The sequence below is a fragment of the Microbacterium testaceum genome (genome assembly GCF_029761935.1).
In the GTDB taxonomy this organism is placed as follows: Bacteria; Actinomycetota; Actinomycetes; order Actinomycetales; family Microbacteriaceae; genus Microbacterium; species Microbacterium testaceum_A.
The window spans coordinates 624,988-682,164 of sequence record NZ_CP121699.1 but is presented as its reverse complement, the minus strand read 5'-3'; the positions used below and the strand labels follow the sequence as shown (position 1 = coordinate 682,164).

Sequence of the window (57,177 nt, the reverse complement as noted above, 5' to 3'; positions counted from 1 at the left end):
CGCCGTCGTTCCCGCAGCGCGCGCCGTGGGGAACCGCGCAGCGTCTGCGCGCCTGGCAGGCCGAGGCGCTGGATCAGTACTTCGGCTCCGACGGGCCCGACGGCGTCGGCAAGGGTCCGCGGGACTTCCTCGCGGCGGCCACCCCGGGCGCCGGTAAGACGACCTTCGCCCTCCGCCTCGCCTCCGAGCTCATGCGTCGTCGCGTGGTCGACCGCATCGTCGTGGTCGCCCCCACCGAGCACCTCAAGACCCAGTGGGCCGAGGCGGCCGCGCGTGTCGGCATCCGGCTCGATCCGTTCTTCTCCAACCGGCACGCCACGCCCTCGCGGCAGTACCACGGCGTCGCGGTCACCTACGCGCAGGTCGCGGTGAAGGCCGAGGTGCACCAGCGCCTCACGATGGACGCCCGCACGCTCGTGATCCTCGACGAGGTGCACCACGGTGGCGACGCGCTCAGCTGGGGCGACGCCCTGCGCGAGGCCTACAACCGCGCGACGCGCCGCCTGCTGCTGTCGGGAACCCCGTTCCGCAGCGACACCGCGCCCATCCCGTTCGTGGAGTACCACCCGAACTCGAAGGGCATCCGCCTCTCGCGCACCGACTACGCCTACGGCTACCGCCGTGCCCTCGACGACGGGGTCGTGCGCCCCGTCTTCTTCCTCGTCTATGCCGGTCAGATGCGCTGGCGCACCAAGGCGGGCGAGGAAATGGAGGCCCAGCTCGGCCAGGACAACACCAAGGACATCACCTCGCAGGCGTGGCGCACGGCGCTCGATCCCAATGGCGACTGGATCCCCGCGGTGCTCCGATCCGCCGATCGCCGCCTCACCGAGGTGCGCGAGACGGTTCCGGATGCCGGTGGCCTGGTCATCGCGACGGATCAGACCGCCGCGCGCGCCTACGCCGCCATCCTCGAGGACATCAGCGGCGAGAAGGTCACCATCGTGCTCTCGGACGAGGCCGAGGCGTCGGGACGCATCGAGACGTTCTCGAAGGGGACGAGCCGCTGGATGGTCGCCGTGCGCATGGTGTCCGAGGGCGTCGACGTCCCGCGCCTCGCCGTCGGCGTGTACGCCACGAGCGCGTCGACGCCCCTGTTCTTCGCCCAGGCCATCGGCCGTTTCGTGCGTGCACGCCGCCGCGGTGAGACCGCGAGCGTGTTCCTGCCGAACGTCCCGCAGCTGCTCGCCCTCGCCGGCGAGATGGAGGCGCAGCGCGACCACGCCCTCGACCGCGACAGCGACGCGGAAGACCAGTGGAACGCCGAAGAAGACATGATGGATGCCGCCGAGCGCGAGGACAAAGCCTCCGACGCGCTCGAGCAGGAATTCGAGTACCAGGCGCTCGGCTCGCTCGCGCACTTCGACCGCGTGCTGTTCGACGGGCAGGAGTTCGGCCAGCTCGCGGTTCCGGGCACCATCGAGGAGGAGGAGTTCCTCGGCATCCCGGGTCTTCTCGAACCCGAACAGGTGCACGAGGTGCTCATGTCGCGCGCGACGCGGCAGTCGCGCCACCGCTCTACCCGCGAGGCGACCGAGAAGGAGAGCGGTGTCGAGCCGCCCTCGGTCGACGATGGCGGGCTCCCGGCGCCCCTGCACCGCACCCTCAAGGAGCAGCGCCAGTTGCTCAACACGATGGTCGGTCTGTACGCCCGCCAGAGCGGCGAGCCGCACGGCCTGGTGCACGCCGAGCTCCGCCGCATCTGCGGCGGCCCCGCCGTCTCGCACGCGACGGTCGCGCAGCTGCAGGCGCGCATCGACGTGCTGCGCAAGCGCGTGCACTCCTGACCCGGGTCCGAAACGGCTCGGCCCCGCCCCGCCTTCCGCCCCCCGCGACCCCCGGTTTCGCGACCCCGAAATGCTGGCACCGTGGCCTCGGCATCCGCGTCTTTCCGGGCTTCGGGGGGCCGAAATGCTGTCAGTGTGGGCCGACGCGCCCGAGGGGGTGAATCCGCCTCACTACGGTGGGGACGACCCGAAGGAGCACCCGTGACGACCCCCGCCACACCCACCGCCCGCGATCGCCGCCGCTGGGCGCGCTATCTCGTCGACGAACGCGCCGAGGCGCGCGTCTACCGCGAGCTCGCCTCGCGCCGCACCGGGGAGGAACGCGACATCCTGCTCGCCCTCGCCGAGGCCGAGGGCCGCCACGAGCAGCACTGGGTCGATCTTCTCGGGGAGGCGCCCAAGCGCCTGCCCGCGCCGGGCATCGGCACCCGCCTTCTCGCGTGGATGGCCCGCCGCTTCGGCTCGATCTTCGTGCTCGCCCTCGCCCAGAACGCCGAGGCCCGCTCGCCCTACGCCGACGAGCCCTACGCGACTCCCGCGATGGCCGCCGACGAACGCGTGCACCACGAAGTCGTCCGCGGTCTCGCCGCACGCGGGCGCCGACGCCTCTCGGGAACCTTCCGCGCCGCCGTCTTCGGCGCGAACGACGGTCTCGTGTCGAACCTTGCCCTGGTGATGGGCGTCGGGGCGACCGGCGTGGCCCCCAGCTTCGTGCTCTTCAGCGGTATCGCGGGCCTGCTCGCCGGCGCCCTGTCGATGGGCGCGGGGGAGTTCGTCTCGGTGCGGTCGCAGCGCGAGCTGCTCGAAGCCACCGAGGAGAGCGACTTCGCCGACTCCGCTCTTCCTCACCTCGACCTGGATGCCAACGAGCTCGCGCTCGTCTACCGCACGCGCGGGATGGACCCGGATGCCGCTCTCGACAAGGCCCGCGACGTGGTCACCGCGGCGCAGGCCGGTACCGCACCCGCCGCGGCCGCACCGGGGGAGTCGTCGCACGAGGTCGTCGGCAGCGCCTGGGGTGCGGCCCTGTCGAGCTTCCTGTTCTTCGCCTCGGGCGCGATCATCCCGGTGCTGCCGTGGATCTTCGGCATGGCCGGCTTCCCGGCCGTGGCCCTCGCCCTGGGTCTCGTCGGCATCGCGCTGATCGGGACCGGCGCCATGGTCGGTCTGCTCTCCGGCGCCTCGCCGATCAAGCGCGGACTCCGCCAGCTCGCGATCGGTTTCGGCGCGGCCGCGGTCACCTACGTGCTGGGTCTGTTGTTCGGCGTGTCGGCGGGCTGACGCGGCGAGGGGCGCTGCCTCGGGGCAGCGCCCGCCGCGCGGCGCTCACCTCCAGCCCCCGCCGCCGGCGCCCCGCGGTCGCGTCGCGCTCGACTCCCGCCCGCGGCCCCGCGGTCGCGTCGGCTCAGCCCCGGCTCGCCGCCGTGACCCGCGCGGCCTCGCGCGCGGCGCCGACGTTCTTCCGCCCCGCCCGCGATCCGGCGAGCTTGGCGGCGATGTGCTCGCGCACCGTCACCGGCTCATACAGCGCCGGGGCCCCGGCCGAGACGAAGTGGGGGAGCGGGGCGATCACGGCGTCCGCGTTCCCGTCGTGGAAGAACGCCGCCGACCGTCGACGCTCGATCGTCCCGTCGACGACCGGTGGCTTCACCCGGTGCAGGGTCGACATCCACCGGTCGTTCGTCAGGCGTGCCGCGACGTCACCGAGATTGACGAGCAGAGCGCCTCGGGCGGGCGAGACGTCGTTCCACGAGCCGTCCTGGCCGAGCACCTGGAGTCCCGCGACCTGATCCGCCCAGAGGACGGTGACGAGACCGAAGTCGGTGTGTTCGCCCATGCCGGTCAGCTCCGCCCCCAGCTCGATCGAGCCCGGCGGGAGGGCGTAGTTGTTCATGCGCAGCACGTCGATGGAGTGATCGGTCACGTCGTCGAAGAAGTCGTCGGGCACCCGGAGGGCTGCCGCGAAGATCCGCGTCAGAGTCTGTGCGACACGTCGCGCCTCGCCGTAGTAAGCGCGGACGGCCGGTTCGAAGATGCGCGTCTCGGCGGGCCAGGTGTTCTCGGCGTAGTCCGCCGACGTCGCGGTGCTCCGCGGGTACTCGGCGGCCGAGGTCCCCACGTTGAACGCCTCGAAGAAGTCGTTCATCCGCGTCACCGGATCGACGCCGAGGCTGTAGCTCAGGGACTCGCTCTTCGGCGGGCTGTACCCGCGATTCTCGGACGCGGGCCGCACGTACGCCTTCTTGGCCTCCAGGGGCAGGGCGAAGAATTCGTCGAGCCCTCCCGTCAGCTCCGAGATCACGGCATCCGGGATGCCATGACCCACCACCTGCATGAAGCCCACGGTGCGACACGCGTGGTCGATCGCGGCGACCACCGCGGCGCGCGCGTCGGGGGAGCCGGGTCCCACCCAGGCGGAGATGTCGATCGTCGGTACGGAGAACGCGGGCATGCCCCGACGCTAAGCGGCCGATGTCACGCGGGTGTTTCCGCGCCGTCACGGGCGGCGTGGCGGCGCGCGTCGTTCGCATCGTCACCACGAGGGCACCGGCCGGGGTCGCATCGCACGGGGTCACGGCGCCGGGTCACGGCATCCGGGATCGTCCCTCCCGACGACGACGACGGCGACGCGCCGCCACGCGTGCCCCCGCGTACAGCAGCGCCCCGATGGCCGTGGCGAAGAAACCGATCGGCAGGTCGGTGCCGACCGCCAGAGCGATCGACGCCCACACCGTGCCGAGCGTGAGGGCGACCGAGAGGGTCATCCCCTGCCCGGGTGTGCGCGCGAGAGCCTGCGCCGCCGCCGGGGGACCGACGAGCAGCGCGAACATCAACAGCGCGCCCACCATCGGCACGCTCACCGTCGTCGCCGCAGCGATCACGAGGGCGAACACGAGGTCCACTCCCGTGACGCGTACTCCGCGCGCGGCGGCGAGGGCGGGCGAGACGGATGCCAGCAGCAGGGGCCGCGCGATGAGCGCGACGAGCGCGAGACAGCCGATTCCGAGCAGGCCCATCGTGGCGAGCTGGTCGGGCGACACCCCGAGGATCTGACCGAACAGCAGGGCGAAGACCTGCGCCGAGTACTCGCGTGAGCGGCTGAGGAACAGGGCGCCGAGCGCGAGCATCGTCACCAGCGTCAGGGCCGTAACGACATCGTGCCGCGCCCGGCGCCCGAGGAGCACGATGCCCACCGCCCCGCCCGCCGCGAAGACGCCCAGTCCGACCAGCGGGTTGACCCCGACGAGGACGGCCCCCGCCGCCCCGGCGAACGCCCCGTGCGGCACGGCATGGGCGAAGAAGGCGTTGCCGCGCAGCACGACGAAGAAGCCGACGATGCCGGCGACCACCGCCACGATCGTCCCTCCCGCCCACGCGGTCATCAGGTACGGCGCGAACATCACCCCACCGCCGTCCGGTGCCCGAGGGGACGCAGGGCCGTCACGCTACGCGCCCCGACGTACCCGAGGAACACCGCCGCGACGATCGTGAAACTGACGGGCCAGCTGCTGCCCCCGAACCAGTCGAAACTCGCGAAGGCCACCAGGCACCCCAACCACACCTCGACCACCGCGATGACCGCGGCGAGCGCCGCGGCCGTGCTCAGACGCCGCGTGAACAGCAGCGCGGTCGCGGCGGGTCCGATCAGCAGTGCGGTGGACAGGATCGCCCCGATCGACAGGGACGACAACTGGACGGCGAGGGCGAGGGCGACGAGGAAGAGCGTGCTCGCCGTCCGCGGGGGGACACCGCGCGCAGCAGCAAGGTCCCGGTCGAGGGTCTCCAGCGTCACCCACCGCCAGATCGCGGCGACGATCGCGAAGGTGACCACGCCCAGCGCGACGATGACGGGCACGAGGGCGATGTCGAGGGAGAACAGCGAGCCGAACAGCACCGAGATCGCGGCGTTGCTGGATCCGCCGATCAGGGTGTCGAGGGTCAGGAACAGGGCGGTCAGCCCCATGCCCGCACCGAAGACGACGCCCGTGGCCACATCGCGCCCCTCCAGCCGCCGGGTGCCGATCGCCTCCATCGCGACCGCCGAGATCACCCCCGCGAGGACGAACCCCCACAGTTGGCTCACGCCGAGCAGGAACGCCCCCGACCCTCCGACCGCACCCAGGTCGGCGAGCGCGTGACCGGCGAAGGACTGACCCCGCGTGATCGTGAACACCCCGACGACGCTCGACACCACGGCGACCACGGTTCCGACCACGAGAGCCGTCTGCACCGTCGGGCTCGCGAAGAACGCCGAGAGCACCGCGCTCACGCGTGCGTCACGGCGTCATCGGCGACGACGAAGGTGCGCCCGGCCGTCTCGATCACCCGCATCGGCGAGCGGTACAGCGCGCTCAGCACGTCGTCGCGCACGACCTCGGCGGGAGTGCCCACCGCGGCACGCCCTCCCGCGAGGTAGGCGACTCGGTCGAGCACCGGCAGCAGCAGGGTCAGATCGTGCGCAGTGACCACGATCGCCACGTTCGAACGGCGCCGCAGGTCGTCGAGAAGGGCGACCACGTCTCTCGCGCTGACCGGGTCGAGGCTCGCGAGCGGCTCGTCCAGCACCAGCAGCGTCGGACGGCTCACGATCGCGTGCGCGAGCAGGACGCGCTGCTGCTGTCCGCCCGAGAGCTCGCCCACCCGCGCGTCGGCGAAATCCGACGCGCCCACCTGCGCCAGCGCAGCGTCGACCGCCCCGCGCAGGCGACGCCGACCGAGAGGGATGCCGAGCCGAGCCCCGTCGAGACCGAGCATCACGACATCGCGGGCGCGCAGCGGCGCCTGCGGGTCGAGGCTCATTTTCTGCGGCACGTACCCGATGCCCGCGCGTCGATCCGGACGCCGCACCCGTCCCGCCTGAGGGCGCAGGATGCCGAGCAGCACCCGGAGCAGGGTGGTCTTGCCCGCGCCGTTCGCTCCGATCAGCCCGACGATCGCCCCCGGCGGCACGTCGAGGTCGACGTCGTCGAGGACGGTCCTGCCACCGAGACGCACCGCGATCCCGCGCGCCCGGAGGACGACGTCGGGATTGCGGCGCGGGGACGCCTCGCTCACAGGTGCTCGGTGGAGGTGCCCTGGGTGACGGCGGTCTCGAGAGCCTTCACCTCGTCGAGCATCCAGTCCTGGTAGTGGTGGTTCGCCGGCATCGTCTCGTACACGCCGACCACCGGGATGCCGTTGTCCTTGGCGAGCTGCAGGTACTTGTCGGTCGTGTCGTCGGTGACCTGCTGGTTGTAGAGGAACACCTTCACCCGCTTGCCGGTGAAGAGCGCGTCCTGCGTCGCGGTGTCCTGCGCCGAGGGATCGGTGTCGTTCATGATCGCGGCCTGCAGGTTCCACGGCGTCTCGACGTCGGCATCCGCTGCGTCCAGCATGAAGTCCGCGACGGGCTCGGTCACCGCGACGGGTGTCTTCGGGTGGTCCTCCGCGAACGCCGAGAGCGCGTCGGTCCAGTCCGACAGGGACGCGGTGAAGGTGGCGAGGTTCGCGTGGAACGCGTCGGCGCTCGCCGGGTCGAGCTCGCTGAGCGCGTCGGCCACGGCCTTGGCGACCGCGGGCATGGTCTTCGGGTCGTACCAGAGGTGGGGGTTGTCGGTGCTGTCGGGGAGGCCCAGCACGTCCTGTGCCACGATCACCGATCGGCTGTCGTCGGGGGAGGCCTTTTCGAGATCGGACATGAAGTCGTCGTAGCCGAGACCGTTCTGCACGATGAGTTTCGCGCCGGCGACCTCCTTGGCCACGCTCGCGCTCGCCTCGAACGTGTGCGGATCGGTGTTGGGGTCGCTCAGGATCGCCGAGACGTCGACGCGATCCCCGCCGATCTGCTGCACGACGTCGGCGTACTCGTTCTCGCCGGCGACGACCGTGACCTTGGGGCTCGAGTCGGTGGTCGCGGCGGGGGAGGTCGACGACGCGCCTGTCGCACACCCGGCGAGGACCAGGGTCAGTAGCGAGGCGGAGGCGGTGGCGGCGACGACGGTGCGCGCTGTCTTCATGGAGGTCGGTGTCCCTTCGCGATCGGTTCTCGGGGAATGAGAACCGTTATCAGCAAGGAACGTAGGGAGGGAGGCTATGCCGAGAAAAAGCGGCGGCTATCGGTTCGCTGAACGGTGCGCGGACCCTCCGGCGGCGCCGGCCCGACCCTGCACGGGTTGCACGCCCGACCCTGCGCAGAAATGAGGAAGACCCCCCGGGATAAACCCGGGGGGTCTTACTCGTGTGTGCGCGAGGGGGGACTTGAACCCCCACGCCCGTTAAAGGGCACTAGCACCTCAAGCTAGCGCGTCTACCTATTCCGCCACCCGCGCATCTGGGTGTTTTGCCGCTTTCGCAACGAAGAACGACATTACCACGCTACCGACCCCGCCTCGAATCGGTGCCGCTTCCCGGGCGCGTCTCGGGGCGACGCGCGGCGGGCCGCGACGCTCGTCCCCGGTACCGTAGTGCGCATGCCCGAGCTCGAATCCGACATCCCCGAGGTCGCCCGCGTCGCGCGCGACCTCATCCGGTTCGACACCTCGAACTACGGCGGGGGCCGTGCCGAGGGCGAGCGCGAGGCGGCCCAGTACGTCGGCGCGTACCTCGAAGCCCTCGGTCTCGAGGTCGAGTACTACGAGCCCGTCGACCGTCGCACCAACGTCTGCGCCCGCATCCCGGGTCGTAATCCCGACAAGTCCGCCCTGATCCTCCACGGCCACCTCGACGTGGTTCCCGCCGTCGCCGCCGATTGGAGCGTCGATCCGTTCGCCGGCGAGATCCGCGACGGCGTGCTGTGGGGTCGTGGGGCGGTGGACATGAAGGACATGGATGCCATGATCCTCACCGCCGTGGCCGACGTGCTCCGCGCGGGGGAGCAGCCCGAGCGCGACATCATCGTCACGTTCTTCGCCGACGAGGAGAACGGCGGCGTCGAGGGCTCGGCGCTCGTCATCCGCGACCGGCCCGAGTGGTTCGCCGGCGCGACCGAGGCCATCAGCGAGGTCGGCGGGTACTCGATCGCCGTCGGCGACCGCCGCGCGTACCTGCTCCAGGTGGGCGAGAAGGCTCTCGTGTGGATCAAGCTCGTCGCCCGCGGCCGTGCGGGCCACGGCAGCGGCCTGCACGCCGACAACGCCGTCACGAAGCTCGCCGAGGCCGTCGCGGCCCTCGGTCGCACCGAGTGGCCGATCCGCCTGACCGACACGACCGCCCAGCTCCTCGAGGGTCTGGCCGAGATCACCGGTGACGACGCGGGCGACCCCGACGCGCTCACCCTGCGCACCGGCGCGGCATCCAGTTTCATCCGCTCGACCCTGCGCACCACGACGAACCCGACCGGTCTCACCGCCGGGTACAAGCACAACGTCATCCCCGATCGTGCCGAGGCGCTCATCGACGTGCGGGTGCTGCCCGGCACCGAGCAGGCGGCGTTGGCCGACATCCGCCGCATCATCGGCCCCGACATCGAGATCGAGATCGTCCACCAGGACATCGGGCTCGAGGTGCCGTTCTCGGGCGACCTGGTCGACGCCATGGTCGCTCAGCTCGGCCGTCACGACCCGGGCGTGCCCGTCCTGCCGTACCTCATGGGCGGGGGCACCGACAACAAGGCGCTGTCGACCCTCGGCATCGCCGGTTACGGATTCGCACCGCTGCGTCTGCCCGCCGGTCTCGACTTCACCGGAATGTTCCACGGTGTCGACGAGCGCGTCCCCATCGACGCGCTCTCCTTCGGTCAGCGAGTTCTCGCCGACCTCATCCGCACGTACTGAAGGACCGCATGCACATCTTCGAGGTCATCATCCTCGGGCTCGTCCAGGGCCTGACCGAGTTCCTCCCCATCTCCTCCAGCGCCCACCTCCGCATCGTCGGCGAGTTCCTCCCGTCGAAGACCGACCCGGGTGCGACCTTCACCGCGATCACGCAGATCGGCACCGAGCTCGCCGTGCTGATCTACTTCCGCAAGAAGATCGTGCGCGTCATCTCGCGCTGGTTCGGCTCGCTCACCGGCAAGGTGCCGCGCACCGACCCCGATGCCCGCATGGGATGGCTCGTCATCATCGGCACGCTGCCGATCGCGCTGTTGGGTGTGCTCCTGCAGAGCCTCATCCGCGACAACTTCCGGAGCCTGTGGATCACCGCGGTGGTGCTGATCGTCTTCGGCATCCTGCTCGGCCTCGCCGACCACTACGGAAAGCGCCGTCGCGACCTCGACGACCTGACGTACCCGCACGGCATCGCCTTCGGTGTCGCTCAGGCGCTCGCGCTCGTCCCCGGCGTCTCCCGTTCGGGGGCGACCACGACCCTCGGTCGCGCCCTCGGGTACAAGCGCACGGCGGCCGCGGAGTACTCGTTCCTCCTCGCGGTGCCGGCGGTCTTCGCCAGCGGCTTCTTCGAGCTGTACAAGAGCTTCGACGAGGGCACCGGCCCGTACAGCCTGGGTGAGACCGCGATCGCGACGATCATCGCGTTCGTCGTCGGGTACGTCGTGATCGCCTTCCTCATGCAGTACCTCAAGCGCGGCAGCTTCCTGCCCTTCGTGATCTACCGCGTCGCTCTCGGCGTGCTCATCATGGTGCTGTTGACCCTCGGCGTGCTGCCGGCGTACTCGGCCATCACCGGCTGACCCCGGATGCCGCGAAGGCGCCGTCCCGTTCGGGGCGGCGCCTTCGTCGTGTCGGTGGCGGGGCAGTCTTCAGCGTCGGGGCGGGTCTTCGCGTCCGGGTTTGGTGGGGCCGTCGCCGCCGCGGCGCAGGTAGCGCTCGAACTCCTGGGCGATCGCGTCTCCCGAGGCTTCGGGGGAGTCCCACGTGTCACGGGTCTGCTCGAGCTGACGGATGTACTCGCTCATCTCGTCGTCGTCGGCTGCGGCCGCGTCGATCGAGGCCTCCCACAGGCGCGACTCGTTCTCGAGGTCTCCGCGCGGGACCGCGATGCCGGTGATCGACTCGAGCTTCTCGAGCAGGGCGAGCGTGGCCTTGGGCGAGGGGGTGTGCCCGGCGACGTAGTGGGGAACGCTCGCCCAGAGGCTCGCGGTCGGGATGCCCACGGTCTCCGAGACATGGCCGATGGCGCTCAGGATGCCGACCGGCCCCTCGTACAGGCTCCGCTCCAGGCCCAGGCTCTGGCGCACGCCCTCGTTGTCGCTACCCGCGAAGACCGAGATGGGGCGCGTGTGCGGGACGTCGGACATCATCGATCCGAGGGCGACGAAGCCCGTGACGTCCTCGCGCAGGGCGACGTCGATGAACTCGGCGGCGAACGCCTGCCAGGCGCGCGCGGGCTCCACCCCGACCAGCAGCCAGATCTCGGCGTCGTCGGAGCGTTTCACGGGGCGCAGGAGCGTGGCCTCGGGCCAGGTGAGGGTGCGGCGGCCCTCGGCATCCAATCCGACCTGGGGGCGGGTGTACTGGTAATCGAAGTACAGCTCGGGGTCCACCGAGTGGACGACCTCGTACTCCACGTCGGCGCGCAGCATCGATGCCGCCGCCGATGCGGCTTCTCCGGCATCGTTCCACCCGTCGAAAGCGGCGACGATGATCCGGCGACCCAGTGCGTCCACGCAACCTCCTCTGCCCCGTCGGGGCTGGCTTCCAGGATAGGCGCACCCGCGGAGAGCGAGCCGGTCCCGCCCGGCGAACGGCACGGGGGCCGGACGGGTGCGCACCGGGCCCTCAATAGGATGGAGCGATGACTTCCCCCGCTCCCGCCGCCGTCCTCTGGGACATGGACGGCACGCTCGTTGACACCGAGCCGTACTGGATGGCCGCGGAGACCCCGCTCGTGGAGCGCTTCGGGGGGACCTGGTCGCACGAGCAGGCGCTCGGGATGGTCGGCCTGGCCCTCGAGGACTCCGCCCGGCTGCTGCAGAACGCGGGCGTGCCCTGGGGCGTCGACGAGATCATCTCGTACCTGACCGACGAGGTGCAGCGCCAGCTCGCCGTGACGGGTGTGCCGTTCCGCCCCGGTGCCCGCGAGCTCCTCGCCGATCTGCGCGCCTCGGGCGTCAAGACCGCCCTCGTCACGATGTCGATGCGCCGCATGGCGCTGTCGGTGGTGGAGCTCATCGATTTCCCGGCCTTCGACCTCGTGGTCGCCGGCGACGACGTCGAACGCCCCAAGCCGTACCCCGACCCGTACCTGCAGGCGGCCGCGGCGCTCGGCGTCGACATCCGCGACACCGTGGCGATCGAGGACTCGCCGAACGGCCTGCGCTCCGCCCTCGCGAGCGGTGCCGTGTCGCTGGGCGTGCCCCTCATGGTGTCCCTCGAGGGGCTCGGGGCGCACGCCCTGTGGCCGAGCCTCGAGGGTCGCACGACGTCCGACCTGCGGGCGCTCCACGCCGCGCACACCCCGATCCACCCCGAAGAGACACGAGTCACCCGATGAGCGAGACCCCCCACCTGAGCGGCCCCTTCCGGGTCGGCGACCGGGTGCAGCTGACCGGCCCCAAGGGCCGCATGCACACCATCACCCTGCGCGAGGCGGGCGAGCTGCACACCCACAACGGCGTGCTGAAGCACGAGCTGCTGGTCGGCCAGCCCGACGGCAGCGTGGTGACCAACAGCTCTGGTCACGACTACCTGGCCGTGCGCCCGCTGCTGCGCGACTTCGTCATGTCGATGCCGCGCGGCGCCGCGATCGTCTACCCGAAGGACGCCGCGCAGATCCTCGCGCAGGCCGACATCTTCCCGGGGGCCACGGTCGTGGAGGCCGGTGTCGGCTCCGGAGCGCTGTCGCTGTGGCTCCTGCGCGCGATCGGTCCGGCCGGTCGCCTCCTGTCGTTCGAGCGCCGCGAGGAGTTCGCCGACGTCGCCCGCGCCAACGTCGAGACGTTCCACGGCGAGATGCCCGCGACGTGGGAGGTGGTCGTCGGCGATCTGGTCGAGAGCCTCCCGGATGCCGTGGCCCCGGCCTCGGTCGACCGCATCGTGCTCGACATGCTCGCGCCCTGGGAGTGCATCGACGCCGCGGCCGACGCGCTGACGCCCGGCGGCGTGGTGCTCTGCTACATCGCCACCGCCACCCAGCTGAGCCGCGTGGCCGAGTACATCCGCGCCACCGGCCTGTTCACCGAGCCGGATGCCAGCGAGACCATGGTCCGCGGGTGGCACGTCGAAGGGCTCGCGGTCCGCCCCGACCACCGCATGGTCGCTCACACGGGCTTCCTCATCACCGCGCGCCGCCTCGCCCCGGGGGCCGTCCCGCCCGAGGTCAAGCGCCGCGCCTCGAAGTCGAGTTACGGCGACGAGGACGTCGAACTGTGGACTCCCGGTGCCGTCGGCGACCGCCAGATCACCGACAAGAACCTGCGCAAGCGCGTGCGCGAGGCGCAGAAGTCCGCCGAGGGGGTCCGCCAGTCGGTGGCGGGTACGACCGGTCGGTCCGCGGGTGAGGCCGAGTCGGGGTAACGCCCCGGGTGAAGCGTCGGGTGAGCTCCGCAGGAGCACCTAAACTGGGCGGGTGAAGAGACTCCCCGCCGTCGTTGCCGTGACCGCCCTGGCCGGATTCGGCCTCGTCGGGTGCTCGGCATCCGCCGCCTCGTCGTGCCCGACGCCCACCGACAGTGCGATCGCCTCGGTGGTCGACGCCAGCGGTGACTTCGGCACCGCCCCCACGGTCTCGGTGCGTTCTCCTTTCGTGCCCGAGGCGGCCGGGACCCAGACCCTCATCGAGGGCGACGGCCAGCGCATCACGAGCGACGACCAGCTCTCGCTCGTCGACGTGACGGTGCTCGACGCCGCCACCGGCTCGCAGCTCGTGGCGACCACGTACGGGTCCGACGTGAAGTCGGCGACGCCGCTGCCCCGGCTGACGCAGGCCATCCCGTCCATCGCTCCGCTGCTGCACTGCGTGGCCGAGGGTTCGCGGGTCGCGGTCGCCATCCCCGGTTCCGACCTCGGCGCCCAGGGCGCTCAGGCGCTCGGCGTGAGCGAGGGCGACGGAGCGGTCTTCGTCTTCGACGTGCGCAAGGTCTTCCTCCCCGCGGCCGACGGTGCCGACCAGTACAACGCCGACTCGGGCATGCCCTCGGTCGTCCGCGCCCCGGACGGCACGCCCGGTGTGGTCATGCCCGCCGGCGACGCTCCCACGCAGCAGCGTTCGCAGACCATCAAGAAGGGCGATGGCGAGGTGCTGACCGCGGACTCCTCGGTCGTCATCCACGTCCAGGGCGTCGCGTGGGGTGCCACGACCACCTTCGCCTCGACCTGGAAGAACGGCGCGCCCGGCCAGGCGACCGTGTCGCAGCTCCCGCCGGCGATCGCCTCGGCCCTCGAGGGCGCGACGGTCGGATCGCAGGTGCTGATCGTCGTCCCCGCCGACCAGACCGCCCAGGACCAGCAGGTGCTCAAGGCTCCCGCGAACTCGGCACTGGTCTACGTCATCGACGTCCTCGGCACCGTCAGCTGATCGGCATCCCCCGATCGGTCCGCGCGGAGCGGGCTCTCGGGGGTCGCGAGGCGCCCCGTGCCGTTCCGGCCGGGCGGTCGACGCCTAGGATGGGCGGGTGCCCGCCACCGTGTCCCGCAGCGCTCCCGAGGAGCGTCTGGTGAACCTCGTCGTCGCCCTGATGGCGACCGAGCAGGGGCTGACGAAGGACACGATCCTGTCGTCCGTCGCCGGCTACCGGGAGCAGCTCGAGGCGGGTGCGTCGAAGGACGCGCTCGAGAAGATGTTCGAACGCGACAAAGAGAGCCTGCGCGGCCTCGGCGTCCCGATCGAGACGATCGGCAATCGCGCGGACCCCGACGACCTCCGCGAGGCGCGCTATCGCGTGCCGACCGCCGAGTACGCGCTGCCCGAGGACATCACCTTCAGCCCCGCCGAGGTGGCGCTGCTGAACATCGCGGGCGGCGTGTGGGGGAGCGAGTCCCTCTCCGCCGACGCACGCAGCGGTCTGCGCAAGATCCGCGCCCTTGGCATCGCCGTCGACGAGCCGATCATCGGCTACGCCCCGCGCATCCGCGTCCGCGATGTGTCGTTCGCCGCTCTCCAGAGGGCGATCGAGCAGTGCCGCGTCGTGACCTTCACCTACCTGCGCCCCGGCGAGGCGCGACCGCGCGAGCGCCGCGTGCAGCCCCTCGCGCTCGTCGAGTACGAGGCACGGTGGCACGTCTACGGCTACGACCTGAACGTCGACGCCGACCGCACGTTCCTGCTCTCGCGGATCGTCGGCGAGGTGACGCTCACGCGCAAGGGTTTCCCCGCGGAGCTGCGTGAGGGGGCGGGGGAACGGGCCCTCGAGGGCCTACGCGCCGTCGCCGCACGCCAGCGCGCCCTCCTCGAGGTGCACCCCGGCACCGAGGCGGCCCTGCGCCTCGACCGCCGCGCCGAACAGGCGCCCCAGGGCATCCGGGTGCCCTACGTCGACCTCCACGTCTTCGCCGACGAGCTCGCCTCGTACGGCCCCGAGGTGCGGGTGGTCGAACCCGCCGACCTGCGCGCCGAGGTCATCCGACGGCTCGAGGCCACCCTCGCCCTGCACGGAGGTGCCGCGTGAGCACCGATCGCCCCGTCGCCGCACTGGATCGCGCCGCGCTCCTGCTCCAACTCGTGCCGTACCTGCTCGGCAAGGGCGAGGTGTCGGTGGCCGAGGCCGCCGCGGAGTTCGAGGTCGCCCCCGATCAGATGCGCGCGATGGTCGAGCGTCTCACGGTGATCGGCCTCCCCGGCGAGCAGGGGTACTGGCAGCTCCCGCACGACCTCTTCGACATCGACTGGGACCTGCTCGACCGCGACGACGTCATCGCCATCACGAACACCGTGGGGCTCGAGCGCTCCCCGCGCCTGACCGCGCGCGAGGCGGCCGCTCTTCTGGCCGGGCTGCAGCTGGCCCGCAGTCTCCCGGGTTTCGGCGACAGCGAGCTCGTCACCGGGCTCCTCTCGAAGCTCGCGCGGGGCGCATCGACCGCGCCCGCCGCGGTGATCGTCGCCCCCGGGCCGGTCGACGGCGTCCGGGACGTGGTCGACGAGGCCCTGCGCTCGCGCGTCGCGGTCACGTTCACCTACCGCGCCCCCGGGGCCGAGCCGATCAGCCGGACGGTCGACCCCATCAAGGTCCACATCGCGAACGGGCAGTGGTACCTGCAGGGCTGGGATCACCTGCGCCAGGCCGTGCGCACCTTCCACCTCGACCGCGTCAGCGACGCCCGCGTCACCGACATCCCGGCCGCGCACGGTGCCGACCCCGTGCCCGAGCTGTTCGCTCCGACGGACGACGAGGTCGTCGCGCGCTTCCGCTTCCCCCGAGAGGTGGCGCCCCTGCTGGCCGACTACCTCGAGCGCGCCGAGATCGACGACGCCGACGACGGCCGGGCCGTGGCATCCCTCCGGCTTGCCGACGAGCAGAGCCTCAAGCGCCTCGCGGCGCGCCGCGGGGGAGAGGTCGAGCTCGTCGAGCCCACCGGAGCCCGTCGGGCCGCCGCCGCGTGGGCGGCCGCGGGTCTCGCGCAGTACGCGCACGAATCCTGACCGTTCCCGCCGGATTCCCGCGCGTCGGAGCGCACGACGAGCGCCCGGGTTAGACTGAGATACCGCACGAACGAGACGAGGAGTCCTCATGTTCCAGGGTTTGACCGGATGGCACCTGCTCATCGTTCTCGCTGTCATCCTTCTTCTTTTCGGTGCCGCCAAGCTCCCCGCGCTCGCCAAGAGCATGGGACAGTCGGCTCGAGTCTTCAAGAGTGAGATGAAGGAGATGAAGCGCGACGACGAGGTCGCTGCCGCATCCGAAGCCCCGCGCGCCACCGACATCGGCACCACGCCGACCGTCGCTCCCGAGCCGCGCAGGTCGACCGACCCCACCGTCTAACCCGTGGCGACGGCAGGACCGCCGCGCATCGACGTGCCCGAGGGGCCGCGGCGCGACAAGCGCATGTCGATCGGGGCGCACCTGGTCGAGCTGCGCAAGCGGCTCATGATCGCGGCGCTCGCCCTCGTGGTGGGCATGGTGATCGCGTTCATCATCACCGACCCGATCATCCACCTCATCACCGAGCCCATCCGCGTCATCGCGGAGCGGCGCGGAGACGACTTCTCGGCGCTGAACTTCACCTCGGTGACCTCGGCGTTCGACCTGCGCATGCGCATCGCGTTCTCGATCGGCATCTTCCTCTCGGCGCCGGTGTGGCTGTGGCAGATCTGGGCGTTCATCATGCCCGGGCTCACGCGCAAAGAGATCCGTTACACGGTCGGGTTCGTGGCATCCGCCGTCCCGCTCTTCTTCGTGGGCTGCTGGGTGGGCCTGCTGATCGTCCCGCACGTGATCGAGCTGATGTGGGGCTTCACACCCGAGGGCGGCGTCAACTTCTACAACGCGGTCGACTACTACGACTTCGTCTTCAAGCTGATGATCGTGGTCGGCGTCGCGTTCGTGCTGCCGGTGTTCCTCGTCGCGCTCAACGTGGCGGGCATCATGAGCGGCAAGGCGATCCTCAAGGGATGGCGCGTGGCGATCCTCATCGCCACCCTGTTCTCGGCTCTGGCCACCCCCGCGGCTGACATCATCAGCATGCTGATGCTCGCCGGCATCCTCACCGTGCTGTTCTTCGCGGCGGCCGGGGTCTCGATGCTGTTCGACCGGCGCAAGGCCCGTCGCCTCAACGCGGCCGAGATGCCGTCGGGGCCCATCGCGTGAGTTCACCGAGTCCGGCCGAGCGCTTCGCTCGCGCCGCCGCCCGCTCCACGCACCCGCACACGGCGGACTTCGCCGAGATGCAGCGTTTCGAGCTCGACGACTTCCAGATCGCGGGATGCCACGCCCTCGAGGACGGCCGGAGCGTCCTGGTGGCCGCGCCCACCGGTGCCGGAAAGACCATCGTCGGCGAGTTCGCGATCCACCTCGCCATGCTCGAGCCCGGCGACAAGGCGTTCTACACCACGCCCATCAAGGCGCTGTCGAATCAGAAGTTCCACGAGCTGCAAGAGGTGTACGGCGACGACGAGGTCGGCCTGCTGACGGGCGACACCAACATCAACGCCTCGGCGCGCATCGTCGTCATGACCACCGAGGTGCTGCGCAACATGCTGTACGCCGACTCGCCGGCCCTGCGCGGTCTGCGATTCGTCGTGATGGACGAGGTGCATTACCTCGCCGACCGCTTCCGCGGCGCGGTGTGGGAAGAAGTGATCATCCACCTTCCGCCGTCGGTGAAGCTCGTGTCGCTGTCGGCGACCGTGTCCAACGCCGAGGAGTTCGGCGACTGGCTCGACACCGTGCGCGGTGACACCGAGGTGATCGTGTCGGAGACCCGGCCGGTTCCCCTCGAGCAGCACGTGCTCGTACGCGGCGATCTGCTGCCCCTGTTCGACGACCGGGCCGGAGTCGCCACCGCGCAGGTCAATCAGGAGCTGCTGCGCATCCGCGGCGGCAACGCCGGGGGATACGAGAACAACCGGCGCGCGCAGGAGTACCGCTCGCAGCGTCACGCGGGCGGCCCCCGCCACGCCCACCAGCGGCGCGGCGGTCACAAGCCGCTGCGCGCCCAGCAGGGCCCGCGCATCGAGCGCATCGACCGGCCCGAGGTCGTCGAGCTGCTGCAGCGCAACCACCTGCTGCCCGCGATCTTCTTCGTCTTCAGCCGGGCCGGGTGCGATGCCGCGGTGCAGCAGCTGCGCCGCGCGAACGTGCGGCTCACGTCGGCTGAGGAGCGCGTCGAGATCCGCCAGATCGTCGATGAGCTGACCTTCACCCTCAAGGACGAAGACCTCGCCGTCCTCCACTTCTGGGAGTGGCGCGACAACCTCGAACGCGGAATGGCTTCGCACCACGCGGGTCTCCTGCCGGCGTTCAAAGAGGTCGTCGAAGAGCTGTTCCGCCGCAAGCTCGTCAAGGTCGTGTTCGCGACCGAGACGCTCGCCCTCGGCATCAACATGCCGGCGCGGACCGTCGTGCTCGAAAAGCTCGAGAAGTTCAACGGCGAGGCCCGCGTCGCGATCACCTCGGGGGAGTACACGCAGCTGACCGGTCGCGCCGGTCGTCGCGGCATCGACGTCGAAGGCCACGCGGTCGTACAGTTCACCGAGGGCCTCGACCCGCAGTCGGTCGCAGCCCTCGCCTCGCGCCGCACCTACCCGCTGAACTCGAGCTTCCGGCCCACGTACAACATGGCCGTGAACCTCATCGACCAGTTCGGTCGGGCGCGCGCCCGCGAGATCCTCGAGTCGTCGTTCGCGCAGTTCCAGGCCGACCGTTCGGTGGTGGGCCTCGCCCGTCAGGTGAAAGAGGCCGAGGAGTCGCTCGCCGGCTACGAGAAGGCGATGACGTGCGACCGCGGCGACTTCCGCGAGTACTCCACGATCCGCCGCGAGCTGAGCGATCTCGAGAAGATCAATCGACGGGATGCCACGGCCCCCCGCCGTCTGCGCGATGAGCGGCAGCAGCAGATCCAGTCGCTGCGCAAGCGCATGCAGCGGCATCCGTGCCAGTCGTGCCCCGATCGCGAGGCCCACGCCCGCTGGGCGGAGCGCTACTGGAAGCTCAAGCGCAGTACCGACAAGACCCGCCACCAGATCGACCAGCGCACCGGCATCGTCGCGCGCGTGTTCGACCGCGTGGTCGAGGTGCTCGCGGCGCTGGAGTACGTCGCGATCGAAAACGACGGTGCCACGGTGCTGACGCGTGCCGGGCGCACGATGCGCCGCATTTACGGCGAACGCGACCTGCTCGTGGCCGAGTCGCTCCGTCAGGGACTGTGGGAGGGGTTGGACGCCCCCTCGCTTGCGGCCCTCGCTTGCTGTCTCGTGTACGAACCGCGTCGCGACGAAGCGGGCCCGGGGGAGCGCGGTCTGCCCCGCGGTCCCTTCCGCGGGGCCCTCGACGCCACGCAGACGCTCTGGCAGGAGCTCGACGACCTCGAACGCGATCACCGGCTGCCGGGCTCGGAGTCGCCCGCCTCGGGCCTCGCGCCGGCGATGCACGCGTGGGCGAAGGGCCTGCCGCTCGACAGCGTGCTGACCCTCGCCGACATGGCCGCCGGTGACTTCGTGCGCTGGGCGAAGCAGACGATCGACCTGCTCGATCAGATCTCGCTGGTCGCCGAACCGCCGCTCGCCAAGACCGCGCGGACGGCGCTCGACTCGGTGCGCCGCGGCATCGTGGCCTACACGTCGGCATGAGCGCGGTGACGACGCCCCGGGGGGCGGGGACTCCTCCGCTGCGCCTCGCTATCGCGGCGCCCCTCGCCGTGGTGGCGGGGCTGCTGCTCGTCACCGCGTTCCCCGCGCTCGCCTGGTGGCCGATGGCGTTCCCCGCCGTCGCGCTGGCCCTGGTGACCCTCATCGGCCGCCGGTTCTGGTCGGCCGTGCTGATCGGGTTCCTCTTCGGGGTGGCGTTCTTCTCGGTCAACTTGCTCTTCACCGCTCGATACCTCGGACCCATCCCGTGGGCGGCCCTGTTCGTCCTCGAGGCGTTGCTGACAGCCGTTCTGGCGGCACCGATCGCCCTGGCCTATCGGTGGATGCCGCGCGTCGCGCCGGGGCGCGTGGGACGGCTCCTGCTGCTCCCCGCCCTCGTCGCGGCGCTGTGGACCCTGCGCGAGCAGATCGTCGGCTCGTGGCCCTACGGCGGCTTCCCGTGGGGGCGCATCGGCGTCTCGCAGGTGAACGGCCCCTTCGCCGAGGTGGCGTCGTGGGTGGGCATGTCGGGGTTGTCGTTCCTCGTCGTGCTCTTCTGCGCGACGGCCGTCGAGTTCGTGCGCGGTGGCCGCCTCCGTCGTGTGACCGGCGCGGTCCCCGCGGCGGCGGTGCTCGTCGTGCTGGTGGCGTTGCCCGCGTTCCCCACCACCGACGCGGGTTCGATCCGCGTGGGCGCGGTGCAGGGCAACGGTCCGGCGGGGTACTTCGACCAGCGCACGCGCAACGCGGTGTTGAACGCGCAGCTCGCGGCATCCGCCCCGCTGTTCGGCCAGAAGATGGACGTGCTGCTCTGGCCCGAGGGCGGCGTCGACTCCGACCCCACCTCGAACCCCGCGACAGCGGCGGCGCTCGGCGAACTCTCCCGGCGGATGGACGCCCCGCTGCTGATCTCGGCCGTCACCGAGCGCGGCTCCGAGCTGTTCAACTCGTCGCTGCTGTGGACGGCGGTTGGGCAAGAGGGGACGACGTACGACAAGCGGCATCCCGTGCCCTTCGGCGAGTACGTTCCCGACCGGTCCTTCTGGGAGCCGTTCGCCCCCGACCTCATCGGTCTCATTGGCCGCGAGTACACCCCCGGAACCGCCCCTCCGCTGATCGACCTCAACGGGGTCGGCGTGGGCCTGGCGATCTGCTTCGACGTCATCTACGACGACGTCGTATGGGACGGCGCCGACGAAGGCGCCGAGGTCTACATGTTCCAGACAAACAATGCGGACTTCCGGGGCACCGACGAGAACCTTCAGCAGCTCGCGTTCGCGCAGATGCGCGCGATCGAGACGGGCCGCGCGGTGGTCAACCTGTCGACCGTCGGCACGAGTCAGGTGATCGCTCCGGACGGGACGACGCTCGACTCCCTGCCGCCCGACACCGCCGGGCACATGCTCACCGACGTGCCGCTGCGCACCGGGCTCACCCCCGCGGTCGTGATCGGGCCGGCCGTGAAGATCGTCCTCGGGTGGGGCGGCATCGCCGCTCTCCTCGCCGCCGGCCTGATCGCCGGGATCCAGGTGCGACGCACGAACAAGACGCCGACCCCCGAAGGGGCCGGCGTCTGAATCAGCGGGTCAACGTCAGGCGCTGAGCTTCTCGTTCCCCGCGCCGCGACGAGCGCGGACGAACGCGAGGCGCTCCTCGAGGAGTTCCTCGAGCTCGGGGATGGTGCGACGCTCCAGGAGCATGTCCCAGTGCGTACGGGCAGCCTTGTCGGCGCTGTGGTCGACGGTCGCCGTGCCGTCGCCGATGCGAAGAAGCGCCTCGGCACCGCAGGTGCGGCACTCCCAAGCGTCGGGAACCTCGGCGTCAGCAGCGAAGGTCAGGACGGTGTCGCGTCCGCAGGTGCTGCAGGAGTAGGTGTGTTGTGCACGGTCGTGAAACACGACGCCGTCTTCGCTCTGGAGGCTTTGGGCGCCGAGTCGGATGCCGCGGAGACTGCGGTCTGCCATTTTGTGGTCCTCTCGTCGGTCCCCATGTATAACGTTCGCACCTGTGCGCTTTATTCGAACTCCGCGCGTCCTGACGGGTTTCACAGTGGATGCTCAGACAGCCGCTGTTCCCCGTGTGTTCACCAGCGCGATGGCCGCGTCGGCGCGGTCGGTGACGAGGCCGTCCACGCCGAGGTCGAGCAGCCGGGACATGTCGTCTTCGTCGTTCACGGTCCACACGTGCACCTCGACACCGGCGGCGTGCGCGTCTCGCAGCAACCCGCGCGTGATCACGGGGATCGGCCCCTGGCGCTCGGGGATCTGCAGGGCGTCGACCTCGCTCAGGAGAGAACGGACCAGGCGGGTTCGGTGCAGCGCGCGAGCGGCGAGAAGGCGGGCGATCGTCGCCGACCCGGGCGAGGTGGCCGGACGCATCCGCGCCCCCGCGGCCCGCGCGGCGGCGAGGGCATCGCGTCGACGCTCGTCGGAGAAGCTCGTGACCAGGACGCGCTCGGCATGCGGGGCGACGAGGCGGCCGACCGCGCCCGCTGCGGCCGCGGCCTTCACATCGAGGTTGAAGCGCACGTCGGGGAAGGACTCGAGGGCTTGGACCAGCGTGATGAGCCCCCCGCGCTCCGACATCAGCTCTTCGATCTCGTGCAGGCGGACATCGGCGATGGCCCGCGGATCATCGGCGACCCGCCGCAGGTCGTCGTCGTGGAACAGCACGACCTCGCCGTCGGCGGTGAGGTGGCAGTCCGACTCGACGTAGTCGGCCCCGGCGGCGTGCGCCTCGGCCACCGCGGCGAAGGAGTTCTCGGCCACCCCGTGCGCGGCGGCATCCGCCGTCATCAGACCGCGGTGGGCGAGCACACGCGGGGCATCCGGGGAGAGGTAGGGATGCCGCGTCATCACGGAGCCGAGCTCTGCGGGGACGCAGCGGCGGGGGAGTCGTCGCCTGAGCGCGAGACGAACGCGCCGGAGATGCCCTTCAGCGCCTCGGTGAACTCGCTCGGGATGATCCACAGCTTGCTCGACGAGCTGTCGCTGATCTTCGGCAGCGTCTGAAGGTACTGGTACGCGAGGAGCTTGTCGTCGGGCCGGCCCTCGTGGATCGCCGTGAACACCGAGTGGATCGCCTCGGCCTCGCCCTGCGCGCGCAGGACTGCCGCCTGCTTTTCGCCCTCGGCCTCGAGGATCGCCGCCTGACGGCGCCCCTCGGCCTCGAGGATCTGCGACTGCTTGGACCCCTCGGCGGTCAGGATCGCGGCGCGGCGATCGCGTTCGGCTCTCATCTGCTTCTCCATCGAGTCCTGGATCGAGAGGGGCGGATCGATCGCCTTGAGCTCGACGCGTCCCACCCGAATGCCCCATTTTCCCGTGGCCTCGTCGAGGACGACGCGCAACTGACCGTTGATGTTGTCGCGGCTGGTGAGCGCCTGCTCGAGGTTGAGGCCGCCCACGACGTTGCGAAGGGTCGTGGTCGTCAGTTGCTCGACGGCGCCGAGGTAGTTGGCGATCTCGTAGGTCGCGGCCCGAGCGTCGGTGACCTGGAAGTACACGACCGTGTCGATCGAGACGACCAGGTTGTCCTCGGTGATGACCGGCTGCGGGGGGAACGACACGACCTGCTCGCGCATGTCGATCAGGGGCCGCACGCGGTCGACGAGGGGGACGACGAGGTTCAGGCCCGGGCTGAGCGTCTTGTGGTAGCGGCCGAGTCGCTCGACCACTCCGGCGCGGGCCTGCGGAATGATCCGGATCGCGCGGAACAGCACCACGACGACGAAGATCACCACCACGGCCGCGAGGACCCACCCGATCGTGACGGGGATCAGATCGTTCATGATGTCGCCTCCTGGCTTCGCGCGCGGACGACGGCGGTGGCGCCGTCGATACGGACGACCTCGATGCGCGTGGCGGGGTCGATCCGGGTGTCGGTCTCGGCGCGCGCGGTCCACACGTCACCGTTCGAGAGCTTGACCTGTCCGGGGACCGACGCCGACATCCGCGACAGGACCAGGCCCTCGAGACCTAGCAGCGCTTCGACGTTGGAAGGCCGGGGGTCGGCGTCGCGATGCAGTCGTTGCAGCAGGGGCGGACGCACGAACAGCAGGAGCGCGACCGAAGCGACGGCCGCGACGATGATCTGCAGCCAGAGCGGTGCGCCCATCAGGTCGGAGACGAGGCCGACGAGGCTCCCCACCGCGACCATCAGGAACGTCAACTCGCCGGTGAGCATCTCGCACACGAGGAAGACGAGGATGAGCAGGATCCAGCCGATCCAGGCCCACATCTCGACGATGGAGAGAACGTCCATTTCGTGCCTCCTGGCCCGAACGTAGCACTGGGCACCGACACCGGGGCCGGTTCTCATCCTCCGCACAGGCGCCGTCGCCCCGAGGCCTTGGTATCCCGCTCGATAGGCTGGGGGCTGATTCCGAATCGTCAGGAGAACTCCCGTGTCCCAGACCCTCCCGTCCGGCTCGCTGAGCGGCAAGACCGCCCTCGTCACCGGCTCGTCGCGCGGCATCGGCGCCGACACCGTCCGCTACTTCGCCGAGGCCGGCGCGAACGTCGTCATCAACTTCCGCAACAAGGCGCCCCGCGCCGAGAAGCTCGCCACGCAGCTGCGCGAGCTCGGCGTCGAGGCCCTCGTCGTCGGCGCCGACCTCACCGACCCCGAATCGGTGAAGGCGATGTTCGACGAGGTCGAGCGCACCTTCGGCGGTCTCGACATCCTCGTGCTCAACGCCTCGGGCGGCATGGAGTCGGGCATGGCCGAGGACTACGCGCTGCTGCTCAACCGCGACGCGCAGGTCAACGTGCTCGACACCGCCCTGCCGCTGCTCACGGACGACGCGCGCGTCGTCTTCGTGACCAGCCACCAGGCGCACTTCATCCGCACCACCCCGACCATGCCCGAATACGAGCCGGTCGCCCTGTCCAAGCGCGCCGGCGAGGACGCCCTGCGCGAGAAGATCCCGGCTCTCGAGGAGCGCGGCATCGGCTTCACCGTCGTCTCGGGCGACATGATCGAGGGCACCATCACGGCGACCCTGCTCGAGCGCGCGAACCCCGGTGCCATCTCGGCCCGTCGCGAAGACGCCGGCAAGCTCTACAACGTGTCGGAGTTCGCTGCCGAGGTGGCCCGCGCCGCGGTCGACCCGGTGCCCGCCGACAACACCCGCCTCGTCGGAGACACGGGTTCGTTCGGAGGCGAGTGAGCATGCGGCCGACCGACATCGAGACACTGATCGGGGTCGGTCGGCCCGCGATCGCCGCTTCGGGGGCGTTCGCCGTCTTCGCGACCTCTCGCCCCGATCTTGCCGCCGACCGCGCGGTCGGGCAGCTCTGGCGGGTCGAGTTGCCCGCCGGCTCGCCCCGGCGCCTCACGCGGGGGGTCGCCGATCGGGCGCCCCACCTGTCTCCCGACGACGCGACGATCGCGTTCCTCCGCGCCGACGACAAGGGACACGCGCAGGTCTTCGTCGTTGCCTCGTCCGGGGGTGAGCCCGTGCAGGTCACCGACCAGCCCGGGGGAGTGACCGCCCTGGCGTTCTCGCCCGACGGCGGCCGGCTCGCCTTCACGGCGCGCGTGCCCGAACCCGGCCGCTACGGCACGGTCGAGGGACGAGATGCCGCCGCCGAGCCGCCGCGCCGGATCACCGGCATTCGCTGGCACGCCAACGGGCTCGGCTACCTCGACCGGCCGGCGCAGCTGTTCGTCATCGACGTGCCCGCGACCGACGTCGAGCCGTTCTACGCGCCGGCGCCGTCCCTCGAGACGCCCGAGAAACGCGTCGTGGCCGAGCCCGCGACGCAGCTCACCCACGGGGAGACGAGCTGGAACGGCGTCGTCTGGGCCGCCGACGGCGCGGAGTTGCTGAGCGTCCCCGACGTAATCGAGACCGCACGGCGCGACCTGCGCGACCGGGTGGTCGCGGTCGCGGTAGACAGCGGCGAGCAGCGCGAGGTGCTGAGCTCGTCCGAGAACCTCTCGGTGGCGACAGTCGACGTCGCGCCCGACGGCGCGGTCTTCGTGCTCGCGAACGACGTGGGCGACGAGGGGATCGACTTCGTCGCGCCCGGTGTCGCGCTCTTCGTCCTCGAGGCCGACGGACCGCGTCCGCTCACTGACCCCGAGACGGTCGACCTCGGCGAGGTCGGCAGTCACCTCTCGTTCGACGGCGACGAGATCCTCGTGCAGGACCGCACGCGCGGTCGCCTGCGGCTTTTGCGTGTGACCCGCGACGGGCGGGTGGAGCACGTGCTCGGCGGCGACCTCGAGGTGAACGGCCATGCCGTCGCGCAGGGCAGGGTCGCGGCATCCGTCGCCTCTCCCGAGTCCTCCGGCGAGCTCGTCGTGATCGAGGGGTCGGAGGTGCGGGCGCTCACCGCGTTCGGCCAGGCCGCTCGCGCGGCGGGGGTCGTCGTCCCGGTCGAGCACGAGATCGTCGGTCGAGACGGTTATCCCGTGCACGGCTGGGTGGCCGTGCCCGAGGGCGAGGGACCGTTCCCGGTCATCCTGCAGATCCACGGCGGCCCCTACGCCTCGTACGGCGTGCACCTGTTCGACGAGACGCAGGTGCTCGTCGACGCCGGATACGCGGTCGTCTACAGCAACCCGCGGGGGAGCGCCGGTTACGGCCGCTCACACGGTCGCTCGATCCGCCGCCGCATGGGCACCCTCGACTTCTTCGACGTCATGGACTTCTTCGACGGCGTCGTCGGCGTCGACCCGCGGCTCGACGCGGATCGCGTGGGTGTCATGGGCGGCTCGTACGGCGGGTACATGACCGCGTGGATCATCGCGCACGAGCACCGCTTCGCCGCAGCGATCGTCGAGCGCGGATTCCTCGACCCCGCCGCCTTCCCGGGCTCGAGCGACATCGGCTCGTTCTTCGGCGACGAGTACGTCGGCACCGACCCGGTGCTCGTGGCCGCGCAGAGTCCCATGGCCGTCGTCGACCAGGTCGCCACACCCACGCTCGTGCTGCACTCCGAACTCGACTACCGCTGCCCGCTCGATCAGGCGACGCGGTACTACGCGGCGCTCAAGCGCAACGGCGTCGAGGCCGAGATGCTCATCTTCCCGGGCGAGGATCACGAGCTCACGCGCGCCGGGCGCCCGCAGCACCGGGTGCAGCGTTTCGACGCCGTCCTCGAGTGGTGGAGCCGCCACCTGCCGGTGGGGTGAGACATGAACAGGGCCCGGATGCCATGACATCCGGGCCCTGTTCGTTCGAGATCAGACGGCTTTGCCGAACTGGATCGCCCGCACGATCTGGAACACGCCCAGGATCACGAGCGAGATGCCGATGAGCAGGAACAGGGTCACCGCGCCGAGCAACGGCGAGAAGAGCAGCACGATGCCGGCGAGGATGCTGACGATCGCGAAGAAGATCGTCCAGGCCCGCGCCTTCGACCGGTGACCGGCCGTCGTGAGCGAGACGACGCCCTCGATGATCCAGAGGATGCCGACCAGGGTGCCGATGAAGACCCCGAACCACGCGGTCGTGGCCGAGAGGTTGGCGAACGAGAAGATGCCCGCGACGATGAACAGCACGCCGAGCACGAGGTAGCCGAGGCGCGCCCATCCCGAGCGCCAGAACAGGCCGATGGCGATGTTCACGAGACCGGCGATGATCACGTAGATCGAGATGATGCCGACGGCGACCTCGGCGGTGCGTCCCGGCCAGATGAGGATGAGCAGACCGATGACGAGGGAGAGGGCTCCGCTGACGCCGAGCGCGGTGCGCACGGCCCCGACGGCGGGGTTGGTCGTGGAGGTCGACATGGCGAGCCTTTCTGAGTGAAAGCTGGGAACGACTCTCACCCTAGACCCGACGGTTCACCGCGCGCGAGGACCCTCACGCGGGGGAGTGCTCCAGCAACAGCGCGACGGTGAACAGCACCGGCAGGCACCCGAGCGTCGAGATGAAGACCACGTCGCGCGACAGGATCACACCCACCTCGTACCGCTGCGCGAAGTTGAAGACGTTCTGTGCCGTCGGGAGCGCCGCGAGCACCACGACGACGAACACCTGGTCGGCGGGCAGCGCGAAGAGCGTCGCCACGAGCCACGCCAGCGCGGGCATCACCACGAGCTTCAGGGCCGAGGCGATCACCACGTCGACGCGGCGACCCGGCTCGGTCAGCACGCGCTGGCCGTACAGCGACATGCCGTACGACATCAGCAGCACGGGAACGCACGCGCCGGCGATCAACTGCAGGGGATCGAAAACGATCGGCGGCAGATCGATGTCGAGGAGCGCGACCAGCACACCCAGGGCGGAACCAATGAGCATCGGGTTCTTCGCCGTCTGCAACAGGATACGCCCGACGTTGCGCGAGCCCGAGGTGGCGGCATCCAGGATCGAGAGGGCGATCGGCATGAGGACCAGCAACTGAAACAGGATCACCGGAGCCGAGTACGCCGCGTTCCCGAGCATGTAGAGCGAGATCGGGATGCCGATGTTGTTGCTGTTCACCTGGCCGGCCGACAGCGCGCCGATCACCGTCTCGCCCACGCTGCGGCGCAGGATCAGCGCCGAAATCAGCGCGTAGACCCCGATGACGACCGCCGCCGTGATCATCGACACAGGCAGCAGCGCCGAGAACAGCGTGGCGACGTCGGCCTTCGCGAGCACCGTGAAAAGCAGGAACGGCGACAGGACGAAGAACGTCAGGCGGCTCAGCACGGGGCGCGCGTGCGGCCCGAGCAGATCGATGCGGGCGATGGTGTAGCCCACCACGACCGCGAGACCGACGACCGCGAAGCCGGTGAAGACGCCGCTCACGCGCTGGACCGGGGGAGAGGGGCGCACGGGGGAGTCATCGGTTCGAGCGTAGCGGGACGCTTGGCTCGCTCCGTGACGCCGTGGTGGGATGAGCCGCATGTACTCCGGATTCGCGCGCTTCTACGACGTCCTGCAGGGCGGGACCCCCGAACCGTTCGCCGCGTGGATCGAGAGACGCACCGCCGAGCTCGGGCGCGAGGTGGAGTCGATCCTCGAGCTCGGGTGCGGCACCGGGGCCGTGCTCGACCTCCTACCCGCCACGTGGGCGAAGGTCGGCATCGACGCGTCACCCGACATGCTCGAGATCGCCCGGATCAAGGGGGTGGATGCCGCCCTGATCGAGGCGGACATCCGCGACGTCGCCCTGGATCGTCGGTTCGATGTCGTCGCGTGCGTCTACGACACCGTCAACCACCTGCCCGTCTCGGACTGGCCGCGGGTGTTCGCCGTGGCATCCGGTCATCTCGAAGCCGACGGGATCTTCCTCTTCGACATGAACACGCTCGGGCGCCTCCGCGACGGCGCGGGGCGGTCCGAGACGACGGTCGCCGGGGGAGCGACGGTCACGATCTCGATCAGCGACGAGGGCGACGACCGCTACGACTGGCACGTGCGCATCGAGGGCGACCACGATCCGATCGACGAGACGATCGCCGAGTACGGCGCCGCGTTGACCGACGTCCGCCGCATGCTGACGGACGCGGGATTCACCCGGGTCGAGGTGAGCGGCGGTCGCGATCGTCCCGTCGACGACGAGGCACCGCGACTGTTCTTCGCGTGCCGCCGCTGACGCGGGCTTTGGGGGAGAGGTCAGTGCTGCGGCTGCGGCCGGCGCAGGATCCAATCCAGCGTCGAATGCCAGGTCTGGCGCAGGGGTCGGCCGCGTCGCCACTCGCGCCAGGTGAGCAGCAGGATGATCAGGTCGAACACCGTCAGCAGTACGAGACCGATGCTCGGTGAGACGAACAGCTCATACACCTGGTAGACGAGGAAGGCGCCGATCGCGGCGATCGCCCACGGGTACACCCGCCGGGTGCCGAGCATCAGGGCGATGACGATCGCGAGCTTCACGACGCCGTGCAGCAGGAGGTACACGGCGAGGAAGACCACCGTGCCCGATCCGAGCTGTTTGATGCTGTGCAGCAGCGCGTTCGCGAGGAAGTCGTTCGGCTCCCGCGCCAGCTCGTGAGCCGTGAGCCGCTGGGCGACGTGCAGGAGCTGGCCGGGGGTCGTGACGAGCAGCACGATCGCACCGACGAGTTCGATCAGGCCGTCGAGGCCCTTCAGGGCGACGCCGATGAGGAAGACGAGATCCATCACCCGTTCGCGCACCTGGCGCTCCTCTCCGGCCGACGTCCACGGCGGTCGTCGTCAGGGCCGAGTGTAGGCCGTCAGGCATCGGCACCTCGTCCACAAGACCCGGCTGGTCCTTAGGCGCGAGGTCTACCGTCGCGGAAATGAGCACCTACGCCCCGAACCTCACCGAGATCCTCGATCGCGAACCCCTCCCGGCATCCGGGATCGAATCGGGTGACGTCGACTACGAAGCGGACGGCGTCGCCTACCGCGGCTACCTCGCGCGCCCGGCAGGGGAGGGGCGCCACCCGGGGATCATGGTCGTGCACGACTGGCTCGGCGTGACCGACTACGTGCGTATGCGCTGCGACACGCTCGCGCGCCTCGGCTATACGACCTTTGCAGCGGACGTCTACGGCGCCGACGTGCGCCCGGCGCCCGAGGACGCGGCCGGTGTGGCCGGCGGCTTCTACCAGGATCGCCCGCTGTGGAGGAAGCGTCTCACCGAGGCCTTCGCCTACCTGCGCGAGCAGTCATCCGTCGACGCCGACCGCACCGCGGCGATCGGATACTGCTTCGGCGGGTCGTCGGTGCTCGAGCTCGCGCGCACGGGCGCCGACGTCGACGCGGTCGTCAGCTTCCACGGCGGCCTGCTCACCGGCCCCGAAGGCGAGGCCGAGAAGATCACCGCGAAGCTGCTCGTGCTGCACGGCGCCGCCGACCCCGTCGCACCCGACGACGCGATGCTCGCCTTCGAGAACGACCTGCGCACGGCGCCGTCGGTCGACTGGCAGCTGGTGTCGTACGCGAATGCGATGCACGCCTTCACGCTTCCGGATGCCGATGCCCCCGAGCAGGGCGCGCAGTTCCAGGCGACCGCCGAGCGGCGCAGTTGGGCCGCGATGAAGGCGTTCCTGGCGGAGGTGTTCGAAGCCCACGCGTGACGGATTCGCCCGCCACGGTGCGCATGTGCGGTCCGTGGTTGGCCGTGGTCTCGGACGATTGCACGCGAGCCGATAATGCACATTATGTCAGTCCAAGTTCCGGTGTCACCCCCCGACGCCCTCTCCGTCCCACCAACGCGGAGGGGCGGGGACGCCGGTTCAGTCGCGCCGCACCCATCCCGAGGTCATGCCCAGCACTCGCGATCCGTCGAGGTCGGCCAGAGACAGGCCGGCGAACTGGGTCGCCGCATCGGAGGTCTGCCAGCGGAAGCGCGGCGCGGATGTCGTCGAGGCCTCGACGACCGTCTTCGCGGCATCCTCCGCAGATTGCGCGGACGCGAACGAGGTCGCCGCGCGGTCGAGGTACGCCTGCTGCTGCTCGGCGTAGGGCCCGGGGACGGCGCGGTGGACGGAGGCGACGAACGACGACGCGACGGCGGCGGGCTCGACGATCGACACCTCGACGCCGAAGGGTGCGACGACCGGGGCGAGCGACTGCATGAGCCCCTCGACGGCGAACTTGGCGGCGCAGTACGCGTCCGAGAACGGTTGGCCCACCGCTCCTCCGACGCTGGTGACCGTGACGATGCGTCCACTCCCCCGCTCGCGCATGCCGGGCAGGACGAGACGGGTCAGGCGCGCGACCGAGAGGTAGTTGGTCTCCAACTGCTCCTGCAGGTCCTCGTCGCTCATCTGCTCGAGGGTGCCCACAGCGCCACGTCCGGCGTTGTTCACGAGGATGTCGATCGGACCCGCCGCCTCGATCAGGGCACGGGATGCCGCGGCATCCGTCACGTCCAAGGCCCGGATGTCGAGCTCGACACCCGCCTCGGATGCCGCCGAGCGCAGGGCGTCGGCGCGCGCGGTGTCGCGGACCGTGGCGATGACCGTCACCCCCTGCTGCGCGAGTTGGATGGCGGTGTGCAGGCCGATGCCGCTGGTGGTTCCGGTGACGAGTGCGAGAGTCATGTGCTCAGTCTGCTCCTCGAACCCATGGGCGCGGTGTGCGGGGGTCGTCCAGGGATCGCTGCCAGAGTGTCGATGTGACAGTGGATGTGGGGGCGCCGGTCGCCGAGCGGGGTGTGAGCGCGGGGCGCCGCCGGACAGCGGTCGTGGCGAGCCTGGCGTACCTGGTGTTCGCGGGGGTGATCCTCGTGGTCATGCCCATCTCGATGGACAGTGCGGGCGGGCGCGAGGTGGTCGTCGGGCCGTGGACGGGCGGCGTCCTTGTCGCTGCGTGCCTCATGGCATCCACGGTGACGCTGAGCGTGATCGTCTTCGCCGTCCCCGCGCGCAGGTGGTGGTGGGTGCTGCTTGGTCCGCTCCGGGCGATCGTCGCGGCGGCGGCAGCGGTGGCCATTTTCGGCTTCACCCTCACGGACGAGTCGGTGACCCCCATCGTGGCGAACGGATGCGAAACCGGTTACGTCGTGACCGAGCGCAGCTTCCTCTTCCTCGCTGCGGGCGAGGTGCGCCGCGTGGAGGGGGTGATCGGCACCTCCGTCGGCAGCACGTCCGTCGACGACGGGCACAAGCCGTTCCAGCAGCAGTCCTACATCGTCGTGACCAGCGGCGACACGCTCCGAATCTGGAACACGTTCGACAACGCGTGGGAGCGCCTCAGCACCTCGACCGAACCGGCCTTCGTCCTCCCACGGCTGGTCGATGAGACCGAGTGCGGCCTTGCCGGCGGAGTGGTGGCCGCTCGCCCTTCCGCATCCCCTCCCCCGGCCGCTACGGTCGACGAGGGCCCCGCGCCGGCTCCGGTGTCCGACTCCCGCGATGAGATTGCGCGCATGGCGCAGCTGACCATCGAAGCGGCAGGGACGCCGATGACGGATGCCGAGGGAGTACCGGTGACCGCGCCCGCGGCATCCGACCTGCCGTGTGACGGAACGACCAGCCACGATATGACTTTCCGCACCGACGACAACGCCGCCTCCTACGCGGCGATCCTCGATGCGTGGAGTGCCGAGGGCTACTCGAAGGACCGCGCCATGCAGGAAGACCTGCGGTACAACGGCGCGGTACGTCTGTCGGCCCGCGATCGCTCGAGCATCGATGGGCTGATGCACTTTTCGCTGACCGCGGACTGTCGCGCGCCCTGATGAGAACGAATGGGGATCCGAGACCAGCAGGGAACACCGGGAGATCGGCCATGGTCCACGCTGCCGAGTGCGTCCCGCGACCCGCGTTGCTTCGTCCGCCCTCAGCCTCCCGGCGTGAGCTCCACCCAGCCGCCGCCGAACTTCGCCTGACGGTTGTCGCCCGACGAGGTGCCGGTGAGCCGGCGACGCACCCACGGTGCCACGTGCTCGCGGTAGTAGGCGGTGCCCTTCAGCCGCTCGGTCTCGGGGATCTCGCGCAGATGCCACCACTCGGCGGGCGGTGTGAGCCCGACCGACTCGATCACCCGGGCGGCGACGCGGTGGTGGCCGCGCGCGTTCATGTGCAGCCGGTCGACGGACCAGAACTCCCCGCCCGCCAGCTCGCGGTCGAACCAGTTGTAGGCGGTGAGCACGTCGGGGCGCGCTTCGAGACGCTTCTCGACGGCGTGCGACAGGCGGTCGCCGCGCGCCTCGATGAGCTTGCCGAGCGGGAGCCCCGCCGACGGGTTCGCCCCCGAGAGCACGATCAGACGCACCCCCTCTTCGTCGCACCGGCGCACGACGTGGTCGAACAGGTCGACGATGCGGTCGATGCCCGTGCGCGGACGCAGCATGTCGTTGCCGCCGCCGTTGAACGACAGGTGCGTCGGCTTGAGCGCCAGCGCCGGCTCGAGTTGTTGAGCGACGATGGGCTCGATGAGCTTGCCGCGGATCGCGAGGTTCGCGTATTCGATGGGCTCCCCCGCGGCATCCGCCCATCCCTGTGCGGCCAGGTCGGCCCACCCTCGGACGGTGCCGTCGGGCAGCTCATCGCCGACGCCTTCGGTGAACGAGTCGCCGATCGCGACGTAGCGGACGGATGCCATGGCACGAGCCTACGCGGGCGCGCGGCGCAGCCCGTTGCCCGCCACTCACCGGTTGGGGGCGCATTCCGTCCTCTGGGGCCGAGAATGCACGCCCGAACGGCGAAACGCGTGCTGAACCTGGGGAAGGGGCCTACGCCAGCGCCCGCCCGCGCTGCTCGCGGAGGAACAGCGCCGCGACTACAGCCACGGCGAAGAACGCCGCGAACACCACGAACAGCAGCGGCGCTCCCCCGACGCCGAGCAGCGGCGGCACGGCGAGGGGAGCCAGGATCGACGCGATGCGTCCGACGCCCGCGGCCCAGCCCGACCCCGTCGCGCGCAGCTCGGTCGGGTAGGTCTCGGGGGTCGCGGCGTACAGGGCGCCCCACGCGCCGAGATTGAAGAACGACAGGGCCATGCCGGCGGCGATGACCGCCACCTCTCCGGTCGCCGTGCCGAACAGCACCGCGGCGACCGCGGAACCGGCGAGGAAGGTCGCGAGGGTCGCGCGCCGGCCCCAGGCCTCGATGAGCCACGCGGCGACCGCGTACCCGGGTAGCTGCGCGAGCGTGATGATGAGCGTGAAACCGAACGAACGCACGAGGTCGTAGCCCTGCGCGACGAGGATGGTCGGAATCCAGATGAACGCCCCGTAGTACGAGAAGTTCACGCAGAACCACAGCACCCACAGGCTCGCCGTGCGCGCCCGCAGTGCCGGTGCCCACAGGGCCCGGACCCGGGGACGGTCGGCGGGAGCGGATGCCGAGACTCCCTCCGTCGACGCCTCGAGTGCGATCCGACCGGCGGCGGCCTCGAGATCGCGCACGATGACGATCGCCTCGGCGTTGCGGCCGCGAGACGCCAGCCACCGCGGCGACTCGGGAAGACCCCACCGCACGATGAGCGCGTAGACGGCGGGAATGGCGCCGAGGGCGAAGGCCCATCGCCAGCCATCGGCGGACGACGGCACCACGAGGTAGCCGATGAGCGCCGCGGCCGTCCATCCGACGGCCCAGAACGCCTCGAGGAACACGATGAGTCGACCCCGCATGCGGGCGGGCGCGAACTCGCTGACGTAGGTCGATGCCACCGGCAACTCCGCCCCGAGCCCGAGGCCCACGACGAAGCGCAGCACGAGCAGGGCTGCGAGACCCCCCACGAGGGCGCTCGCCCCGGTGGCCACTCCGTACACCAGCAGCGTCAGCGCGAAGACGTGACGGCGCCCGAACCGGTCGGCCAGCAGCCCGCCCACGCTCGCTCCGATCGCCATACCGGCGAAGCCCGCAGATGCGATCCACGACGCCTCGGTCGGCGCCAGCTGCCACTGCACGCTGAGAGCGGCGATGACGAACGAGATGAGGCCGACGTCCATGGCATCCAGAGCCCACCCCAGGCCCGATCCGCCGAGGATCCGCCCGTGGCGGCGGGTGAACGGCAGAGCGTCGAGGCGTTCGGACACCCGGATGGTGTCGGTGGTCGTGGTCACCGGATGCCGGGAGCGTCGACCGGCGTGGAGGTTTCGGCGAGCATCTCCTCGACGAGGGGGCGCACGCGCGTGCCGTACAGCTCGATACTCGACATCAAGCGATCGTGCGAGATCGACCCGCTCGCGATCTTCATCTGGAAGCGGGAGTTGCCCAGCGCTCGCACGGTCGCGGCGATCTTCCGGGCGACCGTCTCGGGCGAGCCGACATACATCGAGCCCTCGGGTCCGACGTCGTGCTGGAACCGCATGCGGTTGTACTCGGGCCAGCCGCGTTCGCGTCCGATCGTGTTGTTCAGCTCGGCGACGCCCTCGAACGCCTCGTCCCAGGCCTGCTCGTCGGTCTCGGCGACGTGGCCGGGCGAGTGCACCGAGATGGGCATCTGCGGCTTTCCGAGCTCGTCGAGCGATCGTCGGTACAGGTCGGCGTACGGGCGGAACCGAGCGGCGGACCCGCCGATGATCGCGAGGACCAGACCGTAGCCGTAGCGGGCCGTGCGCACCACCGACTCCGGAGAACCGCCGACCCCGACCCACGCGGTCAGGCCCGTCTCGGTCTTGGGGTACACATCGGCATCCTGCAGCGCGGCGCGCGTGCGGCCCGACCAGGTGACGGGCTTCTCGGTGAGCAGGTGCGAGAAGAGCTCGAGCTTCTCCTCGAACAGCTGCTCGTAGTCGGCGAGGTCGTAGCCGAACAGCGGGAACGACTCGATGAACGACCCACGCCCGAGGATGACCTCGGCGCGGCCGTTCGAGACGGCATCCAGCGTCGCGAACCGCTCGTACACGCGCACCGGGTCGTCGCTCGACAGGACGGTCACCGCGGTTCCGAGGTGGATGTTCTTCGTGCGGGCGGCCGCGGCGGCCAGCACGATCTCGGGGCTGGTGACGGCGAAGTCCTTGCGGTGGTGCTCCCCCACCCCGAAGAACGACAGGCCCACCTCGTCGGCGAGCACCGCCTGGTCGACGACGTTGCGGATGGTCTGCGCGTCGGACAGCAGCGACCCGTCGGGGCCGCGCGAGATATCTCCGAAGGTGTCGAGTCCGAGCTCGAGGGGGCGGGCGTCCATGGGATCTCCTTGCATTCGGATGAATGAACTTTACGCGACGGCGGAGTATTCCCCCGCATCGCCGAGGGGCGCCGCCGAAGCGACGCCCCTCGGGGAGATCAGGCGGAGGCCAGAGCCGCGCGCAACGTGTCGAGACCCACGCCGCCGATGTCGAGCGCCCGCGTGTGGAACTGCTTCATCGAGAAGTCGGCGCCGCGGCGCTCCTGCTCCTCGTCGCGCACCTGCTCCCAGATGCGCTGGCCCACCTTGTACGACGGGGCCTGTCCCGGCCAGCCGAGGTAGCGGTTGACCTCGAAGCGCACAAACTCCTCGCTCATGTTCACGTTCTTCAGCATGAACGCGAGCGCGTAGTCGTGGTCCCACGTGCCGGTGCCGTCGAGACGGGGCTTCCGCAGGTGCACGCCGATGTCGAGTACCACGCGAGCGGCGCGCATGCGCTGGCCGTCGAGCATGCCCAGGCGGTCGGCCGGGTCGTCGAGGTAGCCGAGCTGCTCCATCAGGCGCTCGGCGTACAGCGCCCAGCCCTCGGCGTGACCGCTCGTGCCGGCCAGCAGACGGCGCCACGAGTTGAGCTCGGCGCGATTGTGCACGGCCTGCGCGATCTGCAGGTGGTGGCCCGGAACGCCCTCGTGGTAGACCGTGGTCAGCTCGCGCCAGGTGTCGAAGGTGTCGACGCCCTCGGGCACCGACCACCACATGCGGCCGGGGCGCGAGAAGTCGTCGGTGGGGCCGGTGTAATAGATGCCGCCCTCGTTCGTCGGGGCGATCATGCACTCGAGGTGGCGGATCGGCTCGGCGATGTCGAAGTGCGTGCGGCCGAGCTCTTCGACGGCCTTGTCGCTCGTGCGCTGCATCCACTCCTGCAGGGCCTTGGTGCCGCGGAGTTTGCGCGACTCGTCCTTCTCGAGGAACGCCACGGCCTCTTCCACCGAGGCGCCCGGCAGGATCTCGTTCGCGATGGCCTCCTGCTCGGCGACCATGCGGGCGAGTTCTTCGACCCCCCACTCGTACGTCTCGTCGAGGTCGACCTCGGCGCCCAGGAAGTGCCGCGACTGCAGGGCGTACACCTCGCGACCGACCGCGTCGACCTCGCCCGCGGCCGGTGCGAGCTCCTTCGACAGGAACGACGCGAGACCGTCGTAGGCGACCCGTGCCGCGTTGGAGTTCTCGGCGAGGTCCCGGGCGAGCGAGGCAGGGAGCTGCCCCTCCTCGGGGGCGGCGTCTCCGACGAACTCGGCGAAGAAGCCCGTGTCGGAGGTGTAGCGCGCGATCTGGGTCACGACCTCGCTCACCTGACGGCGCGCGGGCACCACCCCCTCGGCGATGCCCTGGCGCAACGTCGCGACGTACCCGTCGATGGCAGCAGGCAGGGCCCTCATGCGGTCGGAGATCGTGGACCAGTCGTCGACCGTCGCGGTGGGCATGAGGTCGAACGTCGAGCGGATGTCCTGCGCGGGAGACGCGATGACGTTCAGGTTGCGCAGGTTCGTCTTCGCCTCGTGCTGCTCGATCGTGAGGTCGAGCTCGCGCACCAGGTCCATCTTGGTGACGGTGTCGATCGCGTCGGTCGCTTCGGCCGCCTCGAGTGCGGACTTCGTCGAGCGCGCCTCCGACACGAGGGCGTCCGCGCCCTCGGGGCTGTAGTCGCCGAAGCGCCCGTTGTACTCGAAACGGCCGATGTAGGTCGCGAGCGTCGGGTCCTTCTCCGCCAGGGTGTCGACCCACGCGTCCGCGATCGTGTCGATCGGCGTGGGGGTGCGTTGTGCGTCAGTCATCCTCCGAGCCTAGGGAAGGCGCGGCGCCCGCGCACGCCCCCCAACGGGTGGTTCGGGATGCCGCGCCCCGGCCCGACGGCGCGCACTCGGCCACCGCCTCGTCGGCGGTTCCGGATGCCGCGCTCCGGGCTTCGTGTCGGGCCGCGGCGACGCGGGTGCTAGTGCCCGGCCTCGTCCCAGTCGCCGCCGCGGCCGATCTGCACGTCGAGCGGAACCGACAGGTCGGCGGCGTCGGCCATGCGCGCGCGCACGATCTTCTCGACGTCATCCCACTCCCCCGCCGCGACCTCGACGACGAGCTCATCGTGGATCTGCAGTAGCACGCGCGAGCGCAGCTCGGCGTCGGCGAGGTCGCGCTCAATGTGGAACAGCGCGACCTTCATGATGTCGGCGGCGCTGCCCTGAATCGGCGCATTGAGCGCGGCGCGCTCGGCGTTCTCGCGCAGCACGCGGTTCATGCTCGTGAGGTCGGGGAACGGCCGACGACGCCCGAAGATCGTCTCGGTGTAACCGTCTTGGCGGGCCTGCTCGACCGACCCGCGCAGGTAGTCGCGCACCGCTCCGAAGCGGGCGAAGTACTCGAGCATGAGCTTCTTGGCCTCGGACTGCTCGATGCGCAACTGCTTCGACAGGCCGAACGCCGACAGGCCGTAGACCAGGCCGTACGACATCGCCTTGACCTTCGTGCGCATGGCCGGGGTGACCTCGGCGGGCTCGACGCCGAAGACTCGTGCGCCGACGAAGCGGTGCAGGTCTTCACCCGAGTTGAAGGCCTCGATGAGCCCGGGGTCGCCCGACAGGTGCGCCATGATGCGCATCTCGATCTGCGAGTAGTCGGCGGTCAGGAGCGTCTCGTAGCCCTCGCCCACCACGAACGCTGCGCGGATGCGACGGCTCTCTTCGGTGCGGATCGGGATGTTCTGCAGGTTCGGGTCGGTGCTCGACAGGCGCCCCGTCTGGCTGCCGGTCTGCACGTAGGTCGTGTGAATGCGACCGTCAGCCCCGGTGGCGGTGTCGAGCGCGTCGATGATCTGCTTCAGCTTCGTGGCCTCGCGGTGGCGCAGCAGCAGGTCGAGGAACGGGTGGTCGGCGCTCTCTTGCAGGTCGGCGAGGGCCGCGGCATCCGTCGTGTACCCACTCTTGGTCTTGCGGGTCTTCGGCAGCTGCAGCTCGTCGAACAGGACCTCCTGCAGCTGCTTGGGCGAACCGAGATTCACCTCGTGACCGATCGCGGCGTAGGCGTCGCGGGCGAGGGCATCGGCGCGGGCCCCGAGCTCGGCTGAGAAGCTCGAGAGCTTCTCGTGCGACACCGCGACACCCGCGAGCTCCATGTCGGCCAAGGCGGTGAGGGTCGGCAGCTCGATGTCGTCGAGCAAGCTCGCGACCGACTCGGGCATATCGGCGCGCTGCGCCTCGGCGACGCGGCGCGTGAACCACGACAGCTGGCTCGAGGTCGCGCCCTCGGTCTCGGGAACCAACTGGGTCGGATCGGCGACCGGCAGCTTCTCGTCGAGCATGCGCTCCACGAGATCGCCGAGCGTCTTGTCAGGGAAGCTCGGGCGCACGAGCCACCCGGCGAGGATCACGTCGAACGCCACGCCGCCGACGGCCACACCCTCGCGAGCGAGCGCCTTGATCTGCGGCTTCGCGTCGGCGAAGACCTTGGGAGCGTCGGATGCCAGCCACTCGGCCAGCGCGTCGCGCACCGCCGGCGACCACTCGGCTTCGACCGCGGTGTCGCCCGAGGCGAGTCCGATCGCGGTGGGCGCGCCGCCGGCCAGTGTGACGGTGACCCCGACCTCGCCGGTCGCTGCGGCCGTCCATGCGGCCAAGGCCGTGGCGTCGAGCCGCGAGGGCGTCGGAGCGGTGGCGGTGGGGCGCTGCTCTTCGACGATGCCGGCGTCTCCGCCGAGGGCGTCGAACACGCGCGGCAACAGGGTGCGGAACTCGAGGCGCGCGAAGATGTCGCGAACGGCCTGCGCATCGAGCGGGTGCATCTTGAGGTCGCCGGGGCCGACGGGCAGCTCGACGTCGCGCAGCAGGCGGTTGAGCGCGCGGTTGCGGCGCACGCCGTCGATGTGCTCGCGGAGGTTGCCGCCCACCACGCCGGTGATCTTGTCGGCGTTGTCGAGCAGCGCATCGAGGGAGCCCCACTGGGTGAGCCACTTGACCGCGGTCTTCTCGCCCACCTTCGGCACGCCCGGCAGGTTGTCGCTCGTCTCGCCGACGAGGGCGGCGATCTCGGGATACTGCGCGGGCGGCAGGCCGTACTTCTCGATCACGGCGGCGGTGTCGTAGCGCTTGAGCTGCGAGACGCCCTGGACGTTCGGGTAGAGCAGCGTGACGTCGTCGGTGACGAGCTGGATGGTGTCGCGATCGCCCGAGCAGACGAGCACCTCGAAGCCCTGCTGCTCGCCCTGCGTCGCGAGCGTGGCGAGGATGTCATCGGCCTCGAAGTCCTCTTTCGCCAGCACCGGCACGCCCATCGCGCGCAGGCAGTCCTGCAGCAGCGGGATCTGCCCCTTGAACTCGGCGGGAGACTCGCTGCGGTTGGCCTTGTACTCGGCGTACTCGCGCGTCCGGAACGACTGCCGCGAGGTGTCGAACGCCACGGCGAGATGCGTGGGTTTCTCGGCCTTCACGAGGTTCACGAACATCGACAGGAACCCGTAGATGCCGTTGGTGTGCTGGCCGTCCTTGGTCGAGAAGTTGTCGACCGGCAGGGCGTAGAACGCCCGATACGCCAGCGAATGGCCGTCGACGACGAGGAGAGTAGGCTTTTCGGCATCCGTCACCCCTCCAGCGTAACGAGAACCACGGACAGTCCCCCGGCCCCGGCCCGATCGACGAAGGCGATGATGAGCTCCACGACTCCCGAAACGTCCCCCGGCCTCGACTGGGCGAAGGAGCGCGGCATGGGCGCCCTCGCCGAGAAGATGGGCATCGAGTGGGTCGAGTTCTCGGTGGAGCGCAGCGTCGCGACCATGCCGGTCGAGGGCAACACCCAGCCGGTCGGCCTGCTTCACGGCGGTGCGTACGTCGTCCTCGGCGAGTCGCTGGGCTCGATGGCGGCGAACCTCTACGCGGGGTCGGGCAAGCTCGCGGTCGGCATCGATATCAACGCCACGCACACCCGCTCGGCCACGTCGGGCATCGTCACGGGTGTGTGCACCCCGATCCACCTCGGCCGCTCGCTCACGGTGCACGAGATCGCGGTGTCCGACGAACAGGGTCGTCGGTGCTCGACGATCCGGATCACGAACATGATCAAGGACGCCCCCGCGCGCTGACCGCCCCGACTCTCGCGGCGGAAACGAGAAATGGATGCCACCTCAGTGGCATCCATTTCTCGAAGAGGTCTCGCTCAGCCCTTCTTGGGGGCGAGCTGCTCGATGATCGCCTTGGCGACGTCCTGCATGGTGAGGCGGCGGTCCATCGACGCCTTCTGGATCCAGCGGAAGGCCTCGGGCTCGCTCAGACCCATCTTCTCGTTGAGCAGGCCCTTGGCCCGGTCGACGAGCTTGCGGGTCTCGAAGCGCTCGACCATGTCGGCGACCTCGGCCTCGAGCGTGATGATCTGCTCGTAGCGGGCGAGGGCGATCTCGATCGCGGGGAGCAGGTCGTTGGGGGTGAAGGGCTTGACCACGTACGCCAGAGCGCCGGCCTCGCTGGCCCGCTCGACGAGCTCCTTCTGGCTGAAGGCGGTGAGCAGCACGACCGGGGCGATGTGGTTCTTACTGAGCTTCTCGGCGGCGCTGATGCCGTCGAGCTGCGGCATCTTGACGTCCATGATCACCAGATCGGGGCGCAGCTCGGTCGCGAGCTGGACGGCGGTCTCACCGTCGCCGGCCTCGCCGACGACGTCGAAGCCGTTGTCGCGGAGGATCTCGACGATGTCGAGGCGGATGAGCGACTCGTCTTCCGCGACGACGACGCGTCGGGGAGCGGCCGGAGCGCTGGCCGGAACGGCTTCTTGATCAGTCACGGAACCATCCTAAGTCTGCGGGGGCCAGAAGCCCCGGATCGCAGCCCCCATCACTCGGGTGCTGTCACGGGTACCGGTGGTGGGACTCGAACCCACACGTCTTTCGACAGAGCATTTTGAGTGCCCCGCGTCTGCCATTCCGCCACACCGGCAGGTGTTGCCCTCCCAACTTACCGGCGGTGAGACCGGGGTGGGAACGCGAAGACGCGCGCCGGGCGGACCCGGCGCGCGTCTTCGAGGCTCAGACCTCTTTGTAGACGGGCGCTGCGCCGTGCACGGCGTCGCCCACGCGGTGGACGCGCAGGTCGTTCGTCGAGCCCGCGATTCCGGGAGGGGAACCGGAGATCACGACGACCTTGTCCCCCACCTCGGCCAGCTTGTGCGAGAGCAGGTAGTCGTCGACCTGCAGAAACATCTTGTCGGTGTGCGACACGTGCTCCACCAGCGTGGAGCGCACGCCCCACGTCAGCGCGAGGCGACGGCGGATGCCGGGCTCGGGCGTGAACGCGATCATGGGGATGGTCGAACGCAGACGCGACATGCGGCGCGCCGAGTCACCCGACTCGGTGAACACGCAGAGGAACTTCGCCTCGACGAAGTCGGCCACCTCGACGGCGGCGAGCGTGATGGCGCCACCCTGCGTGCGGGGCTTGTTGGTCAGCGGCGCGATGCGCTCGAGACCGTGCTCCTCGGTGGACGCGACGATGCGCGCCATGGTCTCGACGACCACGACCGGGTAGTCGCCGACGCTGGTCTCGCCCGAGAGCATGACCGCGTCCGCACCGTCGAGGACGGCGTTGGCGACGTCGCTGGTTTCGGCGCGCGTGGGGACCGGGCTGTTGATCATCGACTCGAGCATCTGCGTCGCGACGATGACGGGCTTGGCCATGCGGCGGGCGAGTTCGACGGCGCGCTTCTGCACGATCGGGACGGCCTCGAGGGGCAGCTCGACACCGAGGTCGCCGCGGGCGACCATGATGCCGTCGAAGGCGTCGATGATCTCCTCGAGGTTGTCGACCGCCTGCGGTTTCTCGATCTTGGCGATGACGGGCACGTAGCGCCCCTCTTCGGCCATGATCTCGTGCACGCGCTCGATGTCCTTGGCGTCGCGGACGAACGACAGGGCGATGAGGTCGGCGCCGGCGTTCAGGCCCCAGCGGAGGTCCGCCTCGTCCTTCTCGCTCAGTGCGGGGACGTTCACGGCCACGCCGGGCAGGTTGATGCCCTTGTTGTTCGAGACCGGGCCGCCGACGATGACCTTGGTGGTCACGACGGTGCCGTCGGTCTCGACGACCTCGACGCGGACCTTGCCGTCGTCGATCAGCAGGAAGTCGCCGGGGCGGACGTCCTGGGGCAGACCCTTGAAGGTCGTGCCGACGATCTCTTTGGTGCCGAGGATGTCGTCGATGGTGATCTTGAAGATGTCACCGGGCAGCAGGTCGTGGGGACCGTTCTCGAACTTGCCGAGGCGGATCTTCGGGCCCTGCAGGTCGACGAGGGCCGCGACCGGGCGTCCGGCGTCTTCTGCCGCCTTGCGCACGTTGGCGAAGTTGGCGTCGTGCACGGAGTAATCTCCGTGGCTCAGGTTGAGGCGGGCGACATCCACACCGGCGTCGATGATGGCGCGAACCATCTCATACGACGACGTGGCGGGCCCGAGTGTTGCGACGATCTTGGCGCGTCTCATCCGGTTTCAAGCTCCGTGAAATTTTCGGGAAGTGGCCGATCGGCCCTTGCCAGCTTAGGCGGGCAGGAGGCCGATGGCGACATCGGTCGGGCGCACCGGCGCGGGCAGCACCGTCTCGCCCATGAGGAACGTGTCGACCTCGGCGGCGGCCGCGCGGCCTTCGGCGATGGCCCACACGATGAGGGACTGTCCGCGACCGGCATCTCCGGCGACGAACACCCCCGGGGTGGTGGTGGCGTAGGTCGCGTCGCGCTCCACGTTTCCGCGGTTCGTGAACTGCGTGCCGAGCTGGCTCTCGAGGTGCTCGCGCTCGGGGCCCGTGAAGCCCATCGCGATGAGGACCAGGTCGGCCGGGATCTCGCGCTCGGTGCCGCTCTTGGGGACGCGGCGGCCGTCGACGTACTCGGTCTCGGCGACGCGCAGGGCGCGGACCTCTCCCGCGGCGTTGCCGAGGAACTCCACGGTCGAGGCGAGGAACGTGCGCTCCCCGCCCTCCTCGTGAGCGGATGCCATCTCGAACAGGTTCGGCATCATCGGCCACGGCTGCTCGGCCGGACGCTCCGACGGGGGCTGCTTGCCGATCGCGAGGTTGGTCACGCTCAGCGCACCCTGGCGGTGGGCGGTGCCGATGCAGTCGGCTCCGGTGTCGCCACCACCGATGACGACGACGTGCTTGCCCTCGGCGGTGATCTGGTGCGGCACCTGGTCGCCGGCGACGGCCTTGTTGCCCTCGATGAGGTACTCCATGGCGTAGTGCACGCCGTCGAGGTCGCGGCCGGGGATGGCGAGGTCGCGCGGCACCGTCGAACCGGTGGCCACCACGACGGCGTCATAGCGCGCCCGGAGGTCGCTCCACGAGACGTCCTTGCCGATCTCGACGCCGGCGCGGAACCGCGTGCCCTCGGCCTGCATCTGCCTCAGGCGCAGCTCGAGGTGGCGCTTCTCCATCTTGAAGTCGGGGATGCCGTAGCGCAGCAGCCCGCCGATGCGGTCGTCGCGCTCGAAGACCGCGACCGTGTGGCCCGCGCGCGTGAGCTGCTGGGCGGCGGCGAGGCCGGCGGGGCCGGAGCCGACGACGGCGACGGTCTTGCCCGTGAGGCGCTCCGGCGGCTCGGGCTCGACCCAGCCGTTGCCGAAGGCCTCGTCGATGATCGAGACCTCGACCTGCTTGATCGTGACGGCCGGCTGGTTGATCCCGAGCACGCACGAGCTCTCGCAGGGCGCGGGGCACAGGCGACCGGTGAACTCCGGGAAGTTGTTCGTCGCGTGCAGGCGCTCGATGGCCGCGCGGCCCTCGCCGCGCCACGTGAGGTCGTTCCACTCGGGGATCAGGTTCCCTAGCGGGCAGCCCTTGTGGCAGAACGGGATGCCGCAGTCCATGCAGCGACCGGCCTGGCGCTTGATGACGGCCGAATCACCCGGCTCGTACACCTCTTTCCAGTCCATGATGCGCACCGGCACCGGCCGGCGCTTGGGGAGCTCGCGCTCCGTGACCTTGAGAAAGCCCTTCGGGTCAGCCACCCGTCACCTCCAGAATGCGCTTCCAGACGACGTCGCCGTCGGGGTCGAGCCCCTCGGTGACCGCCTCCTGGCGGGTCTGCAGCACGGCGGCGTAGTCGCGCGGCAGCACCCGGACGAAGTTGTCCACCTCGGTCTCGAAGTCGTCCAGCAGACGACGGGCGAGGGTGGAATCGGTTTCTGCGACGTGCTTTTCGAGCAGGTCGCGGAGGATCTCGGCATCCCCCGATCCGAGGGCACCGAGTTCGAGCTCACCGGATGCCATGGCCTCGCGGTTCACGAGATCGCGGTCGAGCTTGTAGACGTAGGCCTGACCGCCCGACATGCCGGCGCCGAGGTTGCGGCCAGTGGCGCCGAGGATCACGGCGAGACCACCGGTCATGTACTCGAGCGCGTGGTCGCCCACGCCCTCGACGACCGCCGTCGCTCCGGAGTTGCGCACCAGGAATCGCTCGCCCACGACGCCGTTGAGGAACATCTGCCCCTGCGTGGCGCCGTAGCCGATGACGTTTCCGGCGATGACGTTCTCGGACGCCGCGAAGCTCGAGCCGCGCGGCGGACGCACGACGATCGTGCCGCCCGACAGGCCCTTGCCGACGTAGTCGTTGGAGTCGCCCTCGAGGCGCAGCGTGATGCCGGCCGGCATGAACGCGCCGAACGACTGCCCGGCCGATCCGGTCAGACGCACGTCGATCGAGTTCTCGGGCAGACCGTGCTCGCCCCGCGCCTTGGTGACGTGGTGGCCGAGCATGGTCCCCACGGCGCGCGCGGTGTTGCGGATCGGGAGCTCGATCGTGAGCTGACCCCCGTGCGCGATGACGTCCTGCGCGCGCTCGATGAGCTGCACGTCGAAGTGATCCTCGAGCTCGTGATCCTGGTCGCGCGCGTGGCGGCGCGGCTCGTCCTCGGCGAAGCGGGGTCCTTCGAGGATGGGCGCGAGGTTGAGGCCCCGGGCCTTCCAGTGCTGGATCGCCTCGTTGGCATCGAGCAGCTCCGCGCGTCCGACGATCTCGTCGATCGAGCGGTAGCCGAGGGCGGCGAGGTACTCGCGCACCTCCTGCGCGATGAACTCCATGAAGTTGATGACGTACTCGGCCTTGCCGGTGAAGCGCTCGCGCAGCACGGGGTTCTGCGTCGCGACGCCCACGGGGCAGGTGTCGAGGTGGCACACGCGCATCATGATGCAGCCCGAGACCACGAGCGGAGCGGTGGCGAAGCCGAACTCCTCGGCACCCAGGAGGGCGCCGATGACGACGTCGCGACCGGTCTTCATCTGACCGTCGACCTGCACGACCACGCGGTCGCGCATGCCGTTGAGCATGAGCGTCTGCTGCGTCTCGGCCAGGCCCAGCTCCCACGGGGTGCCGGCGTGCTTGAGCGAGTTCATCGGGCTCGCACCCGTGCCGCCGTCCTGGCCCGAGACCAGGATGACGTCGCTCAGCGCCTTGGCGACACCCGCGGCGACCGCACCGATACCCGACTGGCTGACCAGCTTGGTGTGGATGCGGGCCGAGGGGTTGGCGCGCTTGAGGTCGAAGATGAGCTGCTTGAGGTCTTCGATCGAGTAGATGTCGTGGTGCGGCGGCGGCGAGATGAGTCCGACGCCCGCGGTCGCGTGCCGCGTGCGCGCCACCCACGGGTACACCTTGGTCGGCGGCAGCTGACCGCCTTCGCCGGGCTTGGCGCCCTGCGCGAGCTTGATCTGGATGTCGTCGGCCTTGGTCAGGTACAGGCTCGTCACACCGAAGCGACCGGATGCCACCTGCTTGATGGCACTGCGACGCTCGGGGTCGAGCAGACGGTCGACGTCTTCTCCGCCCTCACCGGTGTTGGACTTGCCGCCGATGCGGTTCATCGCGACGGCGAGCACCTCGTGCGCCTCTTTCGAGATCGAGCCGTAGCTCATTGCACCGGTTGAGAAGCGCTTGACGATCGCCGAGACGGGCTCGACCTCGTCGATCGGGACGGCGGGTCGCGTTCCCGTGCGCAGGCCGAACAGACCGCGGAGCGTCTTCAGCTCGTGCGCCTGGTCGTCGATCAACTGCGTGTACTCGCGGAAGATGTCGTACCGACGCTCGCGCGTGGCGTGCTGGAGGCGGAACACCGTGTCGGGGTTGAACAGGTGCGGGGCACCGTCGCGGCGCCACTGGTATTCGCCGCCGGTCCACAGGCGCTCGTGCGCACGGGCCGCCGCATCCTGCGGGTAGGCGTACTCGTGGCGCGCGGCGTTCTCGGCCGCGATGACGTCGAGGCCCACACCGCCGAGCTTGGTCTCGGTGCCGGTGAAGTACGCGTCGATGAAGTCGCGCGACAGGCCCACGGCCTCGAACACCTGGGCGCCGGCGTACGACGACACGGTCGAGATGCCCATCTTCGACATGATCTTGAGCACGCCCTTGCCGAGCGCGTAGATCAGGTTCTTGACGGCCTTCTCGGGCGTGATGTTGGTGATGAAGCCGGCGCGCACGAGGTACTCGACGGTCTCCATTGCCAGGTACGGGTTGACCGCCGAAGCGCCGTAACCGATGAGGGTCGCCACGTGGTGCACCTCGCGCACATCGCCGGCCTCGACCACGAGCCCGACCTTCATGCGGGTCTCTTTGCGGATGAGGTGGTGGTGCACGGCCGCGAGCATGAGCAGCGACGGGATGGGAGCCAGGTCCTTGTTCGAGTCGCGGTCGCTGAGCACGATGAACTCGGCGCCGTCCTCGATGGCCTGGTCGACCTCGGTGCACATCTGCGTGAGGCGCTTCTGCAGGCCCTTGTGCCCGGCCTCGACGCGGTACAGGCCGCGGATCGTCACCGACGAGCGCCCGGGCAGGGCGGTGTCGATGTGCTGGATCTTCGCGAGCTCGTCGTTGTCGATGACGGGGAAGTCGAGCGTCACCGTGCGGGTGTGCTCGGGTCCCCAGTCGAGGAGGTTGCGCTCGGGGCCGAGGCCCAGCGAGAGCGAGGTGACGACCTCTTCGCGGATCGAGTCGAGCGGCGGGTTGGTGACCTGGGCGAACTGCTGCGAGAAGTAGTCGAAGAGCAGGCGCGGACGGTCGCTGAGCACGGCGACGGGTGCGTCGCTGCCCATGGCGCCGAGCGGTTCGGTGCCGCCCTGGCCCATGGGCGTGAGCAGCATGCGCACCTCTTCTTCGGTGTAGCCGAAGGTGCGCTGGCGCCGGGTGATCGAGGCGATCGGGTGCACGATGTGCTCGCGCTCGGGGAGCTCGCTGAGCTTGACGCGGCCCTTGTCGACCCACTCGCCCCAGGGGTGGAGCGCGGCGAGGTCTGACTTGATCTCCTTGTCCTCGACGATGCGGCGCTGGGCCGTGTCGACGAGGAACATGCGACCGGGCTGCAGCCGGCCGCGGCGCTTGATGCGCTCGGGTGCGAAGTCGAGGACGCCCGTCTCGGAGCCGATGACGACGAGGCCGTCGGTGGTCTCGGTCCAGCGGCCCGGGCGGAGCCCGTTGCGGTCGAGGGTCGCGCCGACCAGTGTGCCGTCGGTGAAGATCAGGGCGGCGGGGCCGTCCCACGGCTCCATCTGCATGGAGTGGAAGTCGTAGAAGGCGCGCAGGGCGGGGTCGATCGTCGCCTGCTTCTCGTATGCCTCGGGGACCATCATCATGATCGCGTGAGGCAGGCTGCGGCCCGTGAGGGTCAGCAGTTCGAGGACCTCGTCGAAGGATGCCGAGTCGCTGGCGCCCTCGGTGCAGATCGGAAGCAGCGGGCGGACGTCGCCGATCAGCTCGGACTCGAGCTGTGACTGACGCGCGCGCATCCAGTTGCGGTTGCCCTTGACCGTGTTGATCTCGCCGTTGTGCGCCAGCATGCGCAGCGGCTGCGCGAGCGGCCACGACGGGAAGGTGTTGGTCGAGTAGCGCGAGTGCACGACCGCGAGCTCCGAGGCGAAGCGCTCGTCCTGCAGGTCGGGGTAGAACGGCTCGAGCTGCAGCGTCGTGACCATGCCCTTGTAGCCGAGCGTCCGGCTCGACAGCGACACGAAGTACGCCTCGAGTTCGTGACGGGCACGCTTGCGCAGGCGGTACACACGGCGGTCGAGAGCGATGCCGGACAGCGCCGGCTCGTCGCCGGTGGCCGGGCGCGACACGAAGAGCTGCTCGAAGGCGGGACGCGCCTCGAAGGCCAGCTTGCCCAGGTTCTCGGGCTCGACCGGCACCTCGCGCCAGCCGAGGACCTCGAGGTTCTCGTGACGCGCGATCTCTTCGATCCCCGCCTTCATCGCGGCACGCTCGTCGTGACCGAGCGGCAGGAAGATCATCCCCGCGGCGTACTCCCCCACCGGCGGCAGGTCGAAGTCGACCACGGCACGCAGGAAGGCGTCGGGCATCTGGGTCAGGATGCCGGCGCCGTCACCGGTGCCCGCGTCGGACCCGATGGCACCGCGGTGCTCGAGGTTGCGCAGCGCTGTCAGCGCCAGATCGATGATGTCGTGTCCGGCTTCGCCGCGGAGAGTGGCGACCATGGCGAGGCCACAGGCGTCTTTCTCGAACGACGGGTCGTACATTCCCTGGCGGGCGGGGAATGCGCCTCCGACGGTGTCGGAACGCAGGCTGGAAGCCATATCAACCGTCCTCACGTTGATGCTTCGAATGGGACGACGTCGGCCCAGAGAGTTAGTTCGTGGCGGGGCTGCTTGTGGCGCCGGTGCCGACGGTGTCGCTCGTCGCGGGCGGCTCGCTCACGTCGACGAAGTCAGAGGGGTCGCCTGAGTCTACAGCCCCCGAAGCCTTCGACTCGCGCCCGGGCACGTACGGCGAGGGCTCGTAGCCGTGGTGACGGCGCGACTGCACGATGAAGATCACGATGCCGAGGATCACGCCGAAGATGGCGGCCCACACGTTCGTGCGCAGCCCCAGGATGATGTCGCTCGGGTCGACGCGGATCGACTCCCACACGATGCGACCGGCGGAGTACCAGACGAGGTAGATCGCGAACTGCTTGCCCCACTGCAGGGTGAAGCGCTTGCCGACGTACAGGATGACAGCGGCACCCAGGAGGTTCCAGATGACCTCGTACGCGAAGGTGGGGTGGAAGAGCGTGCCGGTGGGCAGACCGACCGGAATGGCGGGGTTTCCCGCAGCGATCTCGAGGCCCCACGGCAGGTCGGTGGGCTGACCGAAGAGCTCCTGATTGAACCAGTTGCCGAAGCGCCCCATGGCCTGGGCGATGATGAGGCCGGGCGCCAGCGCGTCGGCGAAGGTCCAGAAGCGGATGCCGGTCCACTTGCACCCGAGGATGGCGCCGATCGCGCCGCCGATGAGGGCACCGTAGATGGCGATGCCGCCCTCCCAGATGGCCCACACCGATCCGGGCTGGGTGATGTTCCACGGGTTCGAGCCGGGACCGAAGTAGAAGCCCGCGTGGGTGGCCACGTGGTAGATCCGGGCCACGATGATCGCGAGCGGGACCGCCAGCAGGCAGATGTCGATGACGACCCACTTCTCGGCGCCTCGACGCGTCAGGCGCGCGTTCGTGAGGAAGATCGCGACGATGATGCCCGCGACGATGCACAGGGCATAGAAGTGGATGCGGAGCGGACCGAGGTCGACGTACGAGATGGTCGGGCTCGGGATGCTGGCGAGCACGCCGGAGGCGGCGCTCGAGAGGGCGAACGTCATGGGATCGAGTCTAGGCGCGCTGCGCGGTGCCCGCCGACAGCTCCCGTGCGAGGGACGACAGACCCTCGACGCCGCCGTCGCGGAGCGCCTTGACCAGCGCCGTCCCCACGATCGCTCCGTCGGCGTACTCCGCGACTCCGGCCACCTGCTCGGCGTTCGAGATGCCGATACCCACGCACGCGTGCTCGGCGCCGAAGGACCGCAGACGCTCGACCAGGCTTCGCGCGGCGGCGTCGAGCGAAGCGCGCTCCCCCGTGATGCCCATGGTCGAGACGGTGTACACGAAGCCTGTGGAGGCCTCGACGATCATCTTCAACCGGTCGTCCGACGAGGTGGGGGCGGCGAGGAACACCCGGTCGAGGCCGGTGCGCGTGCTCGTCTCGATCCACTGGGCCGCGGCATCCGGGGTCACATCGGGCGTGATGAGGCCCGCACCGCCCGCGGCGACGAGCTCGTCGGCGTAGCGGTCGACGCCGTACTGCTCGACGAGGTTCCAGTACGTCATGACGAGGATCGGCACGTCGGTGCGCGCGGTGACCTCGCGGATGATCGTGAACAGGTCGCGCATGCGGAACCCGTTCGCGAGCGCCGTCTGCGTCGCCTCTTGGATGACCAGACCGTCCATCACCGGGTCGCTGTAGGGCGGGCCGAGCTCGATGACGTCGGCTCCGGCCTCGGCCAGCGCGACGGCCGCCTCGATGCTCGTGGCGACGTCGGGGAAACCGGCGGGGAGGTAGCCGACGAAGGCGCCACGGCCCTCGGCGTGGGCGGCGTCGATGGCCGCTGAAACGCGGGAGGTCACAGCTCGACTCCCGCGCCGCTCGCGGCATCCGGAGCCGGGGTCACGTCGACGGGCGATCCGGGGGCGGATGCCACGGTCTCGGCCGCCCGCGTCTGCGGGGCGCCCTCGGGGCCCTCGGGTGCGTGCTCGGCGTCGTAGAGGTCGAAGTAGCGCGCCGCGGTGTCCATGTCCTTATCGCCGCGACCCGAGAGGTTGATGGCGATCACGGCATCCGGACCCAACTCGCGACCGATGCGCAGGGCTCCGGCGAGGGCGTGGGCCGACTCGATCGCCGGGATGATGCCCTCGGTGCGCGAGAGCAGACGCAGGGCCTGCATCGCCTCGTCGTCGGTGGCCGGGATGTACTGCGCACGGCCGATGTCGGCGAGCCACGCGTGCTCGGGACCGACGCCCGGGTAATCGAGGCCGGCCGAGATCGAGTGCGACTCGGTGGTCTGGCCGTCTTCGTCCTGCAGCACGTAGGTGCGCGCGCCGTGCAGGACGCCGGGGCGACCCCGCTCGATCGAGGCCGCGTGCTTGGGAGTGTCGACGCCGTCACCAGCCGCCTCGACGCCGTAGAGGGCCACGCCCTCGTCGTCGAGGAACGCGTCAAACATGCCGATTGCGTTGGAGCCGCCGCCGACGCACGCGAACACGGCGTCGGGGAGGCGGCCGAGGCGCTCGAGGAACTCGGCGCGCGTCTCTTCGCCGATGATCTTCTGGAAGTCGCGCACCATCGCCGGGAACGGGTGCGGGCCCGCGGCGGTGCCGAAGATGTAGTTGGTCGTCTCGACCGAGGCGACCCAGTCGCGGTAGGCCTCGTTGATCGCGTCCTTCAGGGTTCGCGAGCCGGTCGTGACGGGGATCACCTCGGCGCCGAGGAGGCGCATGCGGGCCACGTTGAGGGCCTGACGCTCGGTGTCGACCTCGCCCATGTAGACGACGCACTCGAGGCCGAACAGGGCCGCGGCGGTCGCGGTGGCGACGCCGTGCTGACCGGCACCGGTCTCGGCGATCACGCGCGTCTTGCCGAGGCGCTTGGTCAGCAGTGCCTGGCCCAGCACGTTGTTGATCTTGTGCGAGCCGGTGTGGTTGAGGTCTTCGCGCTTGAGGAAGACGCGCGCGCCTCCGGCGTGCTCGGCGAAGCGCGGCACCTCGGTGAGCACCGAGGGGCGGCCCGCGTAGTCGTGAAGCAGTGCGCGCAGCTCGGTGTGGAACGCGGGGTCGGCCATCGCCGACTCGTAGACCGCGGTGAGTTCGTCGATCGCGGCGATGAGCGATTCGGGCATGAAACGCCCGCCGAAGTCGCCGAAGAACGGCCCCTTCTGATCGCGCAGGTTCTGGGTGGGAGCGGTGGTCATGACGTCTCCTGGAGGAACGCGCGGAGCGTGGCGACGGGGTCGCCGGTGACGAGGGCCTCGCCCACGAGCACGACGTCGGCACCCGCCGCGCGGTAGTGCGCCACATCGGCGGGGGCGAGGACGGCCGATTCGGCGATCTTCACGGCATCCGCGGGGAAACGCTCGACCAGCGAACCGAACAGGTCGCGGTCGAGCTCGAAGGTCGAGAGGTTGCGGGCGTTCACACCGATGAGCTTCGCGCCCAGCTGCGACGCACGCTCGAGCTCGTCGGCCGAGTGCGTCTCGACGAGGGCGGTCATGCCCAGGTCGGTGACGAGACCGTAGAGTTCGGTGAGCGTCTTCTGGTCGAGGGCCGCGACGATCAGCAGCACGAGGTCGGCCCCCGAGGCGCGGGCCTCGAGCACCTGATAGGGCGTCGCGATGAAGTCCTTGCGCAGCACCGGGACGCTCACGGCCGAACGAACGGCTTCGAGGTCGGCGAGGCTGCCCTTGAACTTGCGGCGCTCGGTGAGCACGGAGATCGCGGACGCACCGCCCTCTTCGTACAGGCGCGCCTGCCGGGCGGGGTCGGGGATCGCCGCGAGGTCTCCGCGAGACGGGCTCGCGCGCTTGACCTCGGCGATGATCTTCACGCGGTCGGCGGGGGCGAGCATCGCCAGCGCGTCGCGCGCCGGCGTCTGCGCGAGAGCATCGCGTTCGACCTCGGCGAGGGGTCGCGACTGCGCGCGCTCCTCGGCGTCCTCTACCGCTCCGGCCGTGAGATCGGCCAGCGCCATCAGTGGGCCTTCGGGTTGGACTTCGCGCCGTTCGCGCCGTAGCCGGCCTTGGTCATGGCCCAGCCGACGATGGCGCCGACGACGAGCAGACCCACCGAGGCCCACACCATGACGGGCATGTCGAGCCAGAAGAACAGCGTGCCGAGCGTGAACGCGACGAGCATGATGATCACGGCCGTCCAGGCGGCGGGCGAGTGTCCGTGGCCGGGGTCGCCGATGGGGTTGCTCATGGGGCTCCTTACAGTCGCGCGCGAGCGCGGGGGAAAGCGTCCGTTCAGTCTACCGAAGCGGGGGTGCGCTCCCGGCGCCGACGTCTCGATGTCGCGAGGTCCGCTCAGGCGGTGTGGTCGTCGCCGCACGCCATCGCCGAGAAACGCCATTCGTACCGAGACACGCGGTGTCGCGCTGTGTCTCGACAGAAGGAGCGTTTCTCGAGGGGCGATGGGCGGTCGGCCGGAGCGCCGAGCCGCGCCCGTGTTCGCTCAGGCGGTGGGGTCGTCGCCGCGCGAGAGGTCGTCCCACGAGTCGATCGCGTCGTGCGGGCGACCCGTGGCGGTGCGTGCCTCTTCGGCCGTGCGGTACTTGCGGCTCGCCCCAGATGCCCAACGGCGAGCGGTGACGAGAGTGAAGAGGGATGCCGCGAACAGCACCACCTGCGCGATGAGCGTCACCGCCGGCCATGGGGTCAGGGACAGGCCCGAGACGAGCGAGGCCACGGCATCCGTTCCCGAGATGCCCGTCGCGTCGGTGACGGTCGCCGCCGTCGCCGAGACGGGAGTCGAGAACAGGATCTGAACGGTCCCGAAGCCCACGAACGCTGCGATGAGCACGCCCAGCGCGCCGAAGACGTAGCGCAGCACCGGACCGACGATCGAGAGGGCGGCGCCCAGGGCCAGGGCCGCGAGGCTCAACGGAGTGAGCACCGGAAGCGCCTCGGCGCCCGGGACGGCCAGCGTCTGCTGCGCGCCGTCGTCGAGGGTGACGTCGATCCACGTCTGGGTCGAGGCGATGACCCCGACCGCTCCGGCGAGGAGCATCGCGAGGACCGCCGAGGAGCGGGCGCGACGCATCAGCGCTCCCCCACGACCGGGTGCAGGTCATCGGCGTCGAAGCAGGTGTGATCGCCCGTGTGGCACGCGGCGCCGATCTGGTCGACCTCGATCAGCAGGGTGTCGCCGTCGCAGTCCAAGCGCGCTCCCTTGACCAGCTGGATGTGGCCGGAGGTGTCGCCCTTGCGCCAGTACTCCTGACGCGAACGCGACCAGAACGTCACGCGGCCCGTGGTGAGCGTGCGGTTGAGGGCCTCGGCATCCATCCATCCGACCATCAGCACCTCGCGCGAGTCGAACTGCTGGATGACCGCGGCCACGAGACCGTCGGCGTCGTACTTCACACGGTCGACGCTCATCGGCGCACCTCGATCCCAACGGCTGCCATGGCGTCTTTGACCTGTCCCACGGTGAGCTGGCCGGAGTGGAACACGGATGCCGCGAGCACGGCGTCGGCGCCGGCCTGCACGGCCGGGGCGAAGTGTTCGAGAGCGCCCGCACCGCCCGAGGCGATCACGGGGACCGCGGCGACCTGACGCATCAGGTGGACGAGCTCGAGGTCGAAGCCCTGCTTCGTGCCGTCGGCGTCGATCGAGTTGACCAGCAGTTCGCCGGCTCCGCGCTCGACCGCTTCGCGCGCCCATTCGAGGGCGTCGAGGGTCGTCTCGGTGCGGCCGCCGTGGGTCGTCACGATGAAGCCCGAGGGGGTGGATGCCGCCCGCTTGACGTCGAGCGAGAGCACGATCACCTGCGCGCCGAAGCGGTCGGCGATCTCGTCGATCAGCGCCGGTCGGGCGATCGCGGCCGAGTTGACGCCGATCTTGTCGGCACCGACCGCGAGCAGGCGCGCGACGTCGTCGCTCGAGCGCACTCCCCCGCCGACGGTGAGCGGGATGAAAACCTGCTCGGCCGTGCGGCGCACGACGTCGTAGGTCGTGGAGCGCTCGTCGACCGTCGCCGTCACGTCGAGGAAGGTGACCTCGTCGGCCCCTTGCTCGAAGTAGAGCTTCGCGAGCTCGACCGGATCGCCCATGTCGCGCAGGTCGAGGAAGTTGACGCCCTTGACGACGCGGCCCGCGGCGACGTCGAGGCAGGGGATGACGCGACGCGCGAGGGTCATCAAAGCCTCGCGGCGAGGATCTCGGTGACGAGGATCGCGCGCGCGCCGATCGCGTAGAGGGCGTCCATCACCTGGTTGACGTCGCGGCGCGGGCTCATGACCCGCACGGCGACCCACTCGGGGTCGCGCAGCGGCGAGATCGTGGGCGACTCCAGGCCCGGGGCCACGGCGACGGCCTGCTCGATCAGGTGAGCGGGCAGGTCGTAATCGATCAGCACGTAGGTGCGCGCGGCGAGCACGCCGCGCAGGCGGCGCAGCAGCGTCTCGGTGCCCTCGGCCTCCTGAGGACCCGCGATCAGCACGGCGTCGGACTCGAGCAGGACCGGCCCGAAGATCTCGAGCCCGGCCTGGCGCAGCGTGGTTCCGGTCGAGACGACGTCGGCCACGGCATCCGCCACTCCGAGCTGCACGGCCGATTCGACCGCCCCGTCGAGCGGGACGATGTCGACGGCGATGCCGCGCTCGTCGAGGAAAGCGTCGACCAGGCCCGGGTAGGCCGTCGCGACGCGGAGCCCCTGAAGGTCTTGCACGTCGGTGAAGCGGCCGGGGCGACCGGCGAAGCGGAACGTGGAACCGGCGAAACCGAGCGACTCGACCTCGCGGGCACCCGGCATGCGGGCGTCGAGCAGCAGGTCACGGCCCGTGATGCCGACGTCGAGCGCACCCGAGCCGACGTAGGTCGCGATGTCACGGGGACGGAGGTAGAAGAACTCGACCTCGTTCACGGGGTCGACGGTGTACAGGTCTTTCGAGTCGCGACGTCCGGTGTACCCGGCCTCCGAGAGCATCTCGGCGGCGGTCTCGGCGAGCGACCCCTTGTTCGGCACGGCGATTCGCAGCATGACGGGGGCTTTCGTGTTGTGTGAGCTGAAGGTGGACGAGCACGGCTCAGAGATGTCGGTAGACGTCCTGAAGCGACAGGCCCTTCGCGAGCATGAGCGTCTGCAGGTGGTAGAGCAGCTGCGAGATCTCTTCGGCCGCGGCCTCGTCGGACTCGTACTCGGCGGCCATCCACACCTCGGCGGCCTCTTCGACGATCTTCTTGCCGATAGCGTGCACGCCGGCATCCAGCTGAGCGACGGTGCCGGAGCCGGCGGGTCGCTCGACGGCCTTGGCGCTGAGT

The 57,177-nt window shown here is 70.1% G+C and carries 52 protein-coding genes and 2 tRNA genes (2 of these 54 cut by a window edge); 19 read left to right on the top strand and 35 right to left on the bottom strand.

Translation table 11 applies throughout. The features are described from left to right. Together QBE02_RS03280 and QBE02_RS03275 are read left to right on the top strand one after the other, a co-directional pair. A protein-coding gene (locus QBE02_RS03280) for a DEAD/DEAH box helicase (RefSeq protein WP_279367110.1) crosses the window boundary here: on the top strand, positions 1 to 1,787 show its 3' portion. Its footprint begins 439 nt before the window's first position; only the last 1,787 of its 2,226 coding nucleotides appear in the window; its start codon lies off the left edge, out of view; its stop codon occupies positions 1,785 to 1,787. Positions 1,788 to 1,988: 201 nt separating this feature from the next. Beyond that, the gene (locus tag QBE02_RS03275; RefSeq protein WP_056231992.1) at positions 1,989 to 3,068 is read left to right on the top strand and encodes a VIT1/CCC1 transporter family protein; all 1,080 of its coding nucleotides are present in this window, start codon (positions 1,989 to 1,991) and stop codon (positions 3,066 to 3,068) included. A 124-nt stretch (positions 3,069 to 3,192) separates the two neighbouring features. Here the strand turns inward: QBE02_RS03275 and QBE02_RS03270 are convergent, their stop codons facing one another. From QBE02_RS03270 to QBE02_RS03245, 6 genes are all read right to left on the bottom strand, one after another. After that, positions 3,193 to 4,239, bottom strand: coding sequence for an isopenicillin N synthase family dioxygenase (locus QBE02_RS03270; protein WP_279367109.1), 1,047 nt, complete (start codon positions 4,237 to 4,239; stop codon positions 3,193 to 3,195). Positions 4,240 to 4,372: 133 nt separating this feature from the next. Continuing rightward, positions 4,373 to 5,188, bottom strand: a complete 816-nt coding sequence (locus QBE02_RS03265; RefSeq protein ID WP_268103918.1) for a metal ABC transporter permease — start codon at positions 5,186 to 5,188, stop codon at positions 4,373 to 4,375. Continuing rightward, positions 5,188 to 6,057, bottom strand: a complete 870-nt coding sequence (locus QBE02_RS03260; RefSeq protein ID WP_279367108.1) for a metal ABC transporter permease — start codon at positions 6,055 to 6,057, stop codon at positions 5,188 to 5,190. The genes QBE02_RS03265 and QBE02_RS03260 overlap by 1 nt, the downstream gene beginning before the upstream one ends. After that, a complete protein-coding gene (locus QBE02_RS03255) occupies positions 6,054 to 6,842 on the bottom strand; it encodes a metal ABC transporter ATP-binding protein (RefSeq protein WP_279367107.1) in 789 nt (262 codons plus the stop codon). Before QBE02_RS03255 ends, QBE02_RS03260 begins: the two co-directional genes overlap by 4 nt. Continuing rightward, a complete protein-coding gene (locus QBE02_RS03250; protein ID WP_279367106.1) occupies positions 6,839 to 7,783 on the bottom strand; it encodes a metal ABC transporter solute-binding protein, Zn/Mn family in 945 nt (314 codons plus the stop codon). The genes QBE02_RS03255 and QBE02_RS03250 overlap by 4 nt, the downstream gene beginning before the upstream one ends. A 226-nt stretch (positions 7,784 to 8,009) precedes the next feature. Beyond that, positions 8,010 to 8,095 (bottom strand) — tRNA-Leu (locus QBE02_RS03245). Between the two features lie 141 nt (positions 8,096 to 8,236). On the opposite strand from QBE02_RS03245, the gene QBE02_RS03240 reads away from it, so the two are divergent. Together QBE02_RS03240 and QBE02_RS03235 are read left to right on the top strand one after the other, a co-directional pair. Continuing rightward, complete coding sequence (locus tag QBE02_RS03240) at positions 8,237 to 9,538, top strand: M20/M25/M40 family metallo-hydrolase (RefSeq protein WP_279367105.1); 1,302 nt, start codon at positions 8,237 to 8,239, stop codon at positions 9,536 to 9,538. Positions 9,539 to 9,546: 8 nt separating this feature from the next. Continuing rightward, entirely contained in the window at positions 9,547 to 10,392 is an 846-nt protein-coding gene (locus tag QBE02_RS03235) for an undecaprenyl-diphosphate phosphatase (RefSeq protein ID WP_268103923.1), read from the top strand. A gap of 69 nt (positions 10,393 to 10,461) precedes the next feature. Here the strand turns inward: QBE02_RS03235 and QBE02_RS03230 are convergent, their stop codons facing one another. Further along, entirely contained in the window at positions 10,462 to 11,328 is an 867-nt protein-coding gene (locus tag QBE02_RS03230; RefSeq protein ID WP_279367104.1) for a PAC2 family protein, read from the bottom strand. A gap of 128 nt (positions 11,329 to 11,456) precedes the next feature. Between QBE02_RS03230 and QBE02_RS03225 the strand changes: the two genes are divergently transcribed. The 9 genes from QBE02_RS03225 (at position 11,457) to lnt (ending at position 21,457) form a co-directional block, all read left to right on the top strand. Beyond that, positions 11,457 to 12,155, top strand: coding sequence for an HAD family hydrolase (locus tag QBE02_RS03225; protein WP_279367103.1), 699 nt, complete (start codon positions 11,457 to 11,459; stop codon positions 12,153 to 12,155). Further along, on the top strand, positions 12,152 to 13,177 hold the full coding sequence (locus QBE02_RS03220; RefSeq protein WP_279367102.1) for a tRNA (adenine-N1)-methyltransferase: 1,026 nt from the start codon (positions 12,152 to 12,154) through the stop codon (positions 13,175 to 13,177). The genes QBE02_RS03225 and QBE02_RS03220 overlap by 4 nt, the downstream gene beginning before the upstream one ends. 52 nt (positions 13,178 to 13,229) lie before the next feature. Beyond that, complete coding sequence (locus tag QBE02_RS03215; protein ID WP_279367101.1) at positions 13,230 to 14,177, top strand: FKBP-type peptidyl-prolyl cis-trans isomerase; 948 nt, start codon at positions 13,230 to 13,232, stop codon at positions 14,175 to 14,177. Between the two features lie 97 nt (positions 14,178 to 14,274). After that, positions 14,275 to 15,267, top strand: coding sequence for a helix-turn-helix transcriptional regulator (locus tag QBE02_RS03210; RefSeq protein WP_279367100.1), 993 nt, complete (start codon positions 14,275 to 14,277; stop codon positions 15,265 to 15,267). Continuing rightward, positions 15,264 to 16,238, top strand: coding sequence for a WYL domain-containing protein (locus tag QBE02_RS03205; protein WP_279367099.1), 975 nt, complete (start codon positions 15,264 to 15,266; stop codon positions 16,236 to 16,238). Before QBE02_RS03210 ends, QBE02_RS03205 begins: the two co-directional genes overlap by 4 nt. An 88-nt stretch (positions 16,239 to 16,326) precedes the next feature. After that, positions 16,327 to 16,578: a Sec-independent protein translocase subunit TatA gene (tatA, locus tag QBE02_RS03200; RefSeq protein WP_056231943.1), complete on the top strand. Its 252-nt coding sequence runs from the start codon at positions 16,327 to 16,329 to the stop codon at positions 16,576 to 16,578. Positions 16,579 to 16,641: 63 nt separating this feature from the next. Then, positions 16,642 to 17,403, top strand: a complete 762-nt coding sequence (gene tatC, locus QBE02_RS03195; RefSeq protein ID WP_279367853.1) for a twin-arginine translocase subunit TatC — start codon at positions 16,642 to 16,644, stop codon at positions 17,401 to 17,403. After that, complete coding sequence (locus QBE02_RS03190; RefSeq protein ID WP_279367098.1) at positions 17,400 to 19,883, top strand: DEAD/DEAH box helicase; 2,484 nt, start codon at positions 17,400 to 17,402, stop codon at positions 19,881 to 19,883. The genes tatC and QBE02_RS03190 overlap by 4 nt, the downstream gene beginning before the upstream one ends. After that, the gene (gene lnt, locus QBE02_RS03185) at positions 19,880 to 21,457 is read left to right on the top strand and encodes an apolipoprotein N-acyltransferase (protein WP_279367097.1); all 1,578 of its coding nucleotides are present in this window, start codon (positions 19,880 to 19,882) and stop codon (positions 21,455 to 21,457) included. The genes QBE02_RS03190 and lnt overlap by 4 nt, the downstream gene beginning before the upstream one ends. Before the next feature lie 15 nt (positions 21,458 to 21,472). Here lnt and QBE02_RS03180 read toward each other — a convergent pair whose 3' ends face one another. From QBE02_RS03180 to QBE02_RS03165, 4 genes are all read right to left on the bottom strand, one after another. After that, positions 21,473 to 21,844 carry an RNA polymerase-binding protein RbpA gene (locus tag QBE02_RS03180; protein WP_056231926.1) on the bottom strand — a complete coding sequence of 124 codons (372 nt, stop codon included), beginning with the start codon at positions 21,842 to 21,844 and terminating at the stop codon, positions 21,473 to 21,475. Between the two features lie 93 nt (positions 21,845 to 21,937). Next, positions 21,938 to 22,735 (bottom strand): glycerophosphodiester phosphodiesterase family protein, encoded by a 798-nt coding sequence (locus QBE02_RS03175; protein WP_279367096.1) that lies wholly within the window; start codon positions 22,733 to 22,735, stop codon positions 21,938 to 21,940. Continuing rightward, positions 22,735 to 23,670 carry an SPFH domain-containing protein gene (locus QBE02_RS03170; protein WP_279367095.1) on the bottom strand — a complete coding sequence of 312 codons (936 nt, stop codon included), beginning with the start codon at positions 23,668 to 23,670 and terminating at the stop codon, positions 22,735 to 22,737. The genes QBE02_RS03175 and QBE02_RS03170 overlap by 1 nt, the downstream gene beginning before the upstream one ends. After that, a complete protein-coding gene (locus QBE02_RS03165; RefSeq protein WP_279367094.1) occupies positions 23,667 to 24,143 on the bottom strand; it encodes an NfeD family protein in 477 nt (158 codons plus the stop codon). Before QBE02_RS03165 ends, QBE02_RS03170 begins: the two co-directional genes overlap by 4 nt. 142 nt (positions 24,144 to 24,285) lie before the next feature. Between QBE02_RS03165 and QBE02_RS03160 the strand changes: the two genes are divergently transcribed. Together QBE02_RS03160 and QBE02_RS03155 are read left to right on the top strand one after the other, a co-directional pair. Next, positions 24,286 to 25,050: an SDR family oxidoreductase gene (locus QBE02_RS03160; protein ID WP_268103931.1), complete on the top strand. Its 765-nt coding sequence runs from the start codon at positions 24,286 to 24,288 to the stop codon at positions 25,048 to 25,050. Between the two features lie 2 nt (positions 25,051 to 25,052). Continuing rightward, complete coding sequence (locus QBE02_RS03155) at positions 25,053 to 27,023, top strand: S9 family peptidase (RefSeq protein WP_279367093.1); 1,971 nt, start codon at positions 25,053 to 25,055, stop codon at positions 27,021 to 27,023. A 51-nt stretch (positions 27,024 to 27,074) separates the two neighbouring features. Here the strand turns inward: QBE02_RS03155 and QBE02_RS03150 are convergent, their stop codons facing one another. Together QBE02_RS03150 and QBE02_RS03145 are read right to left on the bottom strand one after the other, a co-directional pair. Further along, positions 27,075 to 27,623 (bottom strand): HdeD family acid-resistance protein, encoded by a 549-nt coding sequence (locus QBE02_RS03150; protein WP_279367092.1) that lies wholly within the window; start codon positions 27,621 to 27,623, stop codon positions 27,075 to 27,077. Positions 27,624 to 27,696: 73 nt separating this feature from the next. Beyond that, entirely contained in the window at positions 27,697 to 28,653 is a 957-nt protein-coding gene (locus QBE02_RS03145; RefSeq protein ID WP_347710273.1) for an AEC family transporter, read from the bottom strand. A gap of 70 nt (positions 28,654 to 28,723) precedes the next feature. Here QBE02_RS03145 and QBE02_RS03140 point away from each other — a divergent pair, with 70 nt between their 5' ends. Continuing rightward, positions 28,724 to 29,416, top strand: coding sequence for a class I SAM-dependent DNA methyltransferase (locus tag QBE02_RS03140; RefSeq protein ID WP_279367091.1), 693 nt, complete (start codon positions 28,724 to 28,726; stop codon positions 29,414 to 29,416). Between the two features lie 20 nt (positions 29,417 to 29,436). On the opposite strand, the gene QBE02_RS03135 is transcribed toward QBE02_RS03140, so the two are convergent. After that, complete coding sequence (locus QBE02_RS03135; protein WP_279367090.1) at positions 29,437 to 29,958, bottom strand: DUF2127 domain-containing protein; 522 nt, start codon at positions 29,956 to 29,958, stop codon at positions 29,437 to 29,439. 125 nt (positions 29,959 to 30,083) lie between these two features. On the opposite strand from QBE02_RS03135, the gene QBE02_RS03130 reads away from it, so the two are divergent. Beyond that, a complete protein-coding gene (locus QBE02_RS03130) occupies positions 30,084 to 30,866 on the top strand; it encodes a dienelactone hydrolase family protein (RefSeq protein ID WP_279367089.1) in 783 nt (260 codons plus the stop codon). Between the two features lie 159 nt (positions 30,867 to 31,025). Here the strand turns inward: QBE02_RS03130 and QBE02_RS03125 are convergent, their stop codons facing one another. Beyond that, the gene (locus QBE02_RS03125; RefSeq protein ID WP_279367088.1) at positions 31,026 to 31,835 is read right to left on the bottom strand and encodes an SDR family oxidoreductase; all 810 of its coding nucleotides are present in this window, start codon (positions 31,833 to 31,835) and stop codon (positions 31,026 to 31,028) included. A 74-nt stretch (positions 31,836 to 31,909) separates the two neighbouring features. On the opposite strand from QBE02_RS03125, the gene QBE02_RS03120 reads away from it, so the two are divergent. Continuing rightward, positions 31,910 to 32,974: a hypothetical protein gene (locus tag QBE02_RS03120; protein WP_279367087.1), complete on the top strand. Its 1,065-nt coding sequence runs from the start codon at positions 31,910 to 31,912 to the stop codon at positions 32,972 to 32,974. Positions 32,975 to 33,075: 101 nt separating this feature from the next. Here QBE02_RS03120 and QBE02_RS03115 read toward each other — a convergent pair whose 3' ends face one another. The 5 genes from QBE02_RS03115 to polA form a co-directional block, all read right to left on the bottom strand. Next, complete coding sequence (locus tag QBE02_RS03115) at positions 33,076 to 33,840, bottom strand: SGNH/GDSL hydrolase family protein (protein ID WP_056231864.1); 765 nt, start codon at positions 33,838 to 33,840, stop codon at positions 33,076 to 33,078. Positions 33,841 to 33,970: 130 nt separating this feature from the next. Further along, positions 33,971 to 35,305, bottom strand: coding sequence for an MFS transporter (locus tag QBE02_RS03110; RefSeq protein WP_279367086.1), 1,335 nt, complete (start codon positions 35,303 to 35,305; stop codon positions 33,971 to 33,973). After that, positions 35,302 to 36,372 (bottom strand): LLM class flavin-dependent oxidoreductase, encoded by a 1,071-nt coding sequence (locus tag QBE02_RS03105; protein ID WP_279367085.1) that lies wholly within the window; start codon positions 36,370 to 36,372, stop codon positions 35,302 to 35,304. The genes QBE02_RS03110 and QBE02_RS03105 overlap by 4 nt, the downstream gene beginning before the upstream one ends. 98 nt (positions 36,373 to 36,470) lie before the next feature. Next, complete coding sequence (locus tag QBE02_RS03100) at positions 36,471 to 38,147, bottom strand: DUF885 domain-containing protein (RefSeq protein WP_279367084.1); 1,677 nt, start codon at positions 38,145 to 38,147, stop codon at positions 36,471 to 36,473. 158 nt (positions 38,148 to 38,305) lie between these two features. Then, on the bottom strand, positions 38,306 to 40,942 hold the full coding sequence (polA, locus tag QBE02_RS03095; protein ID WP_279367083.1) for a DNA polymerase I: 2,637 nt from the start codon (positions 40,940 to 40,942) through the stop codon (positions 38,306 to 38,308). A 63-nt stretch (positions 40,943 to 41,005) separates the two neighbouring features. On the opposite strand from polA, the gene QBE02_RS03090 reads away from it, so the two are divergent. Next, complete coding sequence (locus tag QBE02_RS03090; RefSeq protein ID WP_279367082.1) at positions 41,006 to 41,437, top strand: hotdog fold thioesterase; 432 nt, start codon at positions 41,006 to 41,008, stop codon at positions 41,435 to 41,437. Positions 41,438 to 41,511: 74 nt separating this feature from the next. On the opposite strand, the gene QBE02_RS03085 is transcribed toward QBE02_RS03090, so the two are convergent. From QBE02_RS03085 to QBE02_RS03015, 15 genes are all read right to left on the bottom strand, one after another. After that, entirely contained in the window at positions 41,512 to 42,132 is a 621-nt protein-coding gene (locus tag QBE02_RS03085; RefSeq protein ID WP_056231849.1) for an ANTAR domain-containing response regulator, read from the bottom strand. Between the two features lie 71 nt (positions 42,133 to 42,203). Further along, a tRNA-Leu gene (locus QBE02_RS03080) sits at positions 42,204 to 42,284 on the bottom strand. Between the two features lie 89 nt (positions 42,285 to 42,373). Continuing rightward, the gene (gene pyk / locus QBE02_RS03075; protein ID WP_279367081.1) at positions 42,374 to 43,819 is read right to left on the bottom strand and encodes a pyruvate kinase; all 1,446 of its coding nucleotides are present in this window, start codon (positions 43,817 to 43,819) and stop codon (positions 42,374 to 42,376) included. A 54-nt stretch (positions 43,820 to 43,873) separates the two neighbouring features. Beyond that, the gene (locus QBE02_RS03070; protein ID WP_056231843.1) at positions 43,874 to 45,340 is read right to left on the bottom strand and encodes a glutamate synthase subunit beta; all 1,467 of its coding nucleotides are present in this window, start codon (positions 45,338 to 45,340) and stop codon (positions 43,874 to 43,876) included. Next, positions 45,333 to 49,910, bottom strand: a complete 4,578-nt coding sequence (gene gltB, locus QBE02_RS03065) for a glutamate synthase large subunit (RefSeq protein ID WP_279367080.1) — start codon at positions 49,908 to 49,910, stop codon at positions 45,333 to 45,335. Before gltB ends, QBE02_RS03070 begins: the two co-directional genes overlap by 8 nt. A 52-nt stretch (positions 49,911 to 49,962) precedes the next feature. After that, positions 49,963 to 50,967: a prolipoprotein diacylglyceryl transferase gene (lgt, locus tag QBE02_RS03060; RefSeq protein WP_279367079.1), complete on the bottom strand. Its 1,005-nt coding sequence runs from the start codon at positions 50,965 to 50,967 to the stop codon at positions 49,963 to 49,965. A gap of 10 nt (positions 50,968 to 50,977) precedes the next feature. Next, positions 50,978 to 51,769: a tryptophan synthase subunit alpha gene (gene trpA / locus QBE02_RS03055; RefSeq protein ID WP_279367078.1), complete on the bottom strand. Its 792-nt coding sequence runs from the start codon at positions 51,767 to 51,769 to the stop codon at positions 50,978 to 50,980. Continuing rightward, positions 51,766 to 53,109, bottom strand: a complete 1,344-nt coding sequence (gene trpB, locus QBE02_RS03050) for a tryptophan synthase subunit beta (RefSeq protein ID WP_056231830.1) — start codon at positions 53,107 to 53,109, stop codon at positions 51,766 to 51,768. The genes trpA and trpB overlap by 4 nt, the downstream gene beginning before the upstream one ends. Next, a complete protein-coding gene (gene trpC, locus QBE02_RS03045; protein WP_279367077.1) occupies positions 53,106 to 53,885 on the bottom strand; it encodes an indole-3-glycerol phosphate synthase TrpC in 780 nt (259 codons plus the stop codon). Before trpC ends, trpB begins: the two co-directional genes overlap by 4 nt. Beyond that, complete coding sequence (locus tag QBE02_RS03040; RefSeq protein ID WP_056231824.1) at positions 53,885 to 54,115, bottom strand: DUF6704 family protein; 231 nt, start codon at positions 54,113 to 54,115, stop codon at positions 53,885 to 53,887. Before QBE02_RS03040 ends, trpC begins: the two co-directional genes overlap by 1 nt. Positions 54,116 to 54,367: 252 nt before the next feature. Further along, complete coding sequence (locus QBE02_RS03035; protein WP_279367076.1) at positions 54,368 to 54,955, bottom strand: Trp biosynthesis-associated membrane protein; 588 nt, start codon at positions 54,953 to 54,955, stop codon at positions 54,368 to 54,370. Then, complete coding sequence (hisI, locus tag QBE02_RS03030; protein WP_056231816.1) at positions 54,955 to 55,293, bottom strand: phosphoribosyl-AMP cyclohydrolase; 339 nt, start codon at positions 55,291 to 55,293, stop codon at positions 54,955 to 54,957. The genes QBE02_RS03035 and hisI overlap by 1 nt, the downstream gene beginning before the upstream one ends. After that, positions 55,290 to 56,054 carry an imidazole glycerol phosphate synthase subunit HisF gene (gene hisF, locus QBE02_RS03025; RefSeq protein WP_279367075.1) on the bottom strand — a complete coding sequence of 255 codons (765 nt, stop codon included), beginning with the start codon at positions 56,052 to 56,054 and terminating at the stop codon, positions 55,290 to 55,292. Before hisF ends, hisI begins: the two co-directional genes overlap by 4 nt. After that, positions 56,054 to 56,896 (bottom strand): ATP phosphoribosyltransferase, encoded by an 843-nt coding sequence (gene hisG / locus QBE02_RS03020; protein ID WP_279367074.1) that lies wholly within the window; start codon positions 56,894 to 56,896, stop codon positions 56,054 to 56,056. Before hisG ends, hisF begins: the two co-directional genes overlap by 1 nt. 46 nt (positions 56,897 to 56,942) lie before the next feature. Then, positions 56,943 to 57,177, bottom strand: the 3' portion of a protein-coding gene (locus QBE02_RS03015) for a phosphoribosyl-ATP diphosphatase (protein ID WP_056231808.1). 29 nt of this gene lie beyond the right edge of the window; 235 of the gene's 264 nt are visible here — the last part of the coding sequence; the start codon falls outside the window, past its right edge — the gene reads right to left on this strand; the stop codon is at positions 56,943 to 56,945.

Coding starts and splice junctions, on each gene's coding strand:
- QBE02_RS03105 (WP_279367085.1), bottom strand. CDS start 36,372: ATGGACGCCCGCCCCCTCGAGCTCGGACTCGACACCTTCGGAGATATC.
- QBE02_RS03270 (WP_279367109.1), bottom strand. CDS start 4,239: ATGCCCGCGTTCTCCGTACCGACGATCGACATCTCCGCCTGGGTGGGA.
- tatA (WP_056231943.1), top strand. CDS start 16,327: ATGTTCCAGGGTTTGACCGGATGGCACCTGCTCATCGTTCTCGCTGTC.
- trpB (WP_056231830.1), bottom strand. CDS start 53,109: ATGACCACCGCTCCCACCCAGAACCTGCGCGATCAGAAGGGGCCGTTC.
- QBE02_RS03225 (WP_279367103.1), top strand. CDS start 11,457: ATGACTTCCCCCGCTCCCGCCGCCGTCCTCTGGGACATGGACGGCACG.
- QBE02_RS03100 (WP_279367084.1), bottom strand. CDS start 38,147: ATGACTGACGCACAACGCACCCCCACGCCGATCGACACGATCGCGGAC.
- tatC (WP_279367853.1), top strand. CDS start 16,642: ATGTCGATCGGGGCGCACCTGGTCGAGCTGCGCAAGCGGCTCATGATC.
- lnt (WP_279367097.1), top strand. CDS start 19,880: ATGAGCGCGGTGACGACGCCCCGGGGGGCGGGGACTCCTCCGCTGCGC.
- QBE02_RS03090 (WP_279367082.1), top strand. CDS start 41,006: ATGAGCTCCACGACTCCCGAAACGTCCCCCGGCCTCGACTGGGCGAAG.
- hisG (WP_279367074.1), bottom strand. CDS start 56,896: ATGCTGCGAATCGCCGTGCCGAACAAGGGGTCGCTCGCCGAGACCGCC.
- QBE02_RS03240 (WP_279367105.1), top strand. CDS start 8,237: ATGCCCGAGCTCGAATCCGACATCCCCGAGGTCGCCCGCGTCGCGCGC.
- lgt (WP_279367079.1), bottom strand. CDS start 50,967: ATGACGTTCGCCCTCTCGAGCGCCGCCTCCGGCGTGCTCGCCAGCATC.
- trpC (WP_279367077.1), bottom strand. CDS start 53,885: ATGGCGCTGGCCGATCTCACGGCCGGAGCGGTAGAGGACGCCGAGGAG.
- QBE02_RS03140 (WP_279367091.1), top strand. CDS start 28,724: ATGTACTCCGGATTCGCGCGCTTCTACGACGTCCTGCAGGGCGGGACC.
- QBE02_RS03220 (WP_279367102.1), top strand. CDS start 12,152: ATGAGCGAGACCCCCCACCTGAGCGGCCCCTTCCGGGTCGGCGACCGG.
- QBE02_RS03155 (WP_279367093.1), top strand. CDS start 25,053: ATGCGGCCGACCGACATCGAGACACTGATCGGGGTCGGTCGGCCCGCG.
- QBE02_RS03235 (WP_268103923.1), top strand. CDS start 9,547: ATGCACATCTTCGAGGTCATCATCCTCGGGCTCGTCCAGGGCCTGACC.
- hisI (WP_056231816.1), bottom strand. CDS start 55,293: ATGAGCGTCGACCGTGTGAAGTACGACGCCGACGGTCTCGTGGCCGCG.
- QBE02_RS03040 (WP_056231824.1), bottom strand. CDS start 54,115: ATGAGCAACCCCATCGGCGACCCCGGCCACGGACACTCGCCCGCCGCC.
- QBE02_RS03150 (WP_279367092.1), bottom strand. CDS start 27,623: ATGTCGACCTCCACGACCAACCCCGCCGTCGGGGCCGTGCGCACCGCG.
- QBE02_RS03175 (WP_279367096.1), bottom strand. CDS start 22,735: ATGACGCGGCATCCCTACCTCTCCCCGGATGCCCCGCGTGTGCTCGCC.
- pyk (WP_279367081.1), bottom strand. CDS start 43,819: ATGAGACGCGCCAAGATCGTCGCAACACTCGGGCCCGCCACGTCGTCG.
- QBE02_RS03180 (WP_056231926.1), bottom strand. CDS start 21,844: ATGGCAGACCGCAGTCTCCGCGGCATCCGACTCGGCGCCCAAAGCCTC.
- QBE02_RS03125 (WP_279367088.1), bottom strand. CDS start 31,835: ATGACTCTCGCACTCGTCACCGGAACCACCAGCGGCATCGGCCTGCAC.
- QBE02_RS03035 (WP_279367076.1), bottom strand. CDS start 54,955: ATGCGTCGCGCCCGCTCCTCGGCGGTCCTCGCGATGCTCCTCGCCGGA.
- gltB (WP_279367080.1), bottom strand. CDS start 49,910: ATGGCTTCCAGCCTGCGTTCCGACACCGTCGGAGGCGCATTCCCCGCC.
- QBE02_RS03130 (WP_279367089.1), top strand. CDS start 30,084: ATGAGCACCTACGCCCCGAACCTCACCGAGATCCTCGATCGCGAACCC.
- QBE02_RS03170 (WP_279367095.1), bottom strand. CDS start 23,670: ATGAACGATCTGATCCCCGTCACGATCGGGTGGGTCCTCGCGGCCGTG.
- QBE02_RS03115 (WP_056231864.1), bottom strand. CDS start 33,840: ATGGCATCCGTCCGCTACGTCGCGATCGGCGACTCGTTCACCGAAGGC.
- hisF (WP_279367075.1), bottom strand. CDS start 56,054: ATGACCCTCGCGCGTCGCGTCATCCCCTGCCTCGACGTCGCCGCGGGC.
- QBE02_RS03165 (WP_279367094.1), bottom strand. CDS start 24,143: ATGGACGTTCTCTCCATCGTCGAGATGTGGGCCTGGATCGGCTGGATC.
- QBE02_RS03265 (WP_268103918.1), bottom strand. CDS start 5,188: ATGTTCGCGCCGTACCTGATGACCGCGTGGGCGGGAGGGACGATCGTG.
- QBE02_RS03250 (WP_279367106.1), bottom strand. CDS start 7,783: ATGAAGACAGCGCGCACCGTCGTCGCCGCCACCGCCTCCGCCTCGCTA.